The following is a 54,315-nucleotide window of genomic DNA, read 5'->3' on the forward strand; positions in this document are numbered from 1 at the left end:
TGGGCGTTCTTGTGCGCCAGAGCGGGGCACTGTGAAGGCACCCCGCGCACGCTTATGGACTTAGACGAAGTCCACCATGCATACAGCGTCGAAGGACGCGAAGCTGAAGAAATCGTCCTGCATGTCCGAACCCTTGTCCGCTGAAGCTTCTGGTTCGACCGGGGATTCGTCACACTTTCCCCAGTTCCACGAATAGTCGTATTCGACCGCAGCTGTTTCGATCACCGGAGAAGCGTTTAGTCTGAAATCGTCGATCCGAGCCAGCAAGTCACTCACGAAGTCTTCAATCTCGGCAAGGAACTCCTCTACGTCGAAACAGGCTCCGGACGCAGTGTCGGTTTCGGGCGTTTCGGCTTCCGGTTCCTCGGTCTCGGTGACGTCGGTTTCGGGCGTTTCGGCTAGCGGTTCCTCGGTCTCGGTGACGTCGGTTTCGGGCGTCTCGGCTACCGGTTCCTCGGTCTCGGTGACGTCGGTTTCGGGTGTTTCGGCTACCGGTTCCTCGGTCTCGGTGACGTCGGTTTCGGGCGTTTCGGCTAGCGGTTCCTCGGTCTCGGTGACGTCGGTTTCGGGCGTTTCGGCTTCCGGTTCCTCGGTCTCGGTGACGTCGGTTTCGGGCGTTTCGGCTAGCGGTTCCTCGGTCTCGGTGACGTCAGTTTCGGGCGTTTCGGCTACCGGTTCCTCGGTCTCGGTGACGTCGGTTTCGGGTGTTTCGGCTACCGGTTCTTCGGTTTCGGTGACGTCGGTTTCGGGCGCTTCTACTGCCGGTTCTTCGGTATCAGTAACGTCGGCTTCGGGCGCTTCCGCCACAGGCTGTTCAGGTTCAACGACCTCTTCCGCTGGCGGTACCGGTGTTACCCCATCGTCCAGCACTACTGTTCCATCCGTGGTGGCAAAGTTCTGGGTTACCATGACGGCGTCCCAACCGTTGTAGTCACCTTCCTCGATGCCGATACCAATATATTCGTAATCAGGGTTCAGGATATTGGCGCGGTGGCCCGGGCTGTCCATCAGGCTCTGGTGCAGTTGCTCGACATCATCGCTGATACCTGATGCGCCACGTTCCGATTGCCATGCGATGTTTTCACCGGACCGCCAACTGCCGGAAAAGTCGAAACCAGCGTCCCGCATGCGCTCGGTCGCGCTGGAACCGTTCGATCCGGTGTGGCTGAATGTGTCCGTGTTCAGCATCCAGGTGCTGTGATCTTCGGCCGAATCGTTCAGACGGGTTTCCAGTTGCAGCGGGTTCAGACCGCGGGATGTGCGTTCTTCGTTGATCAACGCCAACATTTCTTGCTCGAATGTACTTGCAGTCGACATGGTTGCCTCCAGTTAAAGTGGTCGTCTGTGCAGACGAGGCCACTTACAGGGGGCATCGGATGGACTGACAGGGGGGGCGTGCATTTAGGCAAAATCTGGCAAGTCTGTGCTGCCGACACGAGATTCGCTGCGCTGCACTATGCCGGTCAAAACGTACCACGCCGAGTCTGGCAATTTACCGCTTAATTCGGTGGCTCATTTGGCGACTTGCAACCGGTGGTTGAAGCGACAAACCCCCGGGCAGGGCCTCGGGGGTCGTCAAATAGTGTCATCCAAAGCTGGACGAGCGAGATCTTAGAGCAGACCTTCGCGCTGGGCTTTCTTGCGTGCCAGTTTACGGGCACGGCGGATCGCTTCAGCTTTCTCGCGCGCTTTTTTCTCGGACGGTTTCTCGAAATGTTGCTTAAGCTTCATTTCACGGAACACGCCTTCGCGCTGCAGCTTTTTCTTCAGGGCACGAAGCGCCTGATCGACGTTATTGTCGCGAACACTAACCTGCATGTGGTTGTCACCACCTTTCTAGATAGAGTTGCAAGGAAATTGCAGGAGTTGGCCGTATAGCAAAGCCGGTCTATCTTGTCTAGTACTGGCCCCGAGAACCGGAGAACCGCCATGACTGTCACCTATGAAGATGCAAAACAACAGCTTTTGGACGCGATTCTGATCCATGTGCCGTTTGATGGTTGGTCCGAAGCCAGCTTTCGCGCCGCGATCACCGATTGCGACCTGGATGACGGTTTGGCGCGGGCAATCTGCCCCCGCGGCGCGGTCGATCTGGCACTGGCGTTTCACGCGCGCGGGGATGCGGCCATGGTGGAACGCCTAAATTCCACCGATCTGAGTGAGCTGAAGTTCCGCGAACGTGTGGCGACCGCCGTTCGGTTCCGGCTTGAGGCGGTATCGGATAAGGAACTGGTGCGCCGGGGTATGACACTGTTTTCTCTACCGACGCATGCGGCGGACGGGGCCAAGGCCCTGTGGCAGACCTGTGATCTGATCTGGGATACGCTGGGCGACACTTCGGAAGATGTGAACTGGTACACTAAGCGCGCGACGCTGTCGGGGGTGTATTCCTCGACCCTGTTGTTCTGGCTGGGTGATGATTCGCCCGACCACGAAAAGACGTGGGCGTTTCTGGACCGCCGCATTGATAACGTCATGCAGTTCGAAAAGCTAAAGGCGCAGGTGAACGACAATCCGCTGTTCAAACCCTTCCTTGCGGTGCCGAACTGGTTCGCCAGTCAGGTGAAGCCGCCAATGAAAATGCGTGCCGATCTGCCCGGGATGCTGAACCCGCGCAAGTAAGCGTCTGGGCCTTCCGGTTTTTGCCTGCTAGGCATTGGGCAAAGGAGGATTTGCCCATGACCCAGACGATGCGCGCCGTAGAAATCTCGCAGCCCGGCGGCCCGGATGTTCTGCAACTGACCGAACGCCCGGTGCCCGAGCCCCAAAATGGCCAAGTAATCCTTAAAGTTGCCTACGCGGGCGTGAATCGCCCTGATGCGTTGCAGCGGGCCGGGGCCTATGACCCGCCTCCGGGTGCCAGCGATCTGCCGGGACTTGAGGCGTCGGGCGAAGTGGCTGCTGTAGGTAACGGTGTCGAGGGGCTATCGGTCGGTGATCAGGTCTGTGCCTTGTTGCCCGGTGGCGGATATGCCGAATACGTGGCCACGCCTGCTGCGCATTGTCTGCCGGTTCCGACCGGAATGGGCATGAAAGAGGCCGCCTGCCTGCCCGAAACCTTCTTTACTGTATGGTCCAACGTCTTCATGCGCGGCGGGTTGAAAGCGGGCGAGCGGTTTCTGGTGCATGGCGGCTCCAGCGGCATCGGTACCACGGCGATCCAGCTGGCGCACACATTTGGGGCTCGGGTCTTTGCCACCGCCGGGTCGGATGAGAAATGCGAGGCCTGCGTCAAACTTGGCGCCGAGCGGGCGGTCAATTACCGGTATGAGGATTTCGTCGGCGTCATGCGCGCCGAAGGTGGCGCGAACCTGATCCTCGATATGGTGGGTGGCGACTATATTCCGCGCAACGTCAAAACGCTGGCTGAGGATGGCCGTCTGGTGCAGATCGCCTTTCTACAGGGCCCGAAGGTCGAACTGAACTTTGCCCTGATGATGGTCAAACGTCTGACTCTGACTGGCAGTACCCTGCGTCCGCAAAGCGATCTGGCCAAGGCGAAGATTGCTCAGGAACTGCGCGAGGCGGTCTGGCCGTTGCTGGAGGCCGGGAAGGTTGCCCCCGTCATGGACAGCGAGTTCGATCTGGCAGAGGCCTCAGCGGCACACGCGCGGATGGAAAGCTCGGGCCATATCGGCAAGATCGTCCTGAAAGTCGCGGGTTAACCGGGCAGCGCGGGCTTGTCCCGCGCACCGTTCGTCAGGCGACCGCGCGGCGATACAGGTGCCACGTGGCATGACCCAGAACCGGCATCACCACGATCAGCCCCAACATCATCGGGATTGCGCCGATGACCAACAGGGCAGCGACGATGAAACCCCATGCCAGAATCACGCCGGGATTGTGTCGCAGCACCCGGACCGAGGTCACGACCGCCACCGGCAGCCCCACCTTGCGGTCCAGCAGCAGCGGGAAACTGACCACGCTCACGGCCAGCGCGACCAGAGCAAACAGGAACCCGACCGCATTGCCGAAGATGATCATCGTCCAGCCCGCGCCGGTGGTGAACACCTGCGTTACAAAGGCGCCGATGGAAGTAGGCAGGTCGGGGCCGAGCGTGTGGACATAGATGCTCTGCGCTACCATCAGCCAGATCAGCAGCCACATGACCAGATAGAAGCCCAGCATCAGGATCGCGCCGAAGGACGGTGACTGGAACACCCCGAACGCGTCCAGCCAGTGTACCTCGCCCCCCTGTTCGCGTTTGCGGCTGATTTCGTACAGGCCGACGGCGGCAATCGGGCCAATCAGGGCAAATCCCAGGATCAGCGGTGCCAGTAGCGGCACCATGCTGCGGTTCAACCCGAACCCGAACATCAGCAACCCCGCGATGGGGTAGATCAGCACAATGAATATGGCATCGGCTCGTGTGTCCAGAAAATCGTTGTAGCCCGCCCGCAAACAGGCCCTCAGGTCCTGCATTGTCAGGGTTTGCACCTTAGGCAGGTGCCTTGTATCGGCGCTGCCGATACGGTTTACGCTTTCTGCAATATGATCGCCGGTCGCCCCGATGTTCCGGGCGGTCCAACTGATCGGATTTCCAATTGTCTTGGCCATCGTCATCCCCTCCCTATGCGAGTCTGCGCAGCAGGGTGATTCCGGCTTTGGTTGCCCTTGGCCGGACCAGCCGGCAACGCCTGAGAACCAGTATAGCACATTTTTTCGCGTTGGAGTTGCGTGACGCGGAATCGTGCCGATTGCCCTTATTTTCAGGCGTGTTAGCTTGGGTTCAGGCAACAGGAGATCAACATGCAGAAATCGGCAAAAACCGTGGTCATCCATCAACACGGCGGCCCCGGAGTTCTGATGATTGAAAACCGCCCCTTGGGTGCCCCCGGGCCAGGCGAGGTGCGCATCCGCCACCATGCGTGTGGACTGAACTTCATAGATGTTTATCAGCGCGCAGGTTTATACCCGATGGATTTGCCGCACGCTTTGGGAATGGAAGCCGCTGGCGTGATCGAAGCCGTCGGCGAAGGTGTGACCCACCTGGAGCCCGGCCAACGCGCCGCTTATGCCGCTACGCCCGCCGGTGCCTACACCGAAGCGCGGGTGATGCCTGCCGCACAGGTCTGTCCGTTGCCTGACGAGATTCCTTTTGATGCGGCGGCGGCGATGATGCTGAAGGGTATGACGGTCGAATACCTCTTTCACCGCACCACGCCACTGAAACGAGGTGATACTGTGCTTTTCCACGCGGCGGCGGGGGGGGTAGGCCTGATTGCTTGCCAATGGGCGAAATCCGAGGGGATCACCCTGATCGGTACTGCCGGGACGGATGATAAGTGCAGTCTGGCGCAGTTCAACGGCGCTGCTCATTGCATCAACTATCAAAAAGAGAACTTTGTCGAACGAGTGGCTGAACTCACCGGTGGCAAGGGTGTGGATGTGGTTATGGACTCGATCGGAGCCGATACGTTCGGCGGATCGCTGGATTGTCTGAAACCGTTGGGAATGATGATCTCATTTGGCAATGCGTCGGGCTCTGTTCCCCTGCTGGATATCGGTACTCTGGCCCAGAAAGGTTCACTCAAAATCACGCGCCCGACTTTATTCACCCACCTTTCTGATCAGGTGGTTTGTCAGGCGATGGCGCGGCGCTTGTTCGGTAAGGTCACGGGTGGAGAGGTTAAAATTCATATCGATCAGCGTTTCCCGCTAGATCAGGTTGCTGATGCTCACCGTGCATTAGAGGCACGCCAGACCACAGGCAGCACGGTTTTGGAGTTGTAGCAGATGGCAGACCCGGCGCTAAGACCGCCGGGTCCAGCGTCGAGAAGCTTCAGAATCTATAGGCTGCGCGAATCTGAAAGGTTGTTGCGTCCACGTCGATACCGGTCGAATCAAAGTCGTTGAATTCGTGATACAGGATTTCGCCACCGACGCTGATATTCGGGGCAACAATCTGTTCGTAGCCTGCGCCGATGAACCATCCGTCGTCACTGCCAAGACTGTCGGTCCCGGCCTTGGCATAACCGCCTACCCCGTAAAGCAGGCCTTCAGGAATGACATTGTAACCAGCCCGTACTTTGATGCGCCAAACGTCCTCAACCTCGACACCCGGAGTCAGGTCGATGCCGGTCCAATCATAGTCAAAACCGCCACCAACGACCCAATCGCCCAGATCATAGTCATATCCAAGAATGATACCGCCGATGGTGCCGTTGCCATCCACGCCCGAAATGTTGGTGTCTACATCAGCATAGCCGATCTGTGCACCGCCATAAAATCCGGTCCAGTCGCCCGAGGATTGCGCCATTGCCGATCCAGCCGCAACGGTTGCTATTGCGGAAGCTAATAGAAATCTACCTGTCATTGTTTAACCTTTCGTTCGAATTGCCACACAGCAGTTTTGCTGTGTTCTTTCGTCTTCAAACATCACTACGATCCGGTCTCACAACCGGATCACAGCGCATTCATACATTCCGACCCGAAAAGAGGCGCCACTGTTTTCTCTGTGGCTGCATCGGTCCGCTTATGCGGACGCATTGTTTGCTAAAAATGTAGGTCTGCAATAGGCGTGTTTCAAACAACAATCGGCGGCAGAGTGTTCTGCCGCCGATCTGTAAATCCTGTCAGCGAGTTATTGCTGCAGCTCTGCTGGAGATTTATCGGCAATGCTTTCCCAATTGGTGCTGGCCTGCTCGATAAAGCCCGGGATGTCGCCTTCCCAGCGTTCCTGAATGTCCTGCGACAGGTTCAGGTACAGCTTGTTGTCGACGATTTTCCAGTGGTTCGGATCACCGTCGAACTTGAACCCCATCGCAGCACCAAAGGCGCAATAACCACCATAGGCCGGCAGGTAAGCTTCGGGGTTTTCTTCGAATGCGGCTTTGTTTTCTTCATTGGCAAAGCGGTACAGCGCGTCGTTGTGCAACGTGGTGATGCGGTAATCACCCTTGGTCGGCTCACCATCGGTGAAATAGGCAACTGGGTCGTAACCCTGCAGCGCCAGACCGGTCGAGCTTGCGTTCAGTTCAACGCCAGCCGCCAAGGCCGAGCTTGCGATTGCAACGGACAGCGCGACGCCGCCAATGATGGATTTGAACTTGTTCATTGTTTTCACCTTTCGTGAAACGGATGGTCCGGCGGCGCGGCAATTGCACCAGGACACCCCTTTGGATTTTTGTCCGTGCGACCGGTAATTGGCCGTCACGCAACCGAAGTGGGCAATCGCTTCATCACGTTCAAAACAATCAATTGTGAATGTGCGCGGATGAAGGGGTAATGTTCGAAAGTGCGCAGGGTGAGGTCACGGATCGGGTTCGAACGCAATGACGAAGGCGATGACCTTTTCTGCCGACATCTCGCAGGGGCGCAGCAACTCACCGCTGTTTTGGGGCAGATAAAGGTTCAAACTGATGTAATCGCCGCCGCCCAGTTCATGCGCAACAAGCTTGTGCGATTTGCCCGCGACAAGTTCCGTGCGACTGACGATATACCGTTTGCCTTTGCTCCGCCCGGTAGACGAGCCGAGAGGAATGCCGAAAAATGAGGTCAGGAATGCGTGTGGCGCGGTCAAGACTGGCCAATTTTGGGTTCAGTCCCGGCCCTGATCCGTGCCAGATTTGCATTGTGGCGCCAATAGACCAAAAGGGTCAGGACGATGCCTAGGAAAAAGGTCGCGCTATCCGTAAGCAGCATTATCCAGATAGTCGACGTTGCCGCCGCCACCAGCGCGCCCAGCGAGGAAATCCGCCAGATCGCGGCCGCGACCAGCCAGCTCAGGCAGCAGGCCACGCCCACGCGCCAGTCCAGCGCCAGCCACAGTCCCAGGAACGTGGCCACACCCTTGCCGCCCTTGAACCCCAACCAGACGGGGAAGCAATGGCCCAGAAATGCGGTCAGGGCGGCAATCTGAGCGGCATCTTCTCCGACCATCGCACGGGCCAGCAATACGGCGACAGCCCCCTTGGCGGCATCAAAAACCAACGTCAGTGCCGCGGCACCCTTATTTCCGGTGCGCAAGACATTGGTCGCGCCGATGTTGCCGGACCCGATATCGCGCAGATTGCCCAGCCCCATGACCTTGGCAACGATCATTCCGAACGGGATCGATCCGATCAAATACCCAATGGCGGCCCAGAGGATCAACTGGGTCGTCGAAGCGTCAAGTGGGGGCATCAGGTTCTCCGGTAAACTTCTTGGCCTGCTACATATGTTGCGGTGACCTTACCTTGCATCCGCTGGCCGTCAAACGGTGTGTTCTGCGATTTCGATTTTAATGAAAACCGGTCAAGCACAAAGGGCACATCCGGGTCGAACAGCACCAGATCGGCGGGCGCACCCTCGGCCAGACGGCCCGAGTCCAGTCCCAGTCGTTTTGCCGGATTCAGCGCCATAGCCCGGAACAGGGTCGGCAGGTCCAACTGATCTGCGTGATACAGGCGCAGCGCCGCAGGCAGCAGCGTTTCCAACGCCACCGCGCCCGAGGCCGCCTCTTCGAACGGCAGACGCTTGCTTTCCTCGTCCTGCGGGGTGTGCATTGAGCTGATGATGTCGATCAGTCCGGTCCGCACTGCGTCAATCACCGCTTGCCGGTCATCCTCGGACCGAAGCGGCGGTTTGACCTTGAAGAAGGTGCGATAGTCGGCGACGTCCAGTTCGTTCAGGGTCAGATGGTGGATCGAGGTTCCGGCGGTGATGTCCAGCCCGTTACGTTTGGCGCGCTCCAGCGCGGGCAGGGCGCGGGCGGTGGTGATCTGGTCGGCGTGATAAGCCGCGCCGGTCATTTCCAGCAACGCGATGTCGCGGTCCAGCCCCATGCGTTCCGCCATAGGTGACACAGCGGGCAGGCCGCGCAGGGCGGCGAACTTGCCGCTGGTGGCCGCCGCACCGTTGCTGAGGCCGGGTTCCTGCGGGTGCGCGATGACCAACGCGCCGCAGGACCGTGCATAGGTCAGGGCACGGGAAAACACTTTGGTATTGGCGATGACGTGGTCGCAATCGGTGAAGGCGACGGCCCCGGCATCCTGCAGGAAGCCGATCTCGGTCATCTCGCGTCCGTCACGGCCTTTGGTCAGGGCGGCCATGGGCAGGACGTTGACCGGCGCATCCGCCTGCGCGCGTCGGGTGGCGAATTCCAGCGTTTCAGGCGTGTCCACGGCGGGCAGCGTATCGGGGCGGGTGACGATGGTGGTCACCCCTCCGGCAGCGGCGGCCAGACCGGCGGATTTATAGCTTTCCTTGTGGCGCTCACCCGGTTCGCAGACCTTGACGCCGATATCGACGATACCGGGGGCGAGGCATTTGCCATTACAGTCAATGACCCGCGCGTCCGAGGCCGGAGCATCCCCTTCGCCGCGCGCGGCAATCTTGCCATCGTTCGCTTGGAGCCAGCCGAGGCTATCCGTGCCGGTTTCCGGGTCGATCAGGCGTGCGTTTGAAAAGAGTACAGCAGTCATTTCGAGGCCTCTCGGGCTTGGGTCAGTGCCTTCAATGCAGCATCGGGGTCGGGCAGATGTTCAAATGCGAAAAAGGGGTGGCGGGGAAACAACACTGCTCGACGACCGGAGCGGAAATTCAGAAACTGGTCGATCTTCAGGCACTTTGACTTCAGGTCTTTGTTGAGTTTCCATGCATTTTCCGATGTCACGACATAAATCTGTTGCGACCTGACGAACCGATCGGCCCACAACACAAAACCAAACGCGATAGTACAGGAAAACAACTTCCAAAAATCGCGGACAGTTTCAAAGAGCCAGGGGCTTGCCAGCCAAATGGTAGCGATCAGAGCAAGCACACCTTTGTAGGCCCATGCAAACCGAGGTGGAAAATACCCCTGATCCGGACGGCCTGCCCACAGTACCTCTTCCCCATCGGGAATCCGTTTGCGCCACCAATCCTTGTCGGCGACGGTCATCCAATCGCCCTTTCAATGGCGGCTTTGGTGGCGGTGGGATCGGCCTGATACTTGATCAGGTGTTTGTCACCGCCCTTAGTGACGATCTGGACGAAGCTGCCCAAAACGTTGACGGCTTTGATCTGGTTCAGCGCCACTTTGCGCGGGCCGGGGCCGGTGAGGGTGGTGTCGGTCATCTCCCACGTGGCGACCAGTTCTTCGGACGCCAGATACCATGCGCGGATGCCGATGGCGGCTAGGCCTGCCGGCGCGCCGGTCCAGGGATAAGGGTTGCCGATCAGCCAGAGGATGATCATCGCGCCTGCCATCGCAAAGGCGGCCAGCCATGCGTTGGTGCGGATATAGGCGCCTTTGTCGGGGGCGAAGATCACAGGATCAGCCACAAGGCACCTCCGATTGCCAGCAGGATCACCACCGCCAGAAGGGCCGAACCGATGCGGCGGGGTCTGTCATCCTGCGGCGCGGTTTGTGGCGCCGAGAACGGCTTTGCGCTTTCGGTTTCAATCGGGCCGCCGGTCCAGTTGGTAGCCTCTTCGGTGTAAAGACCGGCCAGATGCAGCCTCGGGTCCGGCGTCAGCGTCGCCGCGCGGTCACCAAAGGCGGCACTGCGGACAACCATGACCCAGCCTTCGATGGCCTCCAGTGCGGTGCGGTCCAGTTGATCGGCGGATACACCACAGCCCTCGTTCAGATAGCCATAAAGCCCAAGGTCTTCGAGGTCCGACACTGGAAAGACGTCGATCTGATCCGTATCCAGCCCCGCCACGCCCAAGACCTGATCGGCAGCACCTGCTTCGCGCAGAAACTTCGCCTCTTCCGGGCGCATTTCCAGCGTGAACAGGCGGATTACGCCGCGTTCATGGGGGGCGACGGTCAGATCGCTCATGCGGCGTCTCGCTGATTGCGGGCCAGCAGTTCCATCGCGGCCATGCGGACGGCCACGCCCATCTCGACCTGTTCCTGAATGACCGATCGGTTGATGTCGTCGGCCAGCGTGCCGTCGATCTCGACCCCGCGATTCATCGGGCCGGGGTGCATGACAATAGCGTCGGGCTTGGCCAGTGCCAGCTTTGCGGCATCCAGACCGTAGCGGTGGTAATATTCACGTTCCGAGGGGATGAAGCCGCCGTCCATCCGTTCTTTCTGAAGGCGCAGCATCATGACGACGTCGACGTCTTTCAGCCCTTCGTTCATGTCGTCGTAAATCTCAGCGCCGAACTCGGCGAATTGGCCGGGGACCAGCGTCGGCGGTCCGATCAGACGGATACGGTTTTCCATCTTGCCCAGCAGGATCAGGTTCGACCGCGCCACGCGGGAGTGGGCCACGTCACCGCAAATGGCGATGTTCAGACGGTGCAGGCGGCCCTTGGCGCGGCGAATGGTCAGCGCGTCCAACAAGGCTTGCGTAGGGTGTTCGTGCCGCCCGTCGCCCGCGTTCAGTACGGCGCAATTCACTTTCTGGGCCAGCAGATCGACCGCGCCGGAATGCGGGTGCCGCACCACCAGAAGATCGGGATGCATCGCGTTCAGCGTCATTGCGGTGTCGATTAACGTCTCGCCCTTTTTGATCGAGCTGGCCTGCATCGCCATGTTCATCACATCCGCGCCCAGACGCTTGCCTGCCAGTTCGAAACTGGCCTGCGTGCGGGTTGAGTTTTCGAAGAACATGTTGATCTGCGTCAGCCCCGACAGCACGTCAGAATGCTTGGTCGACTGGCGGTTCATGTCGACGTATTTCTCGGCCAGATCAAGGATGGCTGTGATATCGGATTGCGACAGATGCTCGATGCCAAGAAGGTGACGATGGGCGAAACGCATGGGCGGGCTCCTGTCTGACAATCGAGCCGCTTATAGAAAGCCGCGCGCGCGAGGGCAACCTAAGGATCAGATCCTTCGGGTAGTTTCTCGCACCCACCCTCAGGCAAACACTGCTCGCCGGGTTTGCACCACTTGCCATAACCGCAATCGACGGCCTTGATCGGGACGCAGCCCTGATGTTCGGAACATTTGAATCCGGGGCGGCATTGCGAGTCTGTCTCTTCGCACAAAAACCAGCCGGGGCGTGAGCATCCGCCGCCCGGCAGACAGGACGACCCCGCCGCACAGGACTGGCCGTCATCGCACAGCGTGGGAAGGCCCTCGATTGCCGTGTTCGGATCGAAACCGGGCGTTCTGCGCTCGCATTCGCCACGGGCGTTGCAAACCGTGCCGCCGGGGCAATCCAGGCGCGAGGTGCATTTGTTGGCCCCCGCCGGTGCGCAGCGGGTGCTGCCGGGAACACATCGCTCAAACGGTCCGCAGGTTCGCCCACCGCCGCAATAGGTGCCACCCAAGGGGATGCAGTAGCCGTCAAAGCTGCACCTCTGGCCGCCTGAACAGCATCGGGAACCACATTGGAATTGCCCGCCTCGGCATTGGCTGTTGCGGTCGAACAATTGCGCAGAAGCTGGTCCGCCGAGCGGGATCAGCAGCAGGAAAATCAAAAGGAATCGCAACAGGACCAGCATGAATACCGCAATGGTCGGTGCGACGGACCGCCCGATCAAGGCCTATTCGCTTTCCCTCGTTCAAAAGCTGGTTAGATTGAGGGGTATGGAATCGGCTTTGGACTATCATACTGCACGGGCGCTGCTGGACTGGCAGATTGAGCTGGGCGCAACGGATGCGATCGGTGATGTGCCGGTGGAGCGGTATGCGTTGCCCGATACTGCGCCCAAGGCCAAGAAACCCTCTGTAAAACCGGCTGCCCCGGAGAAACCGAAAAAAGTGGACCCGGTCGCGGTGGCAAAATCGGCTGCACAGTCAGCCGGGTCGCTGGACCAATTGAAGGCCGCGATGGAAGCGTTCGATCATTGCGAGCTGAAACGCGGTGCGCGGCAGTTGGTGTTTTCCGACGGCACACCGGGTGCGCGGGTGATGATCATTGGCGAGGCCCCGGGCCGTGAGGAAGACCGCGAGGGCAAGCCATTTGTCGGTCGCGCCGGGCAATTGCTGGATCGGATGTTGGCGGCAATTGATCTGGATCGCAGCCAGAATGTCTACATCACCAACGTCCTGCCGTGGCGGCCTCCGCAGAACCGCGATCCGAAGCCTGAAGAGATCGGGATGATGAAGCCGTTCCTTGAAAGGCACGTGGCGCTGGCCAAGCCCGAGGTTCTGGTGATCATGGGCAATATCAGCTGTCAGGCGGTGCTGGGCAAACGCGGCATAACCCGTTTGCGCGGAAAATGGGATCAGGCGTTGAACCTTCCTGTTATCCCTATGTTCCATCCCGCTTATCTGCTTCGCCAGCCCCAGATGAAGCGACAGGCTTGGTCAGATCTGCTGGAACTCAAGGTTCGGCTGGAGGGGAAATGATGCGTATACTGGCGTTTTCCGACCTGCATATGGCGCGCAATCGTGCCGCCGATATCGTGGCTGCCAGCACCGAGGCTGATCTGGTGATCGGGGCGGGGGACTTTTGCAACTCGCGACGTGGTTTGGATGACGCGATGGAGATGCTGTCCGGAATCTCTGCGCCCTTTGTCATGGTACCCGGAAACGCGGAAAGCGCGCAGGAACTGACCGATGCCGCGCCCGAAGGTGGTCATGTGCTGCACGGCACGGGCATGACCATGGACGGGCTGCGCCTGTTCGGGCTGGGTTATGGTGTGCCGGTCACGCCGTTTGGCGACTGGTCCTGCGACCTGACCGATGCCGAAGCTACCGAGTTGCTGGATCGTTGCGACGGTGCTGACATTCTGATCGCGCACTCTCCGCCCAAGGGGTATGGCGATGTCACTTCGGCAGGCGACGCGGTGGGATCGGTTGCTGTGCGTGACGCGGTGGAGCGCCTGCAGCCGCAATACGCATTCTGTGGTCATATTCATGACAGCTGGGGCTATCGCGGTACACTCGGCCGCACTCAGATCGCCAATCTGGGGCCCAAGGTAAACTGGTTCGGGGTCACTACATGATAGAAACGGTCACTCTGCTGGCGTTCATTCCGGCAGCCTTGGCGCTGAATTTCACCCCCGGCGCTGACATGATGTTCTGCTTTGGTCAGGGTCTGCGGACGGGTGCCCGACCGGTACTGGTGGCCAGCGCGGGTATCTCGCTGGGGCTAATGGTGCACGTGTTGCTGGCCGGGCTGGGGCTGGGTGCCGCGGTGAACAGTCTGCCGTGGCTGTTTGATGTCATCCGCTGGATGGGCGTGGCCTATCTGCTGTATCTGGCATGGGGTGCCATACGGAATGGGGCGGTGTCTTCCGATGCGCCCACGAAGCCCACAAGCCATGCGTTTCGGGATGGGATGGTCGTCAAATTGACCAACCCCAAGGTCATGCTGTTCGTGCTGGCCTTTATCCCGCAATTCGTGAACCCCAACTCCGGCCCGATCCTGCCGCAATTCCTGATTTTCGGCGTGATCATCGCGTTGGGCGGGTTTGTCGTGAACGGGCTGGTGGGTATTTTTGCCGGTGGCGCGGGCAAGGTTCTGATTTCGAACCCACGCGCCTCTCGTATCATGGGTTGGGTGACGGGGGGGATTTTCACCGCCCTCGCCGTCCGGCTTGCCATTATGGAAAGGGCCTGACACCACATGTCGCGCATTGATGAAAGCAAAGAGTTCATTCCGGTTCGGATCGCCGTTCTGACCGTTTCGGATACTCGGTCGCTGGACGAAGACCGCTCGGGCCAGACGCTTGTGGACCGGATTGAACGCGCGGGCCATTTGGTGGCCGACCGCAAGATCATACAGGATGAACGCGGTGAGATTGCAGCACAACTGCGTTTGTGGATCGAAGATCCTGAAATTGACGTAGTGATCTCGACCGGGGGCACCGGCCTGACGGGCCGTGACGTGACGGTTGAGGCGCATCGCGACGTCTATGAAAAGGAAATCGAGGCGTTCGGCACCGTTTTCACCATCATCTCAATGGAAAAGATCGGCACATCAGCTGTGCAGTCCCGTGCCACGGGCGGTGTGGCAGGCGGGACCTATCTGTTCGCGCTGCCCGGCAGCCCCGGTGCCTGCAAGGACGCTTGGGACGGAATTCTGGAAAAACAGTTCGATTACCGCCACCGCCCCTGCAATTTCGTGGAAATAATGCCCAGATTGGACGAACATCTGCGACGGAAGTAGACTGTCTGCACGTTTAACTGTTCGTAAACGCTTTGTGGCTTGGCATTTTTCTGTGCCCGGCTACCTTTTGCACGTGACAGCCTGATGCGACCGGGGTGAATAATAGATGCGATTTCTGAGGCAAAGCCTTGTTGGTGTCTTTCTGGCGTTTCTTACGCTGGCTCTTCTGTTTGTCGCGGTACAGTTGATCACCGGTGCGGTGCAGGATGCGCTGAATCGTGACAGCGAGCAACCCGAAGCGCGCGAACGCATCTTTGCCGTCAGCGTGCGCCCGGCTGAGCTTGAAACTGTCACCCCATATCTCGAAGCCTTTGGCGAGGTTCAAAGCCGCCGCCGTCTGGAGCTGCGCGCGGCGCTGGGCGGGCGTGTGCTGTCTCTGGCCGAGGATTTCGAGGATGGCGGTGTCGTTACCTCGGGCGAGGTTCTGGTGGAATTGGATCCGGCTGACGCGCAATCAGCGCTGGACCGGGCCAAGTCTGACTTGTTGGATGCACAATTCGAAGAACGCGACGCTGAACGCTCATTGCTGCTGGCGCAGGATGAGTTGAATTCGGCCGAGGCGCAGGCGGCCCTGCGCGGGCGTGCCTTGCAGCGCCAGAAGGACCTGCAGGGTCGCGGGGTCGGAACGCCTGCCGCGGTGGAAGAGGCCGAACTGGCCGAGGCGGCGGCGCAACAGTCGGTGCTGGCACGCCGCATCGCACTGGCGCAGGCGGAATCGCGGGTCGATCAGGCGACCACCTTACTGGCCCGCGCCCGCATCACGCTTGAGGCCGCCGAACGCGATCTGGATGATATGACCGTCCGCGCGCGCTTTGCCGGAACATTGACGGATGTGACGCTGGTCGAAGGACGGCTGGTCTCGGCCAATGAAAAGCTGGCGGAACTGGTTGATCCCACCGCGCTTGAGGTGGCCTTTCGCGTTTCGACAGCACAGTATGTGCGTCTGCTGGATGCCGAGGGCGATCTGATAAACGCACCAGTTACCGTATCGCTTGAGGTCACGGGCACCGATCTGATGGCCCACGGCCGCATCAGCCGCGATAGCGGCTCGGCGGGCGAAGGTCAGACCGGGCGGCTGATCTATGCAAGGCTGGAGGACGCACCGGGGTTCAAGCCCGGTGATTTTGTTACAGTGACGGTCGAGGAACAGCCGTTGGACAACGTGGTGCGCTTGCCCTCATCGGTTCTGGATGCGGCGGGCACGGTGCTGGTTCTGGGTTCCGATGACCGGCTAGAGGCGCTGCCGGTGCAGTTGATCCGCCGTCAGGGCGATGAGGTACTGCTGCGCGGTCAGGGGCTGGTCGGGCGCGAGGTCGTGATTGGCCGAACGCCGCTGCTGGGCGGCGGGGTTCGCGTCCGCCCGCTGCGCGATGAGGCCAATGCCGGGGCCGACCCGGGTATGGTCGAACTGTCCGACCAACAACGTGCCCAGCTTGTCGCGCAGGTCGAGGCCAGCGATCAGATGACCAACGAGGCCAAGGCCAGTGCCCTGAGCCAGCTCAGCGCGCCCAGGGTTCCCGCCTCGCTGGTGCGCAGCATTGAGACCCGGGCAGGGGGCTAGACGCCATGATGCGTGAGATCCCCGGCGCGGCGGGCGGTATCCTCAGCTACTTCACCCGTCACAGGACGGTCGCCAACCTGCTGTTGCTGGTCATGCTGGTTCTGGGTGCGGCGGCGATCCCGGCGATGCGGGCGCAGTTTTTCCCGGACGTGATCCTTGAACGTGTCGACGTCAATATCGATTGGGAAGGCGCTGGTCCCGAGGACGTGGACAACGGCATCGTGCAACTGCTGGAGCCAGCCCTGCTGGCGGTCGAAGGGGTTGCCAGCACGACCTCAACCTCTCGTGAAGGACGGGCAAATATCCGGCTGGAATTTGAGCCTAACTGGGACATGTCGCGTGCCGTGGATGAGGTTCGGACCGCCGTCGATGGTGTAACGGACCTGCCCGAGGATGCCGAAGAGCCCTCGATCCGACGTGGCGCCTGGAGGGACCGGGTGACGGATGTGGTCGTGACCGGCCCGGTTGATCCGGACCAACTGGCCAAATTCACCGACGAGCTGATCAATCGCTTGTTTGCTGCCGGAGTGACCCGCACAACGATCCGGGGCATTGCCGCGCCTCGCGTAGTGGTCGAAGTTCCAACAGCGCAGCTGATCGCCAATGACATCACCCTGTCAGAGATCGCCCAAGCCATCGCGGCTGAGGCAATAACCAACCCGGCCGGAGATGTCACCGGGGCCAATGCCCGTATCCGCACCGGCACTGAAAAGCGCACCCCCGAAGAAATCGAAGGTATCACGCTGCGCAACTTTGCCGACGGCTCCAGCCTCTATGTGGGGGATGTGGCGACCATTCGAGTCGAGGGGGTCAACCGCAATCGCAGTTACTTTGTCGGTGAAAACCCGGCCATGTCGGTGCGAGTAGACCGGTCCAATCTGGGCGATGCCATCAAAATACAACACACGGTCGAGGATGTGGTGGCCGAGCTTCAGGCCAGCCTGCCCGAAGGCGTGACAATCGAACTGATCCGAACCCGCGCTCAGGCCATCACTGAACGTCTGGATATTTTGGTCGACAACGGATTGGTGGGGCTGGGCCTTGTGGTCTGTCTGTTGTTCCTGTTCCTCAACGCGCGCATCGCCTTCTGGGTCGCGGCAGGTATCCCTGTGGCAATGTCAGCGGCGGTTGCCTTCATGTATATCGGTGGGCTGTCGATCAACATGATCTCGCTGTTCGGGTTGATCATCACGCTGGGGATCGTGGTAGACGACGCCATCGTTGTGGGGGAACACGCCGATTTTCGCGCCCGACGGTTGGGCGAAGCTCCGGTTGTGGCCGCCGAACGCGCCGCGCGGCGAATGGCGATGCCGGTCTTTGCCGCCACTCTGACCACCGTGATCGCGTTTTTCGGCCTGACCGCCATCGGTGGCCGGTTCGGAGAGTTGATCGGCGACATCCCGTTTACCGTGATCGCGGTGCTGATTGCCTCGTTGATCGAGTGTTTCTTGATCCTGCCGAACCACATGGCCCATGCGATTACACATTCGGCCAAGGAACACTGGTATGATTGGCCCAACCGCGTGGTCAATCGCGGCTTTCGCTGGGTGCGGGATCACCTGTTCCGCCCGCTGATCGCCTGGGTGGTCTGGGCGCGCTATGTGGTTGTGGCAGTGATGGTGGTGATCCTGGCCAGTCAGATTGCCCTGTTCATCAAGGGTGACGTGAACTGGCGGTTCTTCAACGCGCCCGAGCGCGGCTCGGTCACCGGCAACTTCATCATGGTCGAGGGCGCCACTCGCGAAGACACGCTGGAAATGATGCACCAGATGCAGCGCGCTACCGAAGAGCTGGGCCAGATTTACGAAGAGCGTCACGGCCGCAATCCTATCGACTATATTCTGGCCGAGGTCGGCGGCAATGCCGGGTGGTTCAACTTGGCTGCAGCGGATGGCAAGGATCAGGACCTCTTGGGCGGGATTTCGATTGAATTGATCGATTCGGACCTGCGCCCCTATTCCAGCTTTGAGTTCGTGGGCGAGCTACAGGACTTTGTGCCGCGCCATCCCAAGGTTGAGCTTCTGACCTTCCGGGGTTGGCGCTCTGGCCCCGGCGGCGATGCAATCGACGTTCAGTTCTATGGCGCAGATGTGAACACGCTCAAGGCGGCGTCTGAGGACTTGCAGGCCGAGTTATCGAAATACCCTGAGGTTTCGGCGCTGGAGGACAATCTGGCATATGACAAGGAAGATTTCATTCTGGACCTGACCGCCAAGGGGCAGGCGCTGGGCTTTCGCATTGAAACGCTGGGCCGCGTGCTGCGCGACCGGCTGAACGGGATTGAGGCCGCAACCTTCCCCGATGGCCCACGCAGTGCAGAGATTCGTGTGGAGCTGCCCGAGGGCGAGTTGACCGCTGATTTCCTGGAACGCACGCTGATGCGCACGCCGGACGGGATTTATGTGCCGCTGGCCGATATCGTGTCAGTCGAGCGTAAATCAGGGTTCGCATCCGTGCTGCGCGAGAATGGTCTGCGGGTGATATCGGTTATTGGCGATATTTCCGAGGATGACCCGACCCGCGCGGCGGAAATCGCCCGCGCTCTGAGCGAAGAGATTCTGCCCAACATCGCGGCCGAACGGCAGGTCGAGTGGCAAATGGCGGGTCTGAGCGAGCAGGAGGATGAGTTCCTGACCGAAGCGCGCACTGGTCTGATCCTGTGTCTGACCGGTATTTACCTGGTACTGGCCTGGGTCTTTGCCAGCTGGACCCGGCCTGTGGTGGTGATGGCGATCATTCCGTTTGGATTGGTTGGCGCGATCTGGGGGCATTACATATGGGATGTGCCGCTAAGCATGTTCACCGTGATCGGCCTGTTGGGGATGACCGGGATCATCATCAATGACTCGATTGTTCTGGTGACGACCATCGACGCCTATCAGCAGGACCGCGGGCTGGTGCCATCGATTGTCGAGGGCACGGCGGATCGGTTACGCCCGGTGATGCTGACGACGTTGACAACGGTTCTTGGCCTGACACCGCTGCTCTATGAAGGCTCGCAACAGGCGCAGTTCCTCAAACCCTCGGTGATCACGCTGGTCTACGGGTTGGGTTTCGGCATGTTGCTGGTGTTGCTTCTGGTGCCTGCTTTGCTGGCCATTCTGAACGACCTGTCACGTCCGATGACCGCGATGCGTAGAGCATTACGTGCGCCGGACCGGGTGGTGCAGGGTGCGGTTACCGCCACCGGGCTGGCGCTGCTCATTTGGTTCGGCGTTACGATGGTCTGGCCTGCGATTTCGGGCGCACCTGTCGGCCTGTTGTCGGGACTCTACCCGGGGTCAGATGGCATTGCGGCCCTGCAAATGGGGCTGGGGGCTTTCATCGCCGGTGCTGTGCCGATCCTTGTGTTGAGTGTTGTGCTGTCCAGCCTGCTCTATGTGCGCTTCAGAGTGAAGGCGACCTAAAGTGCGCGCAAGGCGGTTTCAAGCAGGTCGGTGACCCGGTCGCTCATGGGCAGATCACCCCGTCGTATCTGATCGACCGGAAACCATCGGGCGTCCAGTGCGTCATCCCCGGCCAGTGGCGAGCCTGAGCGGTACTGACATGAGACACCGACCAGCAGGTAATGCGACTGCACGATGCCCTGCGCGTCATGGCGCAACAGGTCCAGATTATCGAGATAGTGCAGCGGCTCGGCAATGACCGAGGTTTCCTCGCGCAACTCGCGTTGTGCCGTCTGCATGACGGTTTCACCCCATTCCACATGACCGCCGGGAAACCCCCACAACCCTGCGTCCGGCTGCTTGCTGCGCTGCACCAGCAACACGTTTGCGTCATGCACAACAACGGCCAGCGCGCCGATCTTCGGGGTTTTCTCCATAAATCAGCCCGCGCTGCAGCCCTGAATGTCGACGGCGTGGTTGGCCCCCAATACCGTTATCCGGATCTCGGACCGATCCAAAGCGAAAGGCCCGCCCGAGGCACTGATCACCTCGGATGTGGCCACCAGAGTATCGCCCTGCCGCGTGGTTTCCGGCTGCGAGGCCCAAAGCGCCGGGTTCCCCGGTTCGATCACGGCAACCTCGCGCCCTCCGGCCGATGGCATTTTTACGCGGGCTTCGATCTGCATCCCGTCCGACGTTGGGAACAGGCGGCAACTTGCGGCGGTCACGCGCGCCTCTTTCGCGGAATAAGGGCGTTGGGCCAGCGCGGCAGCGATGGCCGGGTTGCGTCCCGCGTCGGCGTTCAGGGTATGATCGAAGTCCAGACGCTCAGGGATGCAGACGTCCTTGCAAACGCCCAGATCCATATCGCCACGAAGCCGCACGGGTTTGGCGGGATTCTTGGGCGTGATTTCAACTGGCAGCACCAATTGATCCGCATAGCCAATGGATTGCAGGCCATTCTGCACAAACACCTCTGGCGCAGGCCAAGTGATCGTCACATCGCCCAAATTCTGCGAGCCGCGCCAGTCAAACTGCGGCGGGATACCGGCATCGCCCGGCGCGCGCCAATAGGTCTTCCACCCATCCTTCAGTGTCAGCCGCAACGCGCCCAGATAGGTGCCGCTGGCGGTGCGCCCGCCATCCAGCACATCCAGTTGCACAACTCCGCCCACGTCCTGCGCCAGCGCAGTAGCGGTCAGCCCATAACAGGCGGTCAGGGCAACCACGGTCGACTTAAGATAACGCTTCATACCCCATAAATGCGCGGTCCGGCCCGGGATTCCAAGTCACGTTCGGGTCACCGGGATGAAATCTGGCGAAATGTGGCCTCATCCCTTGCCAATCCCCCTGCGCCGGGGCCATTGTTGAAGGGGGACAAAGCAAGAGATGTAAATCCATGGACCTGACCGGAAAACTGTTGATTGCGATGCCTGGCATGGGTGATCCGCGCTTCGATCATTCGGTGGTTTACATGTGCAGCCACGGCGAAGACGGGGCGATGGGTCTGATCATCAACAAACCCTCGGATTTGCGAATCAAAACCCTGCTTGAGCAACTGAATATTCCTTGCCGAATCCCGATTGTGGGTGAGCGTCTGGTACATTTCGGCGGTCCGGTCGAGATGTCGCGCGGCTTTGTACTGCACAGCGCGGATTATGAGGCTAACCTGCATTCGATGCAGATTTCGGATGATTTCAGTATGACCGCGACTTTGGATGTGCTCGAGGATTTGGCCTCGGGGCGTGGGCCTTTGAATTCGACGCTGGCGCTGGGCTATTCCGGCTGGGGACCCGACCAGTTGGAGGATGAGATCGCCATGAATGGCTGGCTAACCACCGACGCGACCCAGAAACTGGTGTTCGACGTGCCCGATGACGAGAAATGGGGGGCCGCTTTGGCAACGCTGGGTGTGGACCCGCTGACCCTGTCGGCCAGTGCCGGACGCGCCTGATCAGCTGTCGCGTGGCGCCGCGGCGCGGCGCAGGCGGTCGTTGATGGCGGCACCCAGACCCTGATTCGGAATCGGTGACACCGCAATAGGGCGACCTGTGGTGTTCAGCGTATGGAGAGCCGAGAATAGGTTGGCCGCAGCCTCGGTCAGGTCGCCCTTTTCCGACAGGTTCAGATCGCAGTCGACCGGGCCAAAGCCCAGCAAAACTTCATCCCCCTGCCGATTCTCTGCATTTAGCCTCACCGGCGCGTCAGGGGCGTAGTGCGACTGCAACTGGCCCGGCGCGGTCAGCAGATCTCCGGCCTGATGGATGTGCAGTTCTGTACCCAGCACGGCTTCGACCTGTTCCAGCGCCACGCTGCCCGGGCGCAGCAGAGAGGGGTCTCCGGCCAATCCAACAATGGTGGACTCCAGCCCGACACCGCACGGGCCGTCATCCAGAATGGCCGCAATGCGCCCGTCCAGCCCGGCACGTACGTGATCGGCGGTTGTGGGACTGATCTGACCCGAAGGATTGGCAGACGGGGCCGCGACCGGCCCGTCGAACGCCGCCAGCAACGCCCGCGCGGTGCCATGGGCGGGCACCCGCACTGCCAGCGTCTCCAGCCCCGCTGTGACCAGCGGAGAAATCCCGTGCCCGTCGCGCAGTGGCAGCACCATCGTCAGCGGGCCGGGCCAGAAAGCAGCAGCCAGAGCTTCGGCCCGGTCGGACCATTCAACAAACCGCTGCGCTGCCTCGACCGAGGCCACATGCGCGATCAGTGGGTTGAAGCTGGGCCGCCCCTTGGCCGCATAGATGCTGGCCACCGCCTCGTCATTGCGGGCATCGCCGCCCAGCCCATAGACGGTCTCGGTCGCAAAAGCGACCAGCAGTCCCTGCCGCAGCATGTCCGCCGCCTGTGCGATTCCGCCGGGATCAGCGGGTAAATCCAATGTGCCGTTAGGGATCATATCTGGTGACGCCGCGTTTTGATTGCTTGTACCATTTGGGTGGCTAGGTAATCGAATTGATCAAGGATGCATAAAGGTGGGCATTGCAATTTCCAACCCCACCCGCGAAAAACCATACAGTTAGCTCCGAGGGAACTCATGCCATACCGCGCGCCCATCTCCGACTATGAACTGTTGTTCCGCCACGTGGTCGGATTCGACCAGATAGCCGCGACCGAGAAGTTCTCGGAAGCCAGCGAGGATGTCGTCGGCGCGATCCTGACTGAGGCTGGCAAGATGTGCGAAGAGGTGATGGCCCCGCTGCAGCGCCCCGGCGATCTGGAACCGGCACGGCTGGAAAACGGTGTGCTGCGGACCTCGCCCGGCTATGCCGACGGCTGGAAAGCGATTGCCGAAGGTGGTTGGATCGGGATGAGCGGTGATCCCGAATACGGCGGTATGGGACTGCCGATGGCCCTGACCACGGCGGTGAACGAGATGATGTCGGCCGCCTGCCTGTCGCTGCAACTGGCGCCGCTGATGACGCAAGGTCAGATCGAGGCGTTGGAGCATCACGCCAGCGACGAGCTAAAGACGCTGTACCTGCCCAAGATGATGTCGGGTGAATGGGCCGGCACCATGAACCTGACCGAGGCGCAGGCCGGGTCGGATGTGGGGGCGTTGTCCTCGAAGGCCGAGGCTAATGTTGATGGTACCTATTCTGTGACGGGGCAGAAGATTTTCATTTCGTGGGGCGATAACGACTTTACCGAGAATGTCTGTCATCTGGTGCTGGCGCGCTTGCCTGACGGGGTGCCGGGAACCAAGGGGATATCGCTGTTTCTGGTGCCCAAGTACCTGCCCGACGACAACGGCAATCCCGGCGTGGCCAACGATCTGAAGGTCGTGTCGGTCGAACACAAGATGGGCCTGCACGGCTCACCGACCTGCGTGATGCAGTATGACGGTGCCAAGGGCTGGCTTGTGGGCAAGGAACATGGCGGTATGGCCGCGATGTTCACCATGATGAACAACGCTCGACTGGGTGTTGGCGGTCAGGGCGTTGGCGCTGCCGAAGGCGCCTATCAACATGCACTGGCCTATGCGTTGGAGCGTAAGCAAGGCAAGACTCCCTCGGGCACTATCATTGACCACGCGGATGTGCGCCGGATGCTGATGAGCATGCGCGCGGACACCTTTGCAGCGCGGGCGATCATGCTGGCCAACGCGGCCGCGATCGACATGGGCAACGCCACCGGTGATGCCGAATGGAGCGCACGGGCCGCGTTGCTGACCCCGATCTGCAAGGCCTTCGGCACCGAGACCGGGATGCGTGTGTCCGAGACCGGCGTTCAGGTCCACGGTGGCATGGGCTTCATCGAAGAAACCGGTGCGGCGCAGTTCTACCGCGATGTCCGGGTGACCGCGATCTACGAGGGTACCAACGGCATTCAGGCCATGGACCTTGTGGCGCGTAAGATGATGGATGGCGGCGAGGCGGCCTCGCGCTTGCTGGACGAGATCGAGGATCACGCCGAAGAGGCCCGTGCCACCATGCCCGATCTGGCCGGTCCCGTCTGGGAGGCCACCGAAAGCCTGCGCGAAACCACCGAATGGATCGTGGCGCAGTCTGACATGAACACACGTTTTACCGGTGCCGTGCCCTATCTGCACGCTTTTGCACGCGTATTGGGCGCGCATTATCACCTTAAGGCCGCACTGGCAGACCCCAATGGTCCGCGTTTCAAACTGGCGCGGTATTACATCAACGCGCTGCTGCCGGAATATGCCGGTCTGCTGGTGCAGGCACAGAACGGGGCTGAGGATATTTATGCTCTCAGCGCCGAGGAACTGGCAGTCTAATGGACGGAGAAACTTCTTTGGCGATCCGATACCCTTGGCCCGAGCCCCCGGCAGCGGGTGAGGGCGTCGAGGTCGCCGAGGGTGTGCTGTGGATGCGTCTGCCGCTGCCGATGGCGCTGGATCACGTCAACATCTATGCGTTGGATGAGGGCGATGGTTGGACTGTGATCGACACGGGTGTGTCGTCGAACAAAACCCGCCGCGTCTGGGAAGCGCTTATAGCCGGACCGCTCGGTGGCAAACCGGTGACTCGCGTGGTGGTCACGCATCACCACCCCGATCACGTCGGCAATGCCGGATGGTTCCAATCCGAGCATGGTGCCGAACTGATCACAACTCGCACGGCGTGGCTGTTTGCGCGGATGTTGCAGCTGGACGTGCAGGAAACCTGGCCGCAGGAAACGCTGGACTATTACCGCAGTGCAGGGATGGACGCCGACTTTCTGGCCAAACGCATGACTGAACGCCCCTTCAATTTCTGCGACACAGTCTATCCGATGCCGCTGGGCTATACCCGTATCAAACAGGGCAGCGTGATCCGCATGGGCGGGCGTGACTGGGACGTGCATATGGGCAATGGCCACGCGCCCGAACACGCCACGTTCTGGAGCCGCGATGACAATCTGGTGATCACCGGTGACCAGATCCTCAGCTCGATCAGCCCCAATCTGGGGGTTTATGTCACCGAGCCAATGGCCGACCCGGTGGCCGAATGGCTGGAGGCCTGCGAGCGATTGCAGGAGCTCGCGCGCCCCGATCATCTGGCGCTAGGCGGGCATAAGCTGCCCTTTACCGGCCTGCCACTGCGGATGCGGCAGCTGATCGACAATCACCACGGCGCGCTGGATCGCCTGCAGGGCTATCTGGATACGCCGAAAACCGCCGCCGAGTGTTTCATTCCCCTGTTCAAACGTCAGATTGGCGAGTGCGAATATGGGCTTGCGCTGGTTGAGGCGGTTGCACATCTGAACCACCTTTACCACATTGGAACCGTGACCCGGACGCGGCGCGCGGACGGGGCGTGGGAATTTCAACGCAAAGGGTAAAGCCATGCAGGACCAGATCGAAACATCGGCCGAGGCGGCAGAAGCGGCGGCATTGCCCCGGTGTTACGAGTTCCACGCGAACCCCAACGCTGAGTCCGCGGCCAAGAATCTGCCTGAACCACTGCAAAAACCGGTTCAAACCAAAAGCCCGGCGCAATGGGCCTATGAGCGGTTGATCCTATATATCCAGAATTTCGAAAAGACACTGACCGGCGATCAGGAGGTCGCCATGGGCTTTACCGGCGGCGATGCCGGGGTGATGCGGATCGAGGGCATGGGTTATTTTGATCCCGATATCATAACCTTCTACGGCTCTGACGCGACTGGGGGCCGAACCCAGCTGGTGCAGCATGTCAGCCAGTTGAACGTGATGCTGCGCGCCTTGCCCAAATCGGTCGAGGACAAGCCCGCCAACCGCATCGGCTTTCGGCTGGCAAAGGATCTGGAAGAAAGCTGACCGCCTGACTTGCAATTCACGTCTGCGCAGCTTTGAATGAGTGCACCATTCAAGGGAGTGCCGCGTGTCCGATTTCTCAGCCGTTACAAGCGCCTACAAAGGCGCGTGGGCCCGTCGTCGCGTCTTTGTGCCGATCTATATCGCAGTACGCCTGTTGCTGGTTGCCCTGATTGCGCCGGGCGTGGCGATTACCGTCAATCTGGCTGTGTTGTTGTCGAACCAGACCGCGCTGACAGATCAGGCTATCGCAGCCTTTATCCTGTCACCGGTGGGTTTTCTCGCGGCAATAGCCGTGCTCAGCTTGTTCCTGCTGGCCGAGGTGTTTGTGTTCTCGGTCATGGCCGGATCGCTGCGGATGGGCGAAGCCAACCCGTGGCGCGCGGGCAGTTCTGCAATTGGGCTGATCGTCTCGCGTCTGCCTTCTCTGTTCGGCTTTGCAGTGCGCTTTGTCCTGCGTGTTCTGGTGCTGATTGTGCCCTTTGCGGCCGTCGCGGCTCTGATCGCATGGTGGACATTGACCGAGTACGACATCAACTACTACCTGACCTTCCACCCGCCGTCTTTCTGGATTGCAGTAGGGTTGATCGGTGCTGTTGTTCTGGTCATGGCCTGGGTGTTGATCCGTCGCTTGTCGGCCTGGGCACTTGGCCTGCATCTGGTGTTGTTCGAAGGCGTCCATCCTGCCCATGCCTTCAACATCAGCGCCACCCGAATGGAGGGCAAACGCGGGCGTCTCAAGATCGAATTGGCGATCTGGCTGATCCTGCGCGTCATCATAGCGGGCCTGATCGCCTGGGTGGCAGGGCTGCTTTTTGCCCTTGTGCCGTTGCAAGGCGCCAGTCACCTGCGGTTGGCATTGATTTACAGTCTGCTGGTCGCAGGTGTCTGGTCTTTGGCTGGCCTTGTACTGGCTGCAACGGCGTTGGGCGCGCTGGCGGTGCTACTGGACGGGTTCTTCGAGATCAGGACCGAGGAACCGCCGCATCCTGAACCCGGCAGTCTGCGTATTCCTCTGTTCGCCACTTTGGGCGCTGCGGCACTGGCCGTTCTGATCGGGTTGTGGTTTGGGCAGCACTTGCTGGAACGCGTACAGGCTCCGGACCGGGCCGAGGTGATCGGCCACCGGGGTGCTGCGGCGCTTCGGCCTGAAAACACGATGGCTTCGGTGCTGAAGGCGATCGAAGATGGGGCCGACTGGGTTGAAATCGATGTGCAGGAATCGGCGGACGACGTGGTCATCGTCGCCCATGACAGTGATTTCATGAAACTGGCAGGTGTGAACCTCAAGGTCTGGGATGCAACGATGGAAGACATCGCCCAGATCGATATCGGTAGTTGGTTCGGCCCCGAATATGCCGACGAACGCACGCCTACTCTGCGCGAGGTGCTGGAGGCTGCAAAGGGTAAGTCCAAGGTCATCATCGAGCTGAAATACTATGGCCACGACGTTGATCTGGAAAACCGCGTGGCGACGATTGTCGAAGAGCTGGAGATGCAGGACGACATCGCCACCATGTCGCTGAAATACCCAGCGGTGCAGAAGATGAAGAAGTTGCGCCCCGACTGGCGCGCCGGGGTTCTTGCCGCCACTGCCGTCGGCGATCTGACAGGGCTGGAAGGCGACTTCATCGCCGTCAACGCAGCGATGGCAACGCCGGGGCTGGTACGCTCAGTCCATGATGCGGGCAAGGATATCTATGTCTGGACGGTGAACGACCCGCTTCAGATGTCGGCCATGGCCTCGATGGGGGTGGATGGGCTGATCACTGACCGGCCCGCGATGGCCAATGAAGTCCTTCGGGTGCGCGCCGAAATGGGCCCGGCCGAGCGGTTGCTGCTTTGGTTGGCGACCACCTTCGGCATGTCCGTCGATTCTGAGGCGATGCGCGATGAAAGCCCGTAATCTGGGCGTGGCCCTTGCGTTCATGGCTGTCCCCGCAGCTGCGCAGGATTTCATGCGCAATATCGAACTGCCTGCCCACCGCGCCTTGTTTGCGCAGCGGGGTGATGCCGAGCCAATCCCATTTGAAACCGATGGGTGTTCCGGCGGGTTGTCGGCCAGTTGGCGTTTTGTGGCTGAAACCTTTCCCAAGTTCCGCGCGCTTTATGAGGAACACCCCCCATGGGAATACTGTTGCGTGACCCATGACCGCGCCTATCACAATGCGGGCGGGGCCGCGCAGGCCGTGGACAGCTATGACGCACGCCTTTCAGCGGATGATGCGCTGCGGACCTGTGTCAAACAGCACGGAGAGGACAATGCCGACACCTATGCCGAACGGTATGACATGACGCCCGACCAGATTCGCACGGCGCACTCTGTGACCGCCGAAGCGATGCACGCAGCGGTGCGATTAGGCGGCGGGCCCTGTTCCGGCCTGCCCTGGCGCTGGGGGTTCGGGTTTCCGGGCTGTTCAGTATTCCTGCCTGCGCCCGAATGACGTGGTGACAGGCCTCGGATTTTCGATTATCCAACATCTTAAACACGCGAACTGGGAATCTCTGACCAATGGCTGAATACAAGCACGGCGAAATGGACATCACCGTCCAAGAAAAAACCTTCCACGGCTTCATCAAGGCCACCACATGGTGCGTGGTTGCCATCGTCTTCCTTTGCCTGTTCCTGGCGGTTTTCGCCGCTTAATCCACTTATTAATCCAAAGCGGGGCTCACCGTGATCAGGATTTTGCTTGCCTGCCTGTTGGCAGTGACCATCGCAGGCTGCACCGGCTCGCAGCGTCCACAGGCAGATCAGTCAGAAGTCGTGGCTCGATCTTACCGTGATCCCGGACCCTCGACGCTGACGTTGTACACTATGATCAACACCCGGACTGGTTCGGGTGCGCATACCTCGTTGATGATCAGCGGCAGTGAGCGGGTGATCTTTGACCCGGCGGGCTCGTTCCGGGCAGATGTCGTTCCGATCAAGGATGATGTGCTGTATGGCATCACTCCGAATGTAGAACGCGCCTATCGCAGCAGCCATGCGCGGGAAACGCACTTTGCCCGTATCCAAACGATCGAGGTGTCGCCTCAGCAGGCTGAGATTGCTCTGCAACTGGCCAAGCAGATGGGGCCGGTGTCCAGTGCGTACTGCGCCAACTCAACCTCTCGGCTGTTGCAGCAGGTTCCGGGGTTCGAGCAGATCGGCACCACTTTTTACCCTGTCAAACTTTCCGATCAGTTCGGTCAGGTGCCCGGAGTTCAAACCGCTGAATATCGGGAGAACGACGACGCGGATCTACAGCGGGGTTTGGCGTTCAATAACGCAAGACTTAATGAGCTCGAAGCCGGATCAGGCCAGTAGGTATAGCAACCCGTATAGGGTTGCAGCCCCGGAAAAAATAGCGGCGAGTACGTTTTTCGTCATCAACCCGACAACCAGAGCAACGCCAGCTGCGGCCATGCGCGGAATATCCGGTTGTCCATCAGTTGCCGTCGGCCACACGACCAATGGAGCGATCAGCGCTGGCAGGATGGCCACGGCGGTATAGCGCAAGTGGCGCAGCAGCCAGGGCGGCATCGGGCAGTCTCCGACCAAACCGATAAAGACAAAGCGCAGGGCATAGCTGCCGATGGCTAGCCCGATGATGATCGTCCAGATCGTAACAGGATCGGGATGGGTCATGCGTCGGCCTTTCTGCGCTGGGCGATCAGTTCCACCTGTGCGCCTGCAATCATTCCGGCACATCCGGCGATCAAGAGGCCCAGGTTGTACGGAATACCCACCGTCAGCAACGAAACGACAATGGCAACCAGCGCGGCCACCACATGGGGCAGGGTCCGCATCATCGGACCAATCATCGCCAGAAAGGTGATCGGCAGGGCGAAGTCCAGCGCCCAGCTTTCAGGAATACGCGTCCCCAGAACCGCTCCCAGATAGGTGGCCAAAATCCAAAGCGGTGTAATCGGTGTGACCGAGCCCACGAAATAGGCCATGCGCTGGGGCACGATCATCTTCGGCTCTTTCTCGAATTGCACGATCGAACAGGCATAGGATTGATCGACGGTCAGATAGGCCGCGAAGGCCCTCTGCCAAAGCGGGGCGGCCCCCAGAAACGGCGTCAGCGAGGCAGAATACATCGCCATTCGCAGGTTCACCGCCAGCGCTGAGATCAGAATGATGGCTGTGGGCGTCTGGTCCTGTAGCAGTTGTAGTGCCGCGAACTGCGCAGCCCCCGCGAAAACAGTCGAGGTGAGCGTCATGGTCTGCACGATGTTCAACCCGGCTTCGGTGGCGAAAACGCCGAACAAAGTGCCAAACGGGATTGCGACAAAGATGAACGGAGACCCGTCGCGAAAACCCTTCCAATAGTATGACTTGGATGTGGTGTCTGCCATGGCTAAATCCTATGGTGTTGACCGCAGCACTAACGGTCTTGGGAAAGGGTTGCAATTGGCCACGGAATTGAATGTCTCGGACTACATCATCGCCCCCGACCCCGGCGCGGCCCGCCTGACCCGTGCGGTTGAAGGCGTGGACCAGAATGGCGAGGTCAGCCAGATCTCGGTGGTTGAGGAGCGCCCGCTGACAATTTTCCTCAATTCGCAGGAAATCGTGACGGCGATGACCATCGGCGATTACCCGGAATATCTGGCGCTGGGGTTTCTGCGCAATCAGGGCATGTTGTTGGCCGATGATGAAATCACCCGTGTCGATTACGACGACGATCTGGAAACCGTCATCGTCCGCACGGCGCGGGAAACCTCATACGAGGACAAGCTCAAGAAAAAGACCCGCACCAGTGGCTGCGCGGTCGGCACGGTGTTCGGCGACATGATGGAGGGGCTCGAGGACGTGCGCCTACCGCAGGTTCAGGTGCGCACCTCGTGGCTTTACGATCTGGCCGCCAAGATCAACCGGACCCCGTCGCTGTACCTTGAGGCCGGGGCGATCCACGGCACGGTTCTATGTCGCGAAAACCGCCCGCTGGTCTATATGGAGGACGTGGGCCGCCACAACGCGGTCGACAAGATCGCGGGCTGGATGCTGTCCAAGGGTGAGGCAGCAGAGGACAAGATCCTCTACACCACCGGCCGTCTGACATCCGAGATGGTGATCAAGACGGCGATGATGGGCATCCCGGTACTGGCGTCCCGTTCGGGTTTCACCGCCTGGGGCGTCGAGATCGCGCGCGAGGTCGGCCTGACCCTGATCGGTCGCATGCGCGGGCAACGGTTCGTGTGCCTGTCCGGTGAGGACCGCCTGCTGCGCGACGTGGACCCGGCAACTGTGGCGGTTGAGGACAAGAAGCACAGAAGAAAAAGTTCCAAGGCTTGATCTTCGCCGTTGCTGGTCGATCTCAAAAAGGTCTGCGAATTCTGATGGATGTATTCTAGTGTAGAACGCATAGACGTGAAGTTTGAGACAACAGTCGCCTGAGAGTGGGATGGAACTGATCAACCTCATTGCGCCGGTCTTTGCGGTGATCCTTACCGGATATGTGTTCTCGTGGACGAAGCTCCTGAGTGAGGACACATCTAGCGCGCTTGTCCAATTCGCGGTCTATGTCCTGATCCCCGCCATAATGTTTTACCTGATTGGACAAGAGAAGTTTGAAAACCTTCTGAACTACGGCTTTTACCTCTCTTACGGCGGAACACTGTTGCTTCTATTTGCCGTTCTGTTCGTTTGCCTGAAAACCGCGCTGAAGCTTCAGGTCGGTTCGGCAACAGTAGCGGCCTTCGCGGCCGTCGCGTCGAATACAGCACTGGTTGCTTTGCCTGTCCTCCACGCGATTTTCGGCTCTAAGGGGGCTTTGCCTGCGGTACTCGCCAATCTCGTCGTCGCTATTTTACTTTTGGTGATGACCACCGTTCTCGAAAGCTCGGCAGGACAAAAAGCAAATGCAAAGACTCCGATTTATAGAATCCTCCTGAACGTCCTCAAAAACCCGATTATCGCGGCAACCCTGTTGGGCGTTGCCTATTCCTTTACCGGTATTGGATTTTCAGATGCAGTGTCGGACTATCTGGAACTGCTTAGCCAAGCACTGGCCGCCGTAGCGCTGTTTGCGATTGGGTTTACGACCAGTGTACGAACAATTGTTCAGACTGGGCCGATGATACTGTCGTTGACACTCGTGAAATTGATGATTGCGCCCGGACTAGTGTTACTCGCGGCACATATCATCGGGCTTGATCCGCTTTGGACAATTGCTGCGACTATTTCTTCTGCTGTTCCCACGGCCAAGAACGTATTTCTCCTGGCCAAGCACTACGATCAGGAACCTCAACTTGCGGCTCATATCGTGTCGGCGACGTCTTTACTGTCCGTCGGTACGTTGATCATGTGGCTGTTTGTCCTGCACCATCTGTACCCAATCGCATTCCAATTGAATTGAGTTCGATCTAAAAAGTTGCGAATGACTGATCACCCAATTGCAGGATATCAGGTTTGGCTATGTGTACTCCCTTCGGTGTGATCCTTGCAGGTGGTCTCGCCACTCGTATGGGCGGTGGCGACAAGGGCCTGTTGCAGATCGGCGGGCAGAGCCTGCTGTCCCATGTCATTGACCGCCTTGCGCCGCAGGTGGCGGGCCTTGCGCTGAACGCCAATGGTGATCCCGAGCGGTTCGCTGACCTGAACCTGCCCATTCTGCCTGACACGATCGAAGGGTTCGCAGGCCCTCTGGCCGGTGTTCTGGCGGGGCTGGATTGGGCGGCAGAGCAAGGCGCAGACCATATCGTCACTGCCGCCGCCGACACGCCGTTCTTCCCGCGTGATCTGGTGGCGCGCCTGACGCAGGCCGCTGAGGGGCAGGCGCATCCGCTTGTGTTGGCGACCACGCCGCGTACCGGGGATGAAATGCTGAAATCCGGCGGCGGAAAACGCATCAACCGGCACCCGACCTTTGGCCTCTGGCCCGTAGCGCTGCGCCACGATCTACGCGATGCGCTGAACGATGGGCTGCGCAAGGTTGTGCTGTGGACAGATAAACATGACGGGCGCGAGGCTCTGTTCGGCACCGAGCCGTTCGATCCCTTCTTTAACGTCAACACGCCCGACGACCTGGCGCGGGCGGAAAAGCTGTTGGAGCAGGCATGAGGGTCTACGGCGTCACCGGCTGGAAAAACGCGGGCAAAACCGGGCTGATGGAGCGGTTGGTTACCGAGATCACCGGGCGCGGTTTCACCGTTTCGACGGTCAAACACGCCCATCACAGCGTTGATGTCGATCAGCCGGGGACCGACAGTTATCGCCATCGCATTGCGGGCGCGTCCGAGGTGCTGCTGGCCTCGCGTCAGCGTATCGCCCTCATGCAGGAACTGCGCAGTGCGCCCGAGCCGTCTCTGGCTGACCTGTTGGCGCGCCTGTCGCCGGTTGATCTGGTGTTGATCGAGGGATTCAAGCGCGAAGCCCATCCCAAGGTCGAGGCGTTTCGGGCCGAAGCCAAGAACCCGTTGATGGTGCCCGAGAACGCAACCATCCGCGCCGTGGCTAGCGATACGCCGCTGGCTGTGGATTGCCCTGTTTTCGATCTGGATGACACCGCTGCCATTGCGGATTTCATCCTGCAGGAGGTCGGACTATGACCAAGCCAAACATCGCTCCACCGCCCCTGCGCAACGATTGTTTTGCGCTGCCCGCCGGGGTGAACTGGACGCCGGTGGATGACGCGCTGGCCCTGCTGCGCCAGCGGTTGACGGTGGTAAAGGGCGCCGAAACCCTGCGGTTGGAACAGGCAACCGGGCGCATTCTGGCCGAGGACGTGATCTCCAAACGCTCCAACCCGCCGCTGCCGAATACGGCGGTGGATGGTTATGGCTTTGCCGGTGCCGCGCCCGAGGGTCCGCAGGTGATGCCCCTACATCCGGGGCGGGCGGCAGCCGGCATTCCTTTCGACGGCACGGTGCCCGACGGCCATGCGCTGCGCGTACTGACCGGTGCGGCCCTGCCTGCGGGCGTGGATACCGTTATTCTTGAAGAAGACGTCACCGTTCAGGAGGATCACATCGCCTTCCACGGCCCCCTGAAACAAGGCGCCAACACACGCCGCGCCGGTGAGGATGTGGCCGAGGGCGATCCGGTTTTGCCCGCCAGACGCAGGTTGACACCTGCCGATCTGGCCTTGTTGTCCGCGACGGGCCTTGCCGAAGTGCCTGTTCGCCAGACGCTGCGCGTGGCCGTTTTGTCCACCGGGGACGAATTGGTTGAACCCGGAGAGCCCGCCGGTCCGGGCCAGATCTTCGACGCCAACCGCCCGATGCTGCTGTCGCTGATCGCCCGTATGGGGTTTCAGCCGGTGGATATGGGGCGTGTTGAAGACAACCGGGACGCCCTGCGCGCCCGCCTGAACCGGGCGGCAGAACAGGCGGATGTGATCTTGACCAGCGGCGGCGCGTCAGCAGGGGACGAAGATCACGTCTCGGCCCTGTTGCGGCAGGCGGGCGCAATGCAGGAATGGCGGATCGCGCTGAAGCCCGGGCGGCCCTTGGCGTTGGGAATGTGGGACGGAACGCCGGTCTTTGGCCTGCCGGGCAATCCGGTGGCGGCCATGGTCTGCACGTTGATCTTTACCCGCCCCGCCTTGGGTCTGATGGCGGGTGAGGGCTGGCAAGCCCCGCAAGGTTTTGACCTGCCCGCAGCGTTCGAGAAACGCAAGAAACCGGGCCGCCGTGAATATCTGCGCGCCCGCGTCCGCGATGGCAGGGCCGAGGTGTTTGCCTCGGAAGGGTCAGGCCGGATCAGCGGGCTCAGCTGGGCCGAGGGGCTGGTCGAGATCGAAGACGGTGCGCGCCATATCAAACCGGGCGATATGGTCCGGTTTATTCCCTACGGCAGCTTTGGGTTGTGACTGTCAGGATCGAACAGGGGTTTTCCGTGGCGGAACGGCCGAAAGCCGCAGCCCTATTCTGGCAGGCTTTTGCAGCCAAGTTGCACAGGGTCATGGGGCCGGACAAAAAGGGTCTGGCCTTCATTGAACACGCCATAAACCCGAAATTTGCCTTGGTCGCACGTGATAATTCCAACCAAATGCTGGGGCTGGCAGGTTTCAAGACAAAGGACGGCGGGCTGGTTGAGGGCAGCCTGTCCGATATGGCGAAAGTCTATGGCTGGTTTGGTGGCACATGGCGCGGTCTGGTGCTGAGCGTACTAGAGCGGGACCTGCAACCCGGCGTGTTTCAGATGGACGGTATTTTTGTTGCGGCAGAGGCACGCGGGCAGGGTGTCGGAACCGCGCTGCTGTCCGCGATCAAGGATGAGGCCCGAAAATCGGGTATGTCAGAGGTGCAGTTGGACGTGATTGATACAAACCCACGCGCACAGGCCCTGTACGAACGCGAGGGTTTCAAAGTCCTCAGCAAGGAAGAGACCGGACCGTTTCAGTATCTGTTCGGATTCAGCAGCGCCACACGAATGAGCTGGGCTGTTACCGGGCCTTAATCAAAGGTCCCGGCCACGCGCCCCAGCAGCATGAAGGCTCGCGCCGTGCGGGTTTCGCCGAGGGCGGTCAGGTCGGCATCGCTGGCCTCGGGCTCGAAGGCCACGATCATGTGGTCGAAACGGCGCAGGAAATGATGCGCTGCATCGCGAAAGATCGGGTCCTGTTTCATCCGTGCCGCCGTCAGCGCCAGCGAGGACCGGTCGCGGATGCCGCCCAATGCCGCCACCGAACGCCCACGCGCGCCTTGTGCGAACTGCCGCCAAACCTCGGGTCGGGCCATGTCGGGGCGTAGGTCATCCATATAGATGCCTTCCTGACTGAGCAGGGTCAGCACATCCTGCGAGGCTTGTACCAACTGCGCGGTCTTGCGGTCCTTGAGTGCCACACGTAGGGCATTGAACCCTTCGGTGTCGTCTTGCGTTTCGGGGAAATTCAACGCGCGGATGAAGATATCAGTGCTAAGCGGCGGTGCAATGTCTTCGGCCTGTGTGCCCAACTCCAGCGTTGTCTGATCGCCGGTGCCGTTTGGTGCCGCCGTGCGTGCAGGTTCTGTGCGTTTGGTCGAAAACGTCGCCAGCGCGCTTTCGGTCTTTTTGGCGGCTTCGGCGATTTCATCCAGCTTTTTGCTGACAGTCGGTTCGTACGTGCTGGCCGCGCGCTGTTGCTGAATGACATAGGCCTGCCGGATCGCGTCGATCGCGGTCTGCAGACGTTCGCTTTCCTCGCGCATCACCCGGCTGGCGCGCATCGCAGTCGCGGCAACCCATAACATTGCCACCGGCATGAACACCGCCAGCAGAGTCACTACGAATCCACTGCCCTGCACCTTGCCGGGCAGCACCAGAAACACCACGGACACCACCAGCCAGATCACGCTGAGGACGATGGCCGCAATTTCGATCTCGGTCACTGCCGGACGCGAGGGCTTGTCGTAGATGCCCAGCGAGGTCGGTCGCTCGGGTTCCTGCTCAGGCGTGGGCTCGGACATGGGGACGCTCCGGTCAGGCGTACTCGATACTCAGCACTTCGTAAGATCGCACGCCACCGGGGGTGCGCACTTCGACACTGTCGCCTTCGTCCTTACCGATCAGGGCGCGGGCGATGGGCGATTTGATGTTTAGCAGGCCGTTTTCGATGTTGGCTTCATACTCACCCACGATCTTCCAGGTCTTTTCTTCGTCGGTGTCCTCATCGACCAGAGTGACCTTGGCGCCGAACTTGATCGCGCCCGACAGCTTGGCAGGGTCGATCACATCGGCCAGCGACAGGATGCTTTCCAGCTCCTTGATGCGGCCTTCAATGAAGCCCTGTTTTTCGCGCGCCGAATGGTATTCGGCGTTTTCCTTCAGGTCGCCGAGTTCGCGCGCTGTGGCGATGGCCTCGATGATCGCCGGGCGCTCAACGGATTTCAGGTTTTTCAGCTCTGCCTCGAGCGCGGCATTGCCCGCAGGCGTCATGGGAATCTTTTCCATACTCTTGTCGTCCACGCATAAAGTGATGCGCCCCGCCGCATGGAACCAGCGTCGGGGCGATTTGATGGGTTGGCAAATACCTGACCCAAATGAGGCGTGAATTGCAAGAGGGCATGGCCCCACAACGGGCGGATTACGGCCTAGGCGTAGCTAATCACCTCGAATTCGATGCCATTGTCATCGTCGAAGTAGAACCGTTTGCCCGGTTCGTAATCGGCATGGGATTTCGGGGTGAAACCTGCGTCGATCACTTTCTGCTCGGTGGCGTCGATGTCTTCGACCAGCACGCCCACATGGTTCAGGCCTCCAACGATGTCATAGCTGCTTTCACCTGAGGGTTTTGGATCGCTGGGTGCATACAGCGCCAGGTAGGTATGTGTGCTGCCCACGTGTACCGTGTACCCGCCCGCGATGGCCGGGCCTTCCCAGCGGGTTTTCCAGCCAAACACCTTGTGCATCCACGCGGCCGAGGCCTGCGGGTCGCGGACGGTGAAGTTGGTGTGTTCAAGCGTCGCCATCATGGGATCTCCTTTGTGAATTTAGGCTTGTCCCGACTCACCGTAATTTCTAAACCTAACTTTAGGTCAAGAAATTCTTTTGAGGTCAAAATGGCGGTTTCCGAAGGGCTGGCGATTGGTGCCTTGGCGCAGCGTACCGGGTTGGCGGTTTCGGCCATCCGGTATTACGAGGCGCAGGGACTGATCGCGCCCTGGCGCAATGCAGGCGGGCAGCGGCGCTATCAGCGTGCCGATATCCGGCGGCTGAGCTTTGTCATGATCGCCCAGCAATTCGGCCTGACCCTGCCCGAGATTCGCGAGGTGCTGTCGGGCCTGCCCGGAAATCGCACGCCGACACCGAAGGATTGGCAAAAGATCAGCGTCGGTCTGCGGTCTCATTTGGATCAGCGAATCGATACCCTGATGCGGCTGCGCGACAATCTGGACGGCTGCATTGGGTGCGGTTGCCTGAGCCTGCCGAAATGCGCCCTTTACAACCCCGACGACCGCGCCAAATCCCATGGTAGCGGTCCCAGATACCTGATGGGGGACGCCCCAGAGGCATAACTGCCGCATTGCAGCAATGTTACGCCGTGTTTTGATTGACCAAGGTCTTTCAGACCATGTAATCAGCCGTGAAACAATATTGCGCAGACCACGCAGTGAAAGCGCCAATTCGGAAAAGTTAGCTAAGGAGCCCGCGATGGCCGAGATTGAACGCGAAGCGATGGAATACGATGTGGTGATCGTGGGTGCAGGCCCCGCGGGCCTGTCGGCGGCCATCCGTCTGAAACAGCTGGATGCCGACCTGAATGTTGTCGTTCTTGAAAAGGGTTCCGAAGTGGGCGCACATATCCTGTCGGGTGCGGTTCTGGACCCCTGTGGTCTGGACGCGCTGATCCCGGATTGGAAGGAAAAAGGCGCGCCGCTGAACGTGCCGGTGCACGAAGACAACTTCTACATGCTGGGTGAGGCGGGCAAGATCCGTATCCCCAACTTCCCGATGCCGCCGCTGATGAACAACCACGGCAATTACATCGTCTCGATGGGCAATGTCTGCCGTTGGATGGCCGAACAAGCCGAAGAGCTGGGCGTTGAAATCTTCCCGGGCATGGCGTGCTCGGAACTGGTTTATGGCGAAAACGGCGAAGTCAAAGGCGTGGTTGCCGGTGTCTTCGGTCTGGAACCCGATGGGTCCTACGGTCCGGGCACTGAGCCGGGGATGGAACTGCACGGCAAATACGTCTTCCTGTCGGAAGGTGTCCGTGGCTCGTTGTCCAAGGAAGTCATCGCGAAATACGACCTGTCTGCCGGCAAAGAGCCGCAGAAATACGGCGTCGGCATGAAAGAGATCTGGGAGATCGACCCGGCCAAACACAAGGAAGGCTCGGTTACGCACACCATGGGTTGGCCACTGGGCAGCAACGCAGGCGGCGGGTCGTTCATCTATCACCTGGAAAACAATCAGGTCTATGTCGGCTTCGTGGTTCACCTGAACTACAAGAACCCGCACCTGTATCCGTACATGGAGTTCCAGCGCTTCAAGCATCACCCGATGGTGGCCGAGCTGCTGAAAGGCGGCAAGCGCGTCGCCTACGGTGCCCGTGCGATCACCGAGGGCGGCTATCAGTCGATGCCGAAACTGGTGGCTCCGGGTGTGGCGCTGCTGGGCTGCTCGGCCGGTATGGTCAACGTGCCGCGCATCAAGGGCAACCACAACGCCATGCTGTCCGGTAAAGCCGCAGCCGAGGCCGCCTATGACGCCATCAAGGCCGACCGTTCGGGCGATGAACTGACCGCCTATGAAGTTGACGTGCGTGAAGGCCCGATCGGCGCAGACCTGAAAAAAGTGCGTAACGTCAAACCAATCTGGTCGAAATGGGGTCTGACCGCATCGCTGATGCTGGGTGGTCTGGACATGTGGACCAACACGCTGGGCTTCTCGTTGTTCGGCACGGTTGGTCACGGCAAGAACGACGCCCAGTCGACCGAAGAGGCCAGCAAGCATAAGCCGATCGACTATCCCAAGCCTGATGGCACGCTGTCCTTCGACCGCCTGACCAACGTCTCGTTTGCGATGACCAACCATGAGGAAAGCCAGCCTTGTCATCTGAAGCTGACAGACCCGGACATCCCGGTGAAGGTCAACCTGCCCAAGTTCGACGAACCGGCGCAGCGCTACTGTCCGGCAGGTGTGTACGAGATGGTCGAGGACGAAGAAGGTCCGCGATTCGTGATCAACTTCCAGAACTGCGTCCACTGCAAAACCTGCGATATCAAGGACCCCAGCCAGAACATCACTTGGACCACGCCGCAGGGCGGGGATGGCCCGAACTATCCAAACATGTAAGCGAAAAAACGGGCACTGGCAGGGTCGTGAAGGCTCTGCCATTGCCTCTTGCCAACCAAAGCCCTAGCTTGAAGCGCAGACAAGAATAGCAAGGCAGGATTTTGGTGGCTTCTCTGGTTCGTCGCGCAGCGCTGGCTGTGCTGTTCACCTCGTCTTTTGTACTTCCGGTTCATGCGGATAACGGGTCCGGTGCCTATCTGGCCGGCCGTCAGGCGATCTACGCGAACGATTATACCGCAGCCGAGAAGTACTTTGCTCAGGCCCTGAAGGCTGATCCTGAAAATGCAGGATTGTTAGAGAGCGTTGTTGTCGCCCGCTTGTCCTTGGGTGACGTTCAGCGCACCTTGCCGGTAGCACAGGCGATCGCGGATATGGGGCTGCCCAGCCAAGCGGCCCGGATGGTGATCACCGCCAATCTGGGGGCCGAGGGCAAGCTGGACGACCTGTTGGCGCTGGATCACGAAACACAGGGCGTGGGGCCTCTGGTCGACGGGCTTATGATGGGCTGGGCCTATATCGGTCAAGGCGCCATGACACGCGCGATGGAGCAATTCGACGAGGTTTCCACGCAAGACGGGTTGCGGGACTTTGCGCTGTACCACAAGGCGCTGGCGCTTGCCTCGGTGGGCGATTTCGAAGGGGCTGAAGAGGTGTTCACGGCGCATGAAGGCGCTGTCGCCCGCTTTTCGCGTCGCGCAGCCTTAGCCCGGGCCGAGGTCCTTTCGCAACTGGATCGCCACGAAGAGGCGTTGCAGTTTCTGGCAGAGGTCTTTGCCGCCGGTAGCGATCCGTCCATCGAAGGCTATGTCGAGCGTCTGAACGCCAATGAAACATTGCCCTTCACGCATGCGCAATCGGCTCAGGACGGTATGGCCGAAGTTTTCTTTTCCGTCGGTGCCGCACTCAGTAACGAGGCGGCGCAGAACTACGTCCTGCTTTATGCCCGTATTGCCACGTTCCTGCGCCCCGATCATGTGGACGCGATTCTGCTGAGCGCCGAGTTGCTGGACGATCTGGAGCAATATGATCTGGCGGTGGCCGCCTATCGCAAAGTGCCGACCAGCAGCAGCGATTACCACGCTGCTGAACTGGGCCGGGCAGAGGTGCTCAGCCGCTGGGGCAAAAAAGATGCTGCGGCCGAAGTTCTGCAAACGCTCGCCAGCCAAAGCCCGAACCTGCCCAGCGTGCATGTGGCGCTGGCCGATCTGCAGCGTCAGCAAGAGGACTACGCTGCGGCTGTTGGTTCTTATGACAGGGCCATTGATCTGACCGAGGGCAGTACGGGCGGCAACTGGTTTCTGCACTATGCCCGCGGTATCTCGCATGAGCGGCTGAAGAACTGGGATCAGGCTGAGGCCGATTTCCGCCGTGCATTGGAATTGAACCCGGATCAGCCGCAGGTGCTCAACTATCTGGGCTATTCGCTGGTCGAACGGCGCGAGAAACTGGACGAAGCGCTGGACATGATCGAACGTGCCGTCGCGGCGCGGCCCGACAGTGGTTATATCGTCGACAGTCTGGGCTGGGTTCTGTTCCGTCTGGGCCGATATGATGAAGCGGTCGATCATATGGAGCGCGCGGTTGAGCTGATGCCGGTCGATCCGGTGGTGAACGACCATCTGGGTGACGTTTACTGGGCTGTGGGCCGTGGGCGTGAAGCGGAATTCCAGTGGAGCCGCGCCCTGTCCTTCATCGATCCGACAGACACGGATGGTGAGGCTGACCCCGAGCGCATCCGCCGCAAGCTGGAAATTGGGCTGGATGCGGTTCTGGCCGAAGAAGGGGCCGAGCCGTTGAAGGTCGCCAATGGCAATTAAGGCCTTCGCGCCCGCCAAGATCAACCTGACCCTGCATGTGACCGGCCAACGGCCGGACGGCTATCACCTGCTGGATTCTCTAGTGGTGTTCGCCGATGTTGGCGACACGCTGGAGTTCACTTCCGGTCCTGCATTGTCGATGGCGGTTACTGGTGAACACGCCGCAGGCGTGCCCACGGACAACCGCAATCTGGTTTGGAAAGCCGCCGAGGCTGTGGGCTGGACCGGACACATCGACCTGAACAAGGTGCTGCCGCATGGTGGCGGAATCGGTGGCGGGTCCTCGGACGCTGCGGCGACTTTGCGGATGGTTGCTGATCAGGGAGAGGCCGTCTCGTCGGATGCCGCGCTGTCTCTGGGTGCGGATGTTCCGGTTTGCATGTTGGCGTCCGGCGCGCGGATGCGGGGTATCGGCGAACAGTTGGACGCTATCACCTTGCCCCCATTGCCCGCGCTGCTAGTCAATCCCGGCGTCGAAGTGCCCACGGGCGCGGTGTTCTCGGCTTTGGCCAGCCGTGACAACCCGCCCATGCCGGGCGTAATACCAGCCTTCAACACGCCCGAGGACTGTGGCGCGTGGTTGCTGGATCAGCGCAATGACCTTGAGCTGCCCACTACCGGACTGGCCCCGGATGTGGCCCGTGTGCTTGAGGAACTGGCAGACACTAAAAACGCCCTTCTGGCCCGCATGTCGGGGTCAGGATCGACCTGTTTCGCGTTGTATCCAACGATGAAAGACGCGCATTTCGCGGCCTATGAGATCGGCGCGGCCCATCCTAATTGGTGGTGCCGTGCGACGCAGCTTAGTTAAGGCGTGAGACCACGTAATCGGCCAGGTCGCGTAGCAGGGTTCGGATCTCGTGATCGGGCAGGGCGTCCAGCGACGCTTTGGCCTTGGCAGCCCATCCAAATGCCTCCGCGCGGGTGGCGTCCAGAGTGCCGTATTTACCCATCAGACCCAGCGCGTGGTCCAGATCACCGTCTTCCTGACGGCCCCGGCCAATAGTGCGCTCCCAAAAAGCGTGTTCTTCGGGGGTGGCCTGCGCCACGGCCTTGATCACTGGCAGAGTCAGCTTGCGCTCGCGGAAATCGTCTCCGACATTCTTGCCGGTGGCTTTGCTATCGCCCTGATAATCCAGAAGATCATCGGCGATCTGGAAGGCAATCCCCAGCGCATCGCCATAGTTGTACAATGCCTTGACCTGCTCTTCGGATGCGCCTGCGATCACGCCGCCAACCTCGGTTGCAGCCGAAAACAGCGCGGCGGTCTTGCCGCGTACGACTTGCAGATAGACCCCCTCATCCGTACCCAGATCAGTGGCGGCGGTCATCTGCAGCACTTCGCCCTCGGCAATGGTGGCCGAGGCATTGGCCAGAATGTCCAGAACCCGCAGCGATCCGGTCTCAACCATCAACTGGAAGCTGCGGGAGAACAGATAATCGCCGACCAGAACACTGGATTTGTTGTCCCACAACAGGTTTGCCGTGGGCCGCCCGCGCCGCTGGGCGCTTTCGTCCACCACGTCGTCATGCAGAAGGGTGGCGGTGTGGATAAATTCGACCGTTGCGGCCAGACGCACATGGTGGTCGCCCGGGTAACCGAACAGACGGGCTGCGGCCAGCGTCAGCATCGGACGCAGGCGCTTGCCGCCGGCCTCAACCAGGTGCGCGGTGACCTCGGGAATGCGCGGCGCGTGCTCAGAGGCCATGCGCGTGCGGATCAGCTCATTGACCGCGTCCATTTCGCCAGCCAGAATTTCCGCCAGCCGCTCATGCGGTTTTGTGATCGTGTCGATATCCATCACACTCCTGATACAAGGCTCGACTTTCGGTCTACCTTGCCCTTAGATCCTTCTCATGAAAGAACTTTTGCGCAGCACCGATCCAACGATCCTGGCCTTTGCTTCGGCCCTTCTTGAGGGAGAGGATATAGACTGCTTTCAGATGGACGTAAATATGAGCATCCTCGAAGGTGGTATCGGAATCTTCCCCCGCCGTCTGATGGTGCGGACCGACGACCTGACCCGGGCGGAACGCGTGATGCGCGACAATGATATCCCGCTGGGACGATGAACCTGTTTCCTGATAGTGATCTGACCCTTAACGACTTTATGAACGGACGGGTGCGCCTGTGGCAACCGCGTTCGGGCTATCGGGCGGGGGTGGACCCGGTGCTGCTGGCGGCTTCGGTCCCAGCGGCCAGTGGTCACACCGTGCTGGAACTGGGATGCGGGGCCGGTGCAGCGATCCTGTGCCTGTTGGCCCGAGTGTCCGGGCTGCAGGGGGTGGGCGCGGAACTGCAACCTGCCTATGCCGAACTGGCGCGTCGAAACGCAGCGGAAAACGGGGCGTCACTTGAGGTGATTGAAGCCGACCTGAATGCTCTGCCTGCCGACCTGAAGCAGCGGCAATTCGACCATGTGATCGCCAATCCGCCCTACTATCGGGCCGGGGCACATAGCCCGGCAACGGATAAAGGGCGCAGCGTGGCTTTGGGAGAAGAGACGCCTCTGGTAGATTGGTTCGACGTTGCTGCCAAACGCCTCGCGCCACGTGGCTATCTGCACATGATCCAAAAGGCCGACCGTTTGCCCGATATGCTGGCGGGCTGCGCCGGGCGTCTGGGCTCGGTCGAGGTGCTGCCGCTGGTCGCGCGCGCCGGTAGGGCTACTGAGTTGGTGATTTTACGAGCCAGAAAGGGTGGTCGGGCGGCATTTCGGCTGCACTCGCCACTGATTTTACACGCAGGTGATCGCCACGAAAAAGATGGCGAAAGCTATACGACTCAGGTCTCGGCCGTACTGCGCGACGGGGCCGCGATCTGCGGCAAATTCAACCAATAGGCAGTAACCAGCCGAATTTGTCGGATTTGTGACAGAATCTGTGCGTCTGCAGCGTGACAGGGTGGAAACGATGTGGTCAACTTCTTACGTGAAACTCAGACACCAACAGAGGAGTATCGCCATGAGCGTGAGCGCACACCTGACCGAACTGAAGAAAAAGCACGAATCTCTCGGTCTAGAAGTTGAACAAGCCCAACGCTCGCCTGGCATCGACGATCTCCATATTGCTCAGCTAAAAAAGCAGAAGCTTAGGCTTAAGGAAGAGATCGAGCGATTGTCGAACTAGCGTCTCATACTGGCCCGCGCAGCAATCGCCGCGCCGCCAGTGATTAAAACAGCCGCGATCGCCAGACCCCAGGATGGGGCGGCGATCCCGGCCACAACCAAAGCCAGAGTAGACAACAGGGGTGCCGCATAGGACGCCGTGCCCAACATCTGAATGTCGCCCTGCTTGACCCCGATATCCCAGACATAAAACGCCAGCCCAACCGGCCCCAGCCCAAGTGCTGCGACCGAGGCCCAGCCGATAGCACTATCGGGCCACACGGTGTCTTCGACCGCCAGATGCAGCAGGCCCGAGGCAACCGCTGCGGCGATGCAAAACACGGCGACTGAACTGGTCGGTGTATCCCCCAACCGGCGCGACAGGACCGAGTAGCCCGACCATGTCAGCGCGCAGAGCAGCGCCAGCCCATAGCCCGGCAGGTGATCGGTCTGAAACCCCATACTGCCGCCCCCGGTAATGATCACCGCCGCCCCGGCAAAGCCAAGGCAGGCACCGAGCAGATGTCCGAGGCGCAGGTGCTCTCCCGGCAGCAGTCCGGAAAACAGCACGATCAGCAGCGGCCAGAGATAGGCGATCAACCCGGCCTCGGCTGCCGGGGCCATGCGCAGGGCCGAGAAATACAGCGCGTGATAGCCAAACAACCCTGCGGTGCCAAACAGGTATGTCGTCCAGGGCACGGCGCGCAACTGGCGCAGCCCACCATTGGCCCCGGTCCAAATCAGGCCCAGCGTGCCTCCAATCGAAAAGCAGATGGTGTTCAGCAGCAATGGCGGTGTCGGAGACGAGCCCACGGTGAACAAGGCCAATAAGGACCACAGCAAAACGGCTATGAATCCGATGGCGGTTGCGCGTGTTTTGGTCATGGGGTCGGGACGTCTTCCACCGGGATGATCTTGAAGTCGTCCGAGATATGCGCGGTTTTCTCGATCTCGGCAACGAACCAATCGCGAAAGGCCGCGATTTGGGGTCGGTTTTCGGCGCCGGGCAGGCAAAGAAAGCGGAATCGCCCCCGGGTTTCGATGGCGACCTTGAAGGGGGCGATCAATCGCCCTTCGGTCATGTCTTTCAGGATCATCGCGCGGCGGCCCAGCACCACCCCAACGCCCGCAACGGCGGCATCAATCGCGTGATCGGCGTTGGAGAATCGCGCGCCATGCTCGGGTGTGAAATCGGTCCCCACAGCCCGGAACCAGGTAGGCCAGTCACAACGCGGCCGCAAAAACGCAATCGAGTCGTCGTGGATCAACGGCGCATTCTTCAGGCTTTCGACTGTCGGAAACTGTTCAGCCAGTTCGGGGGTCATCGCAGGGGTCAGCCATTCTTTGCGGACGGGGACGGAATACAACCCCTCATCCGGGCCATAGCCAAAGCGGATGGCCACATCCACATCATCGCGTTCCAGATCAACGATCCGCAGGGTGGCCGAAAACTTGAGGTCGATCTCTGGATGCGACCGGGCAAAATCATAAAGCCGCGGCGCCAGCCACTTGGCCGTCAGCGCAGGGCCCGCGGTCACCGTTAGGCTGGTGTCGTTGCCCTGCCGCCGGGTCGCCTGCCATGCTGCCTGCAGCGTCGCAAACCCCTCCGCCGCGCCGGGGGCGAGGGCACGTCCGGCCTCGGTCAGTTCCACCGCGCGGTTCAGGCGGTGAAACAGGGGGCGGCCCAGATGTTCCTCCAGCGATTTGATCTGAAAGGACAGTGCTGCGGGGGTAACGTGCAATTCGTCAGCCGCTTTGGAAAAGGACATGTGCCGTGCGGCGGCATCAAAGGCGCGCAGGGCGGTCAGAGGGGGAAGGGATGTGCTCATGATATCAAGAAATTCTTAACTGAAACCCGTAGAAACCTCGTTTGTCAACTTGGAATGTAGGGTTCATATTCAGTTTAAGTCAAACAGAGTTGAACTGAAAGGAAGACTGCCATGATTGAGGTCACCACCAACCTGGCCACCGCCCGCGCCTTTCAGCGTGCGCATCTGGAACGGTCCCGCGCAATCAACAATGCCTTGAAATGGCTGTTCGGTTCCCGCTGAGCGCAGCGCGCGCGTTCTTACGGGATGCAAAAGGGCCGGCCCAAAAGGGCCGGCCCGATTTCTTGCAGGATCTTCGGATCAGACGAAGAATTGCGCACCGTTGGCCGAAATGGTCGAGCCGTTGATGAACTGAGAATCATCCGACGCCAGGAACGCCACGCAGCGGGCGATTTCCTCGGGCTCACCCAGACGACCGGCCGGGATCTGGCCGATGATGGATTCGCGAACTTTTTCCGGAACTGCCATGACCATTTCGGTCGCGATGTAACCGGGGCAGATCGCGTTGGCGGTGATGCCTGCGCGCGCGCCTTCCTGCGCCAGCGACTTGACGATGCCCAGATCGCCCGCTTTGGTCGCGGCATAGTTCACCTGCGCAAACTGACCTTTCTGACCGTTGATCGAGCTGATGACGATCACGCGGCCAAATTTGCGCTCGCGCATACCGTTCCAGACGGGGTGCACGGTGTTGAACACGCCGGTCAGGTTGGTGTCGATCACCTGGTGCCACTGTTCCGGGGTCATCTTGTGGAACGGCGCATCACGAGTGATGCCCGCATTGGCGACCACGATGTCGATCGGGCCAACCTCGGCCTCAACCTTTTCGAGGCCTGCTTTGGATTCGTCGTAATCGGCCACGTTCCACTTGTAGGTGGCGATGCCGGTTTCCTCGGTGAATTTTGCCGCCGCTTCGTCGTTCCCGGCATAGGTGGCTGCAACATTATACCCTTCGGCCTTAAGCGCCTTGGAAATTGCTGCGCCGATGCCGCGGGAACCGCCGGTAACGAGTGCTGTACGTGCCATTGAGGACTCCTCCAATTTAGTCTGACTTGGTAATTCTGTTACTCTGAGAGAGATTGCTGCGCAATATCGTTTCGTGTTCGATTGTGACTTTCTGTCTGGTGATATTGTCGCATCTAAGGTGTAAAGCTGGATTGTAACAAAAAAGGGCGCCCATAGGACGCCCTTTTATGATTAGTTGTCAACGCACTTAGTCGCGCTCCACGCAGAGGGCGACACCCATGCCGCCGCCGATGCAGAGGGTCGCCAGACCCTTTTTCGCATCACGGCGCTTCATTTCGAACAGCAGCGTGTTCAGAACGCGGCAGCCAGATGCGCCGATCGGGTGACCGATCGCAATTGCGCCGCCGTTCACGTTCACGATCGACGGGTCCCAACCCATGTCCTTGTTCACGGCGCAGGCCTGCGCGGCGAAGGCTTCGTTGGCTTCGACCAGATCCAGATCGTCGACGGACCAGCCTGCCTTTTCCAGCGCCTTGCGCGACGCGTAGATTGGGCCGACGCCCATGATCGACGGGTCCAGACCGGCAGTTGCGTAAGAGGCGATACGTGCCAGAGGCTCAATCCCGCGCTTCTCGGCGTTTTCGGCCGACATTAGCAGGGTTGCCGCGGCACCGTCGTTCAGGCCCGAGGCGTTGGCCGCGGTGACCGAACCGTCTTTGGTGAAAGCGGGGCGCAGTTTTGCCATCGCTTCCATGGTAGCGCCGTGACGGATGTACTCATCCTTATCCATCACGATGTCACCCTTGCGGGTCTTGATGGTGAAGGGCACGATTTCATCTGCGAACTTGCCGGCGTTTTGCGCAGCTTCCGCCTTGTTCTGCGAGGCGACGGCGAATTCGTCCTGCATGTCGCGGCTGATCTGCCACTTCTCGGCCACGTTCTCCGCGGTCTGACCCATGTGATAGCCGTTGAAGGCATCCCACAGACCATCGCGGATCATCGTGTCGATATATTTCATGTCGCCCATCTTGTGACCGGCGCGCAGGGCTGCGGCGTGGGGCGAGAGGGTCATGTTTTCCTGACCGCCAGCGGCCACGATCTCAGCATCGCCCAGCTGAATGTGCTGCGCACCCAAAGCAACTGCACGCAGGCCCGAACCACAAACCTGGTTGATGCCCCAGGCCGCGCTTTCCTGCGGCAGACCGGCATTGATATGTGCCTGACGCGCCGGGTTCTGACCCTGAGCGGCCGTCAGCACCTGACCCATGATGGTTTCGCTTACCTCACCCTTTTCAACACCGGCGCGTTCGACGACGGCCTCAAGCACGGCAGTGCCCAGATCATGTGCGGGTGTGTTTGCAAACGAGCCGCCAAAACTGCCGACGCCTGTGCGTGCTGCGGATGCGATTACTACGTTGGTCATATAGACAATCCTTTACCATCAAGGTCCTGTGGGAACCGTAACGGCGCGGATCGCAAAGGCAAAGCCCCTGTGAACCAGAGCGCCTCCTGATCCCCCGCTCCAACTTCACATGGCATAGCGTAATGCTGCAAACGCAGCAACGGTCACCTTGTCTCAGGGTGCCCCTAGGTCAGTTTTTGCTTGGTTAGCTACCTGTTTTCTGTGGTTTTTCACCTTTCCAAGGAGCCGAGACAGTGGGGGCACCGAACAAAAAGCCCTGTAAACAGTCCACGCCATTGGCCACAAGGAATTCGGCATCTGCCTTGGTTTCGACCGATTCGGCCGTCACCAGAATCTCGAATTCGCGGGCCACGGCGACCAGGGCGCGGACCAGAGCCTGATTGTCGGGATTGTCGCTGATGCCGCGTACGAATTGCCCGTCGATCTTGGCGGCATCGAACAGAAACTCTCGGAAATGGCGGAAACTAAAGTTGCTGGCGCCAAAATCGTCCAGTGCAAAGGCGACGCCGCGCGGTTGCAGCCGGTCCATGAAATCGATCACCAGTTCCGGCACCGTCATCGCCGAACTTTCCGAGATCTCCAGAATCAGCCGCTCGCCGATACTTGCGTCTTTCTTCAGAAACCGGTCCAGCACCCGCGAATACCGCGCATACCCGATCGAACGGGCGGACATGTTGATCGACAGTCGGATGTCAGGGTTTCTGGCCAACGTCCGCAGCCCCATTTCCAGCGCGACACAATCCAGATCCCGCCCGATGGGAGTGTTTTCCAGTTGCGGCATGAAATCGCGCGCGGGGATGACCCGCCCGGTTTCGTCCAGCACCCGGATGAACCCTTCGTAAAAGGCTACGCCGAACGGGGGATGCGCCTGCATGATGGGCTGAAAGGCCAGCTTGCACTGTTTGTGCTTTACCGCTTCGGTCGCCATCTGGACCGTGGACGTATCGCGGGATGCCACGGCCGCATTCAGCGGGCTTTCCGCGCCCTCGGGCATATCCGCCTGTTTTTTGTCCCGCATCGCTTTGCCATTCCCCTTACGTCGCCGCTTGGGGTCTGATTTCAGGGCAAAACTATGAATCTGTGGTTAAGGGATGCGAATTTGATGCGGCTTAGCGTGTCGTTTCCCAGACGCGGCCCAAAGCTGCTGCTGCGCTAAACACGGCGCCCATGAAGCCCAGTGCCAGCATAATAAATCCCAGCGCGATGATGCTGGGCGCGCCGTCTGCTAGTGCCGTCAGCATTGCCATAACCAGCCCGACCAGACCAAGAACGGTTGATGCGGTTGTCAATCTGGACATGTCGGCCTCCGGCTACTCGATACGTATCACATCCGCTGAATATGGAATGTGAAATCACGCTTTCAAGGACAGGGGGGCGTCGGACCGGCGGATTTAAGCCTGTTTTGCCTGCGTATTGGGCGTTTTGGCCTCAAATTGCTCAAATCCGGGCGTTCCGCGATCTTCCGGATGCCTGGCCAGGTGCTTAGCTTTGATTTCTTCCGAGCTCTCGCGGCTGCCGTCGTGGCTGTAGCCCGGCGGTGCAAAGCAATAGGCCAGACGTTCGCGCAAGGTCAGCCCGGGTTGGGTCGCGTCGCGCCAGATGCTGACCCATTCGTGAAAGGCCACGCGCAGCGGGTTGAACGTGCCGATATTGTGGACCAGCCCGTAATCGACCCGGTCATCCTCTTGTTCCGGCACGAAAGTCCCGAACATCTTGTCCCAGATGATGAAGACGCCTGCGTAGTTGCAATCCAGATAGCGTGCGTTGCGGCCGTGATGGGCGCGATGGTGGCTCGGCGTGTTCATTACCGCCTCGAACCAGCGGGGCATCTTGCCGATGGCTTCGGTGTGAATCCAGAACTGGTAGATCAGGTTCAGACCGCCGCAGAACAGTACCATCGCCGGGTGAAAACCCAGCAGGATCAGTGGCGCGCGCACCACCATCATGAAGGTGAAGGTATAGGTCCAGGTTTGCCGTAGCGCGGTGGTTAGGTTGTAATGCTGCGAGCTGTGGTGGTTCACATGGCTGGCCCAGACCCAGCGGATGCGATGGCCAAAGCGATGCACCCAGTAATACCGCAGGTCGTCCAGCACAAAGCACAGGATGATCACCGGGATCGAGGTGCCCAGGTTCAGCGGCGTGATCTGCCACAGCCACATGAAGAACGCATAAGCGATGAAGCCCAGCAAAAAGCCCGAGGCGATGTTTCCTGCCCCCATCACCAGCGAGGTCACCGCATCGCGCGTCTCATACCGGCCGCCTTTGCCTTTGATGGCGATCCACAGGAATTCGGCTAGAATGGCGGCGATAAAGAAGGGCACCGCCCATTGCACGGCATCGGGGAAGGTTATTTGGTCGGTCATGCGGGGTCCATCAGAAGTTCCCAATGGGGGCGTTCGAATTCGTCTAGGCGGATGATGGCTTTGGGTGTGCCGAAGTCGTGGAATTGGATTTCAAACCCATCGGGGTGATCCAGCCAGTCGAAATCCAGCAGATGCCGCGCCACGGTATCGGCGCCAAAGGACCACAGCAGCCCGTTGCCGGTCTCGGTGCGGATCAGGGCCGCGTGTTTGTTGTGGGCAATGGTGATGTCGATGATTTCGTCGTCAGGCGCATGGCGCAACCACTCCGAGCGCGCTGTCTCAGGCGTCAGTTCACGCATCTTGGACAGTCCGGTCAAATGCAGCATCACCGTTACGCCGACGATGCCTCCGACAACCAGAACCAGCAGTATTTCAAGCGGCATTCCGTCCTCCCGCCCGCAGAGTGCAGAGCGGTCAGGATGCTGTCAAAGGTTGCGTGGCGTCAGCCAGTTTCGAGCGTCTCGAGGATTTCGTGCTGCACGACACGTTCGACAAAGGGCACCAGACCGTCAGGGCCGGACGCCCGATCCTTGAGGTGAATGCAGATATCCGGCCTGCGGGCGGCGATGATGCCCACCAACTCGCCGCGTATCTTGTCATCCAGACCGGCGCCCATGATGGCGCAGACAATCCGGGGCTCGGCATCCAGTTGCCGCCGGACCTCATCGGGGTCATGCGCGCCCAGCCATTGGATCGGCATGTGGTCCAACTGCCGCGCCACGTCGCCGATGACGTTGGGCAAGCGGCCAATCAACAGAACGACGGGTTTCATAGTCGCCTCCGTATCCAGTTTCGCACCGCCAACGGTTTGGATGGCGGTAACGTTAGATTAGCATGGAATTCGATCAGAAGTGTGATTGGCTATTGCAGCGTGTAGATCGTCGAACTTCCCTTGCCCTTCTCACGCGTCATTTTTACGGTGGTCCCGTCCACTTCGAAAACCTGACAATCAGTGCCAAGGGCTTTGCCATCCAGCACACCATTGCGGCACCAGAATTTCTTGTTCCACACCCAGTTGCCGCTGAACTTTTTCCCGTTGGTCAACTTAGCCGAGATTGTACCATCTGCATTGGCAATAAAGACATTGCCTTGGTCATCGACGAGTTTTTTGCCGACAAGTTCTTTGTTGAACTGGTCGGCTGTTTTGACCCTCTTAAAGTCAGCCTGAGCCGTCCCCGCAACTATCAATGCGGCCGCAACAATTGGTACCAGTTTTAATCCAGTCATTACTATTCCCCCAAAACAATTGAGATCGGGAGAATAGCACGATTCGGGTCACCACGGACGCAGGCATTAACTTTCAGCACCCACCAGCGTCGAAACGATCGCCTTGGCGCTGTCCGAATTCCATTCTGCGTCGCCGATCAGCCGGGCGATCTCGTCGCCATTGGGATCAAGGATCACCGTGATCGGCAGGGCGATCACGCCGAATTCCCGCGCCACGGCCGAGCCCTTGTCCTGATGGCGGGGCAGGTTTTCGATGCCGTTCTCTTCGAAGAACTTTTTGATCCCTGCGGGCGAGTTGCGCCCGGTGGCGAGGGTCAGTACCTCGAACTTGTCGCCGCCGAACTCGGCCTGCAGCTCGGCAATCTGGGGCATTTCCTTGCGGCAGGGCGCACACCATGTGGCCCAGAAGTTCAGCAGAACGTATTTGCCTTTGTAATCCTCAAGCGTCGCGGTGCCGCCGTCATCTTCCAGCTGGAATTCGACCAGTTCATGGGGTTTGGGTTCCTTGTGCAGGATCAGCCGTTTCAGCGTGCCGTCGCGCAGCGGGCCCAGAGTTTCCGCATCCGTGGCCAAAGCCGCGTTTGCACCCAGCGCAAGGGCCATATAAAGGGGGATCAGACGAAATAGGCGCATATCAACTCCGGGTTTTCTTACATGACCGATCAATCCTCGAACCAGATGTGGGGCGGCCGCTTTGCCGCCGGTCCAGACGCGATCATGGAGGCAATCAACGCCTCGATCGGGTTCGATCAGCGGATGGCAGCCCAGGACATTGCAGGCTCGCGCGCCCATGCCGCCATGTTGGCCGCCACAGGCGTCATAAGTGATAGTGACGCCGAAGCTATTCGGGAAGGGCTGCTCACCGTTTTGTCAGAAATCCAGAACGGAGAATTTCAGTTCTCGACCGCGCTGGAAGACATCCACATGAATGTCGAGGCGCGGCTGAAAGAGGTAATTGGTGAGCCCGCGGGCCGTTTACACACGGGCCGCAGCCGGAATGACCAGGTAGCGACTGATTTCAAACTCTGGGTCCGCGATCAATTGGATGCTGCCGAAACCGGCCTGCTGGCCCTGATCCGTGCGCTTTTGGCGCAGGCTGAGGCGGGCGCCGATTGGGTCATGCCGGGCTTTACCCATCTGCAAACCGCGCAGCCGGTCACATGGGGCCACCATATGATGGCCTATGTCGAGATGTTCGGCCGTGATCTGTCGCGTGTCCGTGATGCGCGCGCTCGGATGAATGAATCTCCGCTGGGGGCCGCTGCGCTGGCCGGAACGTCTTTTCCCATCGACCGCCATATGACGGCTGAGGCACTTGGCTTTGACCGCCCTGCGGCGAATTCGCTGGATGCGGTTAGCGACCGCGATTTCGCGCTGGAGTTCCTGTCGACCGCCTCGATCTGCGCCGTGCACCTGTCGCGTTTTGCCGAGGAACTGGTGATCTGGTCTTCGGCCCAGTTCCGGTTTGTTACGCTGTCCGATCGGTTCTCGACCGGGTCATCGATCATGCCGCAGAAGAAGAACCCCGACGCGGCAGAGCTGATCCGCGCCAAAGTGGGCCGCATCTTCGGTGCAAACACCGCACTTATGATGGTAATGAAGGGCCTACCGTTGGCCTATTCCAAGGACATGCAGGAAGACAAGGAACAGGTCTTTGACGCCGCCGACAACTGGATGCTGGCACTGGCGGCGATGGA

General features: G+C 60.1%; 64 protein-coding genes (1 of these 64 cut by a window edge). 31 read left to right on the forward strand and 33 right to left on the reverse strand.

Annotated features, from left to right (window positions below; translation table 11 throughout):
• Nucleotides 1-60: 60 nt before the first annotated feature.
• A complete protein-coding gene (locus GOW98_RS14300; RefSeq protein ID WP_170333178.1) occupies nt 61-1,317 on the reverse strand; it encodes a CAP domain-containing protein in 1,257 nt (418 codons plus the stop codon).
• A gap of 294 nt (nt 1,318-1,611) precedes the next feature.
• Nucleotides 1,612-1,818, reverse strand: a complete 207-nt coding sequence (rpsU, locus tag GOW98_RS14305) for a 30S ribosomal protein S21 (protein WP_005614280.1) — start codon at nt 1,816-1,818, stop codon at nt 1,612-1,614.
• 111 nt (nt 1,819-1,929) lie between these two features.
• Between rpsU and GOW98_RS14310 the strand changes: the two genes are divergently transcribed.
• Together GOW98_RS14310 and GOW98_RS14315 are read left to right on the forward strand one after the other, a co-directional pair.
• Nucleotides 1,930-2,622: a COQ9 family protein gene (locus GOW98_RS14310; protein ID WP_170333180.1), complete on the forward strand. Its 693-nt coding sequence runs from the start codon at nt 1,930-1,932 to the stop codon at nt 2,620-2,622.
• 56 nt (nt 2,623-2,678) lie between these two features.
• Nucleotides 2,679-3,665, forward strand: coding sequence for an NAD(P)H-quinone oxidoreductase (locus tag GOW98_RS14315; RefSeq protein ID WP_170333183.1), 987 nt, complete (start codon nt 2,679-2,681; stop codon nt 3,663-3,665).
• A gap of 34 nt (nt 3,666-3,699) precedes the next feature.
• On the opposite strand, the gene GOW98_RS14320 is transcribed toward GOW98_RS14315, so the two are convergent.
• A complete protein-coding gene (locus GOW98_RS14320) occupies nt 3,700-4,557 on the reverse strand; it encodes a DUF2189 domain-containing protein (RefSeq protein ID WP_170333185.1) in 858 nt (285 codons plus the stop codon).
• Nucleotides 4,558-4,749: 192 nt separating this feature from the next.
• Between GOW98_RS14320 and GOW98_RS14325 the strand changes: the two genes are divergently transcribed.
• Nucleotides 4,750-5,733 (forward strand): quinone oxidoreductase family protein, encoded by a 984-nt coding sequence (locus tag GOW98_RS14325; RefSeq protein ID WP_170333187.1) that lies wholly within the window; start codon nt 4,750-4,752, stop codon nt 5,731-5,733.
• Between the two features lie 49 nt (nt 5,734-5,782).
• Here the strand turns inward: GOW98_RS14325 and GOW98_RS14330 are convergent, their stop codons facing one another.
• From GOW98_RS14330 to GOW98_RS14375, 10 genes are all read right to left on the reverse strand, one after another.
• Complete coding sequence (locus GOW98_RS14330) at nt 5,783-6,316, reverse strand: porin family protein (protein ID WP_170333188.1); 534 nt, start codon at nt 6,314-6,316, stop codon at nt 5,783-5,785.
• Nucleotides 6,317-6,583: 267 nt separating this feature from the next.
• Complete coding sequence (locus GOW98_RS14335) at nt 6,584-7,057, reverse strand: YHS domain-containing (seleno)protein (RefSeq protein WP_170333191.1); 474 nt, start codon at nt 7,055-7,057, stop codon at nt 6,584-6,586.
• A gap of 195 nt (nt 7,058-7,252) precedes the next feature.
• Nucleotides 7,253-7,522: a hypothetical protein gene (locus GOW98_RS14340; protein WP_170333192.1), complete on the reverse strand. Its 270-nt coding sequence runs from the start codon at nt 7,520-7,522 to the stop codon at nt 7,253-7,255.
• Nucleotides 7,519-8,124 carry a glycerol-3-phosphate 1-O-acyltransferase PlsY gene (plsY, locus tag GOW98_RS14345; protein ID WP_170333193.1) on the reverse strand — a complete coding sequence of 202 codons (606 nt, stop codon included), beginning with the start codon at nt 8,122-8,124 and terminating at the stop codon, nt 7,519-7,521. The genes GOW98_RS14340 and plsY overlap by 4 nt, the downstream gene beginning before the upstream one ends.
• Entirely contained in the window at nt 8,124-9,404 is a 1,281-nt protein-coding gene (pyrC, locus tag GOW98_RS14350) for a dihydroorotase (protein ID WP_170333194.1), read from the reverse strand. Before pyrC ends, plsY begins: the two co-directional genes overlap by 1 nt.
• On the reverse strand, nt 9,401-9,862 hold the full coding sequence (locus GOW98_RS14355) for a hypothetical protein (protein WP_170333195.1): 462 nt from the start codon (nt 9,860-9,862) through the stop codon (nt 9,401-9,403). The genes pyrC and GOW98_RS14355 overlap by 4 nt, the downstream gene beginning before the upstream one ends.
• Nucleotides 9,859-10,245 carry a hypothetical protein gene (locus tag GOW98_RS14360; protein WP_367646851.1) on the reverse strand — a complete coding sequence of 129 codons (387 nt, stop codon included), beginning with the start codon at nt 10,243-10,245 and terminating at the stop codon, nt 9,859-9,861. Before GOW98_RS14360 ends, GOW98_RS14355 begins: the two co-directional genes overlap by 4 nt.
• Nucleotides 10,230-10,748, reverse strand: coding sequence for a hypothetical protein (locus GOW98_RS14365; RefSeq protein ID WP_170333196.1), 519 nt, complete (start codon nt 10,746-10,748; stop codon nt 10,230-10,232). Before GOW98_RS14365 ends, GOW98_RS14360 begins: the two co-directional genes overlap by 16 nt.
• Entirely contained in the window at nt 10,745-11,680 is a 936-nt protein-coding gene (locus GOW98_RS14370) for an aspartate carbamoyltransferase catalytic subunit (RefSeq protein ID WP_170333197.1), read from the reverse strand. The genes GOW98_RS14365 and GOW98_RS14370 overlap by 4 nt, the downstream gene beginning before the upstream one ends.
• Nucleotides 11,681-11,739: 59 nt before the next feature.
• On the reverse strand, nt 11,740-12,369 hold the full coding sequence (locus GOW98_RS14375) for a scavenger receptor class F, member 2 (protein ID WP_170333198.1): 630 nt from the start codon (nt 12,367-12,369) through the stop codon (nt 11,740-11,742).
• A gap of 85 nt (nt 12,370-12,454) precedes the next feature.
• Between GOW98_RS14375 and GOW98_RS14380 the strand changes: the two genes are divergently transcribed.
• From GOW98_RS14380 to GOW98_RS14405, 6 genes are all read left to right on the forward strand, one after another.
• Nucleotides 12,455-13,219 (forward strand): uracil-DNA glycosylase, encoded by a 765-nt coding sequence (locus GOW98_RS14380; RefSeq protein WP_170333642.1) that lies wholly within the window; start codon nt 12,455-12,457, stop codon nt 13,217-13,219.
• Complete coding sequence (locus tag GOW98_RS14385; RefSeq protein ID WP_170333644.1) at nt 13,219-13,818, forward strand: metallophosphoesterase family protein; 600 nt, start codon at nt 13,219-13,221, stop codon at nt 13,816-13,818. Before GOW98_RS14380 ends, GOW98_RS14385 begins: the two co-directional genes overlap by 1 nt.
• Entirely contained in the window at nt 13,815-14,435 is a 621-nt protein-coding gene (locus GOW98_RS14390; protein WP_170333199.1) for a LysE family translocator, read from the forward strand. The genes GOW98_RS14385 and GOW98_RS14390 overlap by 4 nt, the downstream gene beginning before the upstream one ends.
• 6 nt (nt 14,436-14,441) lie before the next feature.
• On the forward strand, nt 14,442-14,984 hold the full coding sequence (moaB, locus tag GOW98_RS14395; protein WP_170333201.1) for a molybdenum cofactor biosynthesis protein B: 543 nt from the start codon (nt 14,442-14,444) through the stop codon (nt 14,982-14,984).
• A gap of 106 nt (nt 14,985-15,090) precedes the next feature.
• The gene (locus GOW98_RS14400) at nt 15,091-16,545 is read left to right on the forward strand and encodes an efflux RND transporter periplasmic adaptor subunit (protein ID WP_170333203.1); all 1,455 of its coding nucleotides are present in this window, start codon (nt 15,091-15,093) and stop codon (nt 16,543-16,545) included.
• 5 nt (nt 16,546-16,550) lie between these two features.
• Entirely contained in the window at nt 16,551-19,952 is a 3,402-nt protein-coding gene (locus GOW98_RS14405; protein ID WP_170333205.1) for an efflux RND transporter permease subunit, read from the forward strand.
• Here GOW98_RS14405 and GOW98_RS14410 read toward each other — a convergent pair.
• Together GOW98_RS14410 and GOW98_RS14415 are read right to left on the reverse strand one after the other, a co-directional pair.
• On the reverse strand, nt 19,949-20,368 hold the full coding sequence (locus tag GOW98_RS14410) for an NUDIX hydrolase (protein WP_170333207.1): 420 nt from the start codon (nt 20,366-20,368) through the stop codon (nt 19,949-19,951). The two genes, GOW98_RS14405 and GOW98_RS14410, sit on opposite strands and share 4 nt — an antisense overlap.
• A gap of 3 nt (nt 20,369-20,371) precedes the next feature.
• Nucleotides 20,372-21,184, reverse strand: a complete 813-nt coding sequence (locus tag GOW98_RS14415; protein ID WP_170333209.1) for a protein-disulfide reductase DsbD domain-containing protein — start codon at nt 21,182-21,184, stop codon at nt 20,372-20,374.
• Between the two features lie 146 nt (nt 21,185-21,330).
• Here GOW98_RS14415 and GOW98_RS14420 point away from each other — a divergent pair, with 146 nt between their 5' ends.
• Nucleotides 21,331-21,885, forward strand: coding sequence for a YqgE/AlgH family protein (locus GOW98_RS14420; protein WP_170333211.1), 555 nt, complete (start codon nt 21,331-21,333; stop codon nt 21,883-21,885).
• On the opposite strand, the gene GOW98_RS14425 is transcribed toward GOW98_RS14420, so the two are convergent.
• Complete coding sequence (locus GOW98_RS14425) at nt 21,886-22,836, reverse strand: L-threonylcarbamoyladenylate synthase (RefSeq protein ID WP_170333213.1); 951 nt, start codon at nt 22,834-22,836, stop codon at nt 21,886-21,888.
• Between the two features lie 138 nt (nt 22,837-22,974).
• Between GOW98_RS14425 and GOW98_RS14430 the strand changes: the two genes are divergently transcribed.
• The 7 genes from GOW98_RS14430 to GOW98_RS14460 all read left to right on the forward strand — a co-directional run bounded on the left by GOW98_RS14430 (nt 22,975) and on the right by GOW98_RS14460 (nt 29,488).
• Nucleotides 22,975-24,678: an acyl-CoA dehydrogenase gene (locus GOW98_RS14430; RefSeq protein WP_170333215.1), complete on the forward strand. Its 1,704-nt coding sequence runs from the start codon at nt 22,975-22,977 to the stop codon at nt 24,676-24,678.
• A complete protein-coding gene (locus GOW98_RS14435) occupies nt 24,678-25,724 on the forward strand; it encodes an MBL fold metallo-hydrolase (RefSeq protein ID WP_170333217.1) in 1,047 nt (348 codons plus the stop codon). Before GOW98_RS14430 ends, GOW98_RS14435 begins: the two co-directional genes overlap by 1 nt.
• Nucleotides 25,725-25,728: 4 nt before the next feature.
• Nucleotides 25,729-26,181 carry a DUF6173 family protein gene (locus GOW98_RS14440; protein WP_170333219.1) on the forward strand — a complete coding sequence of 151 codons (453 nt, stop codon included), beginning with the start codon at nt 25,729-25,731 and terminating at the stop codon, nt 26,179-26,181.
• Nucleotides 26,182-26,245: 64 nt separating this feature from the next.
• Complete coding sequence (locus GOW98_RS26305) at nt 26,246-28,084, forward strand: glycerophosphodiester phosphodiesterase family protein (protein WP_170333221.1); 1,839 nt, start codon at nt 26,246-26,248, stop codon at nt 28,082-28,084.
• A complete protein-coding gene (locus tag GOW98_RS14450) occupies nt 28,071-28,622 on the forward strand; it encodes a hypothetical protein (RefSeq protein WP_170333223.1) in 552 nt (183 codons plus the stop codon). The genes GOW98_RS26305 and GOW98_RS14450 overlap by 14 nt, the downstream gene beginning before the upstream one ends.
• Before the next feature lie 68 nt (nt 28,623-28,690).
• A complete protein-coding gene (locus GOW98_RS14455) occupies nt 28,691-28,825 on the forward strand; it encodes an aa3-type cytochrome c oxidase subunit IV (RefSeq protein ID WP_170333225.1) in 135 nt (44 codons plus the stop codon).
• 30 nt (nt 28,826-28,855) lie between these two features.
• Complete coding sequence (locus GOW98_RS14460) at nt 28,856-29,488, forward strand: hypothetical protein (protein ID WP_170333227.1); 633 nt, start codon at nt 28,856-28,858, stop codon at nt 29,486-29,488.
• On the opposite strand, the gene GOW98_RS14465 is transcribed toward GOW98_RS14460, so the two are convergent.
• Together GOW98_RS14465 and GOW98_RS14470 are read right to left on the reverse strand one after the other, a co-directional pair.
• A complete protein-coding gene (locus tag GOW98_RS14465) occupies nt 29,477-29,809 on the reverse strand; it encodes an AzlD domain-containing protein (protein ID WP_170333229.1) in 333 nt (110 codons plus the stop codon). The genes GOW98_RS14460 and GOW98_RS14465 overlap by 12 nt on opposite strands.
• The gene (locus GOW98_RS14470; RefSeq protein WP_170333231.1) at nt 29,806-30,522 is read right to left on the reverse strand and encodes an AzlC family ABC transporter permease; all 717 of its coding nucleotides are present in this window, start codon (nt 30,520-30,522) and stop codon (nt 29,806-29,808) included. The genes GOW98_RS14465 and GOW98_RS14470 overlap by 4 nt, the downstream gene beginning before the upstream one ends.
• Between GOW98_RS14470 and GOW98_RS14475 the strand changes: the two genes are divergently transcribed.
• The 6 genes from GOW98_RS14475 to GOW98_RS26310 all read left to right on the forward strand — a co-directional run bounded on the left by GOW98_RS14475 (nt 30,521) and on the right by GOW98_RS26310 (nt 35,569).
• Nucleotides 30,521-31,462 carry a formate dehydrogenase accessory sulfurtransferase FdhD gene (locus tag GOW98_RS14475; RefSeq protein ID WP_170333232.1) on the forward strand — a complete coding sequence of 314 codons (942 nt, stop codon included), beginning with the start codon at nt 30,521-30,523 and terminating at the stop codon, nt 31,460-31,462. The genes GOW98_RS14470 and GOW98_RS14475 overlap by 2 nt on opposite strands.
• A gap of 109 nt (nt 31,463-31,571) precedes the next feature.
• A complete protein-coding gene (locus GOW98_RS14480; RefSeq protein WP_170333234.1) occupies nt 31,572-32,525 on the forward strand; it encodes an AEC family transporter in 954 nt (317 codons plus the stop codon).
• Nucleotides 32,526-32,584: 59 nt separating this feature from the next.
• Entirely contained in the window at nt 32,585-33,229 is a 645-nt protein-coding gene (gene mobA, locus GOW98_RS14485) for a molybdenum cofactor guanylyltransferase MobA (RefSeq protein ID WP_170333236.1), read from the forward strand.
• Nucleotides 33,226-33,717: a molybdopterin-guanine dinucleotide biosynthesis protein B gene (gene mobB / locus GOW98_RS14490; RefSeq protein ID WP_170333238.1), complete on the forward strand. Its 492-nt coding sequence runs from the start codon at nt 33,226-33,228 to the stop codon at nt 33,715-33,717. The genes mobA and mobB overlap by 4 nt, the downstream gene beginning before the upstream one ends.
• Nucleotides 33,714-34,979 (forward strand): molybdopterin-binding protein, encoded by a 1,266-nt coding sequence (locus GOW98_RS14495; RefSeq protein ID WP_170333240.1) that lies wholly within the window; start codon nt 33,714-33,716, stop codon nt 34,977-34,979. The genes mobB and GOW98_RS14495 overlap by 4 nt, the downstream gene beginning before the upstream one ends.
• Nucleotides 34,976-35,569 carry a GNAT family N-acetyltransferase gene (locus GOW98_RS26310; protein ID WP_367646852.1) on the forward strand — a complete coding sequence of 198 codons (594 nt, stop codon included), beginning with the start codon at nt 34,976-34,978 and terminating at the stop codon, nt 35,567-35,569. The genes GOW98_RS14495 and GOW98_RS26310 overlap by 4 nt, the downstream gene beginning before the upstream one ends.
• Here GOW98_RS26310 and GOW98_RS14505 read toward each other — a convergent pair.
• The 3 genes from GOW98_RS14505 to GOW98_RS14515 all read right to left on the reverse strand — a co-directional run bounded on the left by GOW98_RS14505 (nt 35,566) and on the right by GOW98_RS14515 (nt 37,563).
• Nucleotides 35,566-36,558, reverse strand: a complete 993-nt coding sequence (locus tag GOW98_RS14505) for a hypothetical protein (protein WP_170333242.1) — start codon at nt 36,556-36,558, stop codon at nt 35,566-35,568. The two genes, GOW98_RS26310 and GOW98_RS14505, sit on opposite strands and share 4 nt — an antisense overlap.
• A 13-nt stretch (nt 36,559-36,571) precedes the next feature.
• On the reverse strand, nt 36,572-37,042 hold the full coding sequence (gene greA / locus GOW98_RS14510) for a transcription elongation factor GreA (protein ID WP_170333244.1): 471 nt from the start codon (nt 37,040-37,042) through the stop codon (nt 36,572-36,574).
• A 140-nt stretch (nt 37,043-37,182) separates the two neighbouring features.
• Nucleotides 37,183-37,563 carry a VOC family protein gene (locus GOW98_RS14515; RefSeq protein ID WP_170333247.1) on the reverse strand — a complete coding sequence of 127 codons (381 nt, stop codon included), beginning with the start codon at nt 37,561-37,563 and terminating at the stop codon, nt 37,183-37,185.
• An 87-nt stretch (nt 37,564-37,650) separates the two neighbouring features.
• Between GOW98_RS14515 and soxR the strand changes: the two genes are divergently transcribed.
• From soxR to GOW98_RS14535, 4 genes are all read left to right on the forward strand, one after another.
• Nucleotides 37,651-38,106, forward strand: coding sequence for a redox-sensitive transcriptional activator SoxR (gene soxR / locus GOW98_RS14520; protein ID WP_170333250.1), 456 nt, complete (start codon nt 37,651-37,653; stop codon nt 38,104-38,106).
• Nucleotides 38,107-38,242: 136 nt separating this feature from the next.
• The gene (locus GOW98_RS14525; RefSeq protein WP_170333253.1) at nt 38,243-39,889 is read left to right on the forward strand and encodes an electron transfer flavoprotein-ubiquinone oxidoreductase; all 1,647 of its coding nucleotides are present in this window, start codon (nt 38,243-38,245) and stop codon (nt 39,887-39,889) included.
• 104 nt (nt 39,890-39,993) lie between these two features.
• Complete coding sequence (locus GOW98_RS14530) at nt 39,994-41,706, forward strand: tetratricopeptide repeat protein (protein ID WP_170333275.1); 1,713 nt, start codon at nt 39,994-39,996, stop codon at nt 41,704-41,706.
• Nucleotides 41,696-42,517: a 4-(cytidine 5'-diphospho)-2-C-methyl-D-erythritol kinase gene (locus tag GOW98_RS14535; protein ID WP_170333278.1), complete on the forward strand. Its 822-nt coding sequence runs from the start codon at nt 41,696-41,698 to the stop codon at nt 42,515-42,517. Before GOW98_RS14530 ends, GOW98_RS14535 begins: the two co-directional genes overlap by 11 nt.
• Here GOW98_RS14535 and GOW98_RS14540 read toward each other — a convergent pair.
• Nucleotides 42,510-43,508: a polyprenyl synthetase family protein gene (locus GOW98_RS14540; RefSeq protein ID WP_170333281.1), complete on the reverse strand. Its 999-nt coding sequence runs from the start codon at nt 43,506-43,508 to the stop codon at nt 42,510-42,512. The genes GOW98_RS14535 and GOW98_RS14540 overlap by 8 nt on opposite strands.
• 55 nt (nt 43,509-43,563) lie before the next feature.
• On the opposite strand from GOW98_RS14540, the gene GOW98_RS14545 reads away from it, so the two are divergent.
• From GOW98_RS14545 to GOW98_RS14555, 3 genes are all read left to right on the forward strand, one after another.
• Entirely contained in the window at nt 43,564-43,779 is a 216-nt protein-coding gene (locus tag GOW98_RS14545; RefSeq protein WP_170333283.1) for a putative signal transducing protein, read from the forward strand.
• Nucleotides 43,776-44,549 carry a tRNA1(Val) (adenine(37)-N6)-methyltransferase gene (locus GOW98_RS14550; protein ID WP_170333285.1) on the forward strand — a complete coding sequence of 258 codons (774 nt, stop codon included), beginning with the start codon at nt 43,776-43,778 and terminating at the stop codon, nt 44,547-44,549. Before GOW98_RS14545 ends, GOW98_RS14550 begins: the two co-directional genes overlap by 4 nt.
• Before the next feature lie 121 nt (nt 44,550-44,670).
• Nucleotides 44,671-44,835: a YdcH family protein gene (locus GOW98_RS14555; protein ID WP_170327212.1), complete on the forward strand. Its 165-nt coding sequence runs from the start codon at nt 44,671-44,673 to the stop codon at nt 44,833-44,835.
• Here GOW98_RS14555 and yddG read toward each other — a convergent pair.
• From yddG to GOW98_RS14610, 11 genes are all read right to left on the reverse strand, one after another.
• Nucleotides 44,832-45,698 carry an aromatic amino acid exporter YddG gene (gene yddG, locus GOW98_RS14560; RefSeq protein WP_170333287.1) on the reverse strand — a complete coding sequence of 289 codons (867 nt, stop codon included), beginning with the start codon at nt 45,696-45,698 and terminating at the stop codon, nt 44,832-44,834. The genes GOW98_RS14555 and yddG overlap by 4 nt on opposite strands.
• A complete protein-coding gene (locus GOW98_RS14565; RefSeq protein ID WP_170333289.1) occupies nt 45,695-46,642 on the reverse strand; it encodes a transcriptional regulator GcvA in 948 nt (315 codons plus the stop codon). Before GOW98_RS14565 ends, yddG begins: the two co-directional genes overlap by 4 nt.
• A 300-nt stretch (nt 46,643-46,942) precedes the next feature.
• Nucleotides 46,943-47,665 (reverse strand): acetoacetyl-CoA reductase, encoded by a 723-nt coding sequence (phbB, locus tag GOW98_RS14570; protein WP_170333290.1) that lies wholly within the window; start codon nt 47,663-47,665, stop codon nt 46,943-46,945.
• Between the two features lie 187 nt (nt 47,666-47,852).
• Nucleotides 47,853-49,028 carry an acetyl-CoA C-acetyltransferase gene (locus GOW98_RS14575; protein ID WP_170333291.1) on the reverse strand — a complete coding sequence of 392 codons (1,176 nt, stop codon included), beginning with the start codon at nt 49,026-49,028 and terminating at the stop codon, nt 47,853-47,855.
• A gap of 184 nt (nt 49,029-49,212) precedes the next feature.
• Entirely contained in the window at nt 49,213-50,046 is an 834-nt protein-coding gene (locus GOW98_RS14580; protein WP_170333292.1) for an EAL domain-containing protein, read from the reverse strand.
• Between the two features lie 91 nt (nt 50,047-50,137).
• Nucleotides 50,138-50,326, reverse strand: a complete 189-nt coding sequence (locus GOW98_RS14585) for a hypothetical protein (RefSeq protein ID WP_170333294.1) — start codon at nt 50,324-50,326, stop codon at nt 50,138-50,140.
• A gap of 93 nt (nt 50,327-50,419) precedes the next feature.
• Nucleotides 50,420-51,391 carry a sterol desaturase family protein gene (locus tag GOW98_RS14590; protein WP_170333296.1) on the reverse strand — a complete coding sequence of 324 codons (972 nt, stop codon included), beginning with the start codon at nt 51,389-51,391 and terminating at the stop codon, nt 50,420-50,422.
• Nucleotides 51,388-51,774: a hypothetical protein gene (locus GOW98_RS14595; protein ID WP_170333299.1), complete on the reverse strand. Its 387-nt coding sequence runs from the start codon at nt 51,772-51,774 to the stop codon at nt 51,388-51,390. Before GOW98_RS14595 ends, GOW98_RS14590 begins: the two co-directional genes overlap by 4 nt.
• Nucleotides 51,775-51,833: 59 nt before the next feature.
• On the reverse strand, nt 51,834-52,163 hold the full coding sequence (locus tag GOW98_RS14600; protein ID WP_170333301.1) for a hypothetical protein: 330 nt from the start codon (nt 52,161-52,163) through the stop codon (nt 51,834-51,836).
• Between the two features lie 89 nt (nt 52,164-52,252).
• Nucleotides 52,253-52,618, reverse strand: coding sequence for a hypothetical protein (locus GOW98_RS14605; protein WP_170333304.1), 366 nt, complete (start codon nt 52,616-52,618; stop codon nt 52,253-52,255).
• A 66-nt stretch (nt 52,619-52,684) separates the two neighbouring features.
• The gene (locus GOW98_RS14610; protein WP_170333306.1) at nt 52,685-53,251 is read right to left on the reverse strand and encodes a TlpA disulfide reductase family protein; all 567 of its coding nucleotides are present in this window, start codon (nt 53,249-53,251) and stop codon (nt 52,685-52,687) included.
• 21 nt (nt 53,252-53,272) lie between these two features.
• Between GOW98_RS14610 and argH the strand changes: the two genes are divergently transcribed.
• Nucleotides 53,273-54,315, forward strand: partial view of an argininosuccinate lyase gene (argH, locus tag GOW98_RS14615; RefSeq protein ID WP_170333308.1) — the 5' portion only. Its footprint extends 346 nt past the window's final position; the window shows 1,043 of its 1,389 coding nt (coding positions 1-1,043); its start codon is at nt 53,273-53,275; its stop codon lies off the right edge, out of view.

It is taken from the genome of Ruegeria arenilitoris (genome assembly GCF_013032445.1).
GTDB classification, from domain to species: domain Bacteria; phylum Pseudomonadota; class Alphaproteobacteria; order Rhodobacterales; family Rhodobacteraceae; genus Ruegeria; species Ruegeria arenilitoris_F.

Bases quoted from the DNA above. Each gene is read 5' to 3' on its own strand.
- GOW98_RS14300 (WP_170333178.1), bottom strand. From the start codon at position 1,317: ATGTCGACTGCAAGTACATTCGAGCAAGAAATGTTGGCGTTGATCAAC.
- rpsU (WP_005614280.1), bottom strand. From the start codon at position 1,818: ATGCAGGTTAGTGTTCGCGACAATAACGTCGATCAGGCGCTTCGTGCC.
- GOW98_RS14310 (WP_170333180.1), top strand. From the start codon at position 1,930: ATGACTGTCACCTATGAAGATGCAAAACAACAGCTTTTGGACGCGATT.
- GOW98_RS14315 (WP_170333183.1), top strand. From the start codon at position 2,679: ATGACCCAGACGATGCGCGCCGTAGAAATCTCGCAGCCCGGCGGCCCG.
- GOW98_RS14320 (WP_170333185.1), bottom strand. From the start codon at position 4,557: ATGGCCAAGACAATTGGAAATCCGATCAGTTGGACCGCCCGGAACATC.
- GOW98_RS14325 (WP_170333187.1), top strand. From the start codon at position 4,750: ATGCAGAAATCGGCAAAAACCGTGGTCATCCATCAACACGGCGGCCCC.
- GOW98_RS14330 (WP_170333188.1), bottom strand. From the start codon at position 6,316: ATGACAGGTAGATTTCTATTAGCTTCCGCAATAGCAACCGTTGCGGCT.
- GOW98_RS14335 (WP_170333191.1), bottom strand. From the start codon at position 7,057: ATGAACAAGTTCAAATCCATCATTGGCGGCGTCGCGCTGTCCGTTGCA.
- plsY (WP_170333193.1), bottom strand. From the start codon at position 8,124: ATGCCCCCACTTGACGCTTCGACGACCCAGTTGATCCTCTGGGCCGCC.
- pyrC (WP_170333194.1), bottom strand. From the start codon at position 9,404: ATGACTGCTGTACTCTTTTCAAACGCACGCCTGATCGACCCGGAAACC.
- GOW98_RS14355 (WP_170333195.1), bottom strand. From the start codon at position 9,862: ATGACCGTCGCCGACAAGGATTGGTGGCGCAAACGGATTCCCGATGGG.
- GOW98_RS14365 (WP_170333196.1), bottom strand. From the start codon at position 10,748: ATGAGCGATCTGACCGTCGCCCCCCATGAACGCGGCGTAATCCGCCTG.
- GOW98_RS14370 (WP_170333197.1), bottom strand. From the start codon at position 11,680: ATGCGTTTCGCCCATCGTCACCTTCTTGGCATCGAGCATCTGTCGCAA.
- GOW98_RS14375 (WP_170333198.1), bottom strand. From the start codon at position 12,369: ATGCTGGTCCTGTTGCGATTCCTTTTGATTTTCCTGCTGCTGATCCCG.
- GOW98_RS14380 (WP_170333642.1), top strand. From the start codon at position 12,455: ATGGAATCGGCTTTGGACTATCATACTGCACGGGCGCTGCTGGACTGG.
- GOW98_RS14385 (WP_170333644.1), top strand. From the start codon at position 13,219: ATGCGTATACTGGCGTTTTCCGACCTGCATATGGCGCGCAATCGTGCC.
- GOW98_RS14390 (WP_170333199.1), top strand. From the start codon at position 13,815: ATGATAGAAACGGTCACTCTGCTGGCGTTCATTCCGGCAGCCTTGGCG.
- moaB (WP_170333201.1), top strand. From the start codon at position 14,442: ATGTCGCGCATTGATGAAAGCAAAGAGTTCATTCCGGTTCGGATCGCC.
- GOW98_RS14400 (WP_170333203.1), top strand. From the start codon at position 15,091: ATGCGATTTCTGAGGCAAAGCCTTGTTGGTGTCTTTCTGGCGTTTCTT.
- GOW98_RS14405 (WP_170333205.1), top strand. From the start codon at position 16,551: ATGATGCGTGAGATCCCCGGCGCGGCGGGCGGTATCCTCAGCTACTTC.
- GOW98_RS14410 (WP_170333207.1), bottom strand. From the start codon at position 20,368: ATGGAGAAAACCCCGAAGATCGGCGCGCTGGCCGTTGTTGTGCATGAC.
- GOW98_RS14415 (WP_170333209.1), bottom strand. From the start codon at position 21,184: ATGAAGCGTTATCTTAAGTCGACCGTGGTTGCCCTGACCGCCTGTTAT.
- GOW98_RS14420 (WP_170333211.1), top strand. From the start codon at position 21,331: ATGGACCTGACCGGAAAACTGTTGATTGCGATGCCTGGCATGGGTGAT.
- GOW98_RS14425 (WP_170333213.1), bottom strand. From the start codon at position 22,836: ATGATCCCTAACGGCACATTGGATTTACCCGCTGATCCCGGCGGAATC.
- GOW98_RS14430 (WP_170333215.1), top strand. From the start codon at position 22,975: ATGCCATACCGCGCGCCCATCTCCGACTATGAACTGTTGTTCCGCCAC.
- GOW98_RS14435 (WP_170333217.1), top strand. From the start codon at position 24,678: ATGGACGGAGAAACTTCTTTGGCGATCCGATACCCTTGGCCCGAGCCC.
- GOW98_RS14440 (WP_170333219.1), top strand. From the start codon at position 25,729: ATGCAGGACCAGATCGAAACATCGGCCGAGGCGGCAGAAGCGGCGGCA.
- GOW98_RS14450 (WP_170333223.1), top strand. From the start codon at position 28,071: ATGAAAGCCCGTAATCTGGGCGTGGCCCTTGCGTTCATGGCTGTCCCC.
- GOW98_RS14455 (WP_170333225.1), top strand. From the start codon at position 28,691: ATGGCTGAATACAAGCACGGCGAAATGGACATCACCGTCCAAGAAAAA.
- GOW98_RS14465 (WP_170333229.1), bottom strand. From the start codon at position 29,809: ATGACCCATCCCGATCCTGTTACGATCTGGACGATCATCATCGGGCTA.
- GOW98_RS14475 (WP_170333232.1), top strand. From the start codon at position 30,521: ATGGCTAAATCCTATGGTGTTGACCGCAGCACTAACGGTCTTGGGAAA.
- GOW98_RS14470 (WP_170333231.1), bottom strand. From the start codon at position 30,522: ATGGCAGACACCACATCCAAGTCATACTATTGGAAGGGTTTTCGCGAC.
- GOW98_RS14480 (WP_170333234.1), top strand. From the start codon at position 31,572: ATGGAACTGATCAACCTCATTGCGCCGGTCTTTGCGGTGATCCTTACC.
- mobA (WP_170333236.1), top strand. From the start codon at position 32,585: ATGTGTACTCCCTTCGGTGTGATCCTTGCAGGTGGTCTCGCCACTCGT.
- mobB (WP_170333238.1), top strand. From the start codon at position 33,226: ATGAGGGTCTACGGCGTCACCGGCTGGAAAAACGCGGGCAAAACCGGG.
- GOW98_RS14495 (WP_170333240.1), top strand. From the start codon at position 33,714: ATGACCAAGCCAAACATCGCTCCACCGCCCCTGCGCAACGATTGTTTT.
- GOW98_RS14505 (WP_170333242.1), bottom strand. From the start codon at position 36,558: ATGTCCGAGCCCACGCCTGAGCAGGAACCCGAGCGACCGACCTCGCTG.
- greA (WP_170333244.1), bottom strand. From the start codon at position 37,042: ATGGAAAAGATTCCCATGACGCCTGCGGGCAATGCCGCGCTCGAGGCA.
- GOW98_RS14515 (WP_170333247.1), bottom strand. From the start codon at position 37,563: ATGATGGCGACGCTTGAACACACCAACTTCACCGTCCGCGACCCGCAG.
- soxR (WP_170333250.1), top strand. From the start codon at position 37,651: ATGGCGGTTTCCGAAGGGCTGGCGATTGGTGCCTTGGCGCAGCGTACC.
- GOW98_RS14525 (WP_170333253.1), top strand. From the start codon at position 38,243: ATGGCCGAGATTGAACGCGAAGCGATGGAATACGATGTGGTGATCGTG.
- GOW98_RS14535 (WP_170333278.1), top strand. From the start codon at position 41,696: ATGGCAATTAAGGCCTTCGCGCCCGCCAAGATCAACCTGACCCTGCAT.
- GOW98_RS14540 (WP_170333281.1), bottom strand. From the start codon at position 43,508: ATGGATATCGACACGATCACAAAACCGCATGAGCGGCTGGCGGAAATT.
- GOW98_RS14545 (WP_170333283.1), top strand. From the start codon at position 43,564: ATGAAAGAACTTTTGCGCAGCACCGATCCAACGATCCTGGCCTTTGCT.
- GOW98_RS14550 (WP_170333285.1), top strand. From the start codon at position 43,776: ATGAACCTGTTTCCTGATAGTGATCTGACCCTTAACGACTTTATGAAC.
- GOW98_RS14555 (WP_170327212.1), top strand. From the start codon at position 44,671: ATGAGCGTGAGCGCACACCTGACCGAACTGAAGAAAAAGCACGAATCT.
- yddG (WP_170333287.1), bottom strand. From the start codon at position 45,698: ATGACCAAAACACGCGCAACCGCCATCGGATTCATAGCCGTTTTGCTG.
- GOW98_RS14565 (WP_170333289.1), bottom strand. From the start codon at position 46,642: ATGAGCACATCCCTTCCCCCTCTGACCGCCCTGCGCGCCTTTGATGCC.
- phbB (WP_170333290.1), bottom strand. From the start codon at position 47,665: ATGGCACGTACAGCACTCGTTACCGGCGGTTCCCGCGGCATCGGCGCA.
- GOW98_RS14575 (WP_170333291.1), bottom strand. From the start codon at position 49,028: ATGACCAACGTAGTAATCGCATCCGCAGCACGCACAGGCGTCGGCAGT.
- GOW98_RS14580 (WP_170333292.1), bottom strand. From the start codon at position 50,046: ATGCGGGACAAAAAACAGGCGGATATGCCCGAGGGCGCGGAAAGCCCG.
- GOW98_RS14585 (WP_170333294.1), bottom strand. From the start codon at position 50,326: ATGTCCAGATTGACAACCGCATCAACCGTTCTTGGTCTGGTCGGGCTG.
- GOW98_RS14590 (WP_170333296.1), bottom strand. From the start codon at position 51,391: ATGACCGACCAAATAACCTTCCCCGATGCCGTGCAATGGGCGGTGCCC.
- GOW98_RS14595 (WP_170333299.1), bottom strand. From the start codon at position 51,774: ATGCCGCTTGAAATACTGCTGGTTCTGGTTGTCGGAGGCATCGTCGGC.
- GOW98_RS14600 (WP_170333301.1), bottom strand. From the start codon at position 52,163: ATGAAACCCGTCGTTCTGTTGATTGGCCGCTTGCCCAACGTCATCGGC.
- GOW98_RS14605 (WP_170333304.1), bottom strand. From the start codon at position 52,618: ATGACTGGATTAAAACTGGTACCAATTGTTGCGGCCGCATTGATAGTT.
- GOW98_RS14610 (WP_170333306.1), bottom strand. From the start codon at position 53,251: ATGCGCCTATTTCGTCTGATCCCCCTTTATATGGCCCTTGCGCTGGGT.